Source organism: Caulobacter sp. 05L422 (assembly GCF_056397765.1).
This window is the reverse complement of sequence record NZ_JBFTOB010000004.1, coordinates 109,447-162,213: the sequence shown is the minus strand read 5'-3', so window position 1 is coordinate 162,213 and position 52,767 is coordinate 109,447. Positions and strand designations below refer to the sequence as shown.

57 protein-coding genes and 1 tRNA gene (2 of these 58 cut by a window edge) are annotated in these 52,767 nt (G+C 68.8%); 37 read left to right on the top strand and 21 right to left on the bottom strand.

The features are described from left to right. The 3 genes from AC1DMQ_RS06155 to AC1DMQ_RS06145 all read left to right on the top strand — a co-directional run. On the top strand, positions 1-107 hold the end of the coding sequence (locus AC1DMQ_RS06155) for a porin family protein (protein WP_477032665.1). 613 nt of this gene lie to the left of the window's left edge; the window shows 107 of its 720 coding nt (coding positions 614-720); its start codon lies beyond the left edge, outside the window; it ends in the stop codon at positions 105-107. An 80-nt stretch (positions 108-187) separates the two neighbouring features. Next, complete coding sequence (locus AC1DMQ_RS06150; protein WP_477032664.1) at positions 188-955, top strand: SDR family oxidoreductase; 768 nt, start codon at positions 188-190, stop codon at positions 953-955. A gap of 152 nt (positions 956-1,107) precedes the next feature. Then, the gene (locus AC1DMQ_RS06145) at positions 1,108-3,684 is read left to right on the top strand and encodes an ATP-binding protein (protein ID WP_477032663.1); all 2,577 of its coding nucleotides are present in this window, start codon (positions 1,108-1,110) and stop codon (positions 3,682-3,684) included. On the opposite strand, the gene AC1DMQ_RS06140 is transcribed toward AC1DMQ_RS06145, so the two are convergent. Continuing rightward, complete coding sequence (locus AC1DMQ_RS06140) at positions 3,681-4,130, bottom strand: Rrf2 family transcriptional regulator (RefSeq protein WP_477032662.1); 450 nt, start codon at positions 4,128-4,130, stop codon at positions 3,681-3,683. The genes AC1DMQ_RS06145 and AC1DMQ_RS06140 overlap by 4 nt on opposite strands. Before the next feature lie 123 nt (positions 4,131-4,253). On the opposite strand from AC1DMQ_RS06140, the gene AC1DMQ_RS06135 reads away from it, so the two are divergent. Both AC1DMQ_RS06135 and hmpA read left to right on the top strand, forming a co-directional pair. Further along, positions 4,254-4,661, top strand: coding sequence for a group III truncated hemoglobin (locus tag AC1DMQ_RS06135; RefSeq protein WP_477032661.1), 408 nt, complete (start codon positions 4,254-4,256; stop codon positions 4,659-4,661). Positions 4,662-4,700: 39 nt separating this feature from the next. Next, complete coding sequence (gene hmpA, locus AC1DMQ_RS06130; RefSeq protein ID WP_477032660.1) at positions 4,701-5,909, top strand: NO-inducible flavohemoprotein; 1,209 nt, start codon at positions 4,701-4,703, stop codon at positions 5,907-5,909. A 140-nt stretch (positions 5,910-6,049) separates the two neighbouring features. On the opposite strand, the gene AC1DMQ_RS06125 is transcribed toward hmpA, so the two are convergent. Then, the gene (locus AC1DMQ_RS06125) at positions 6,050-7,210 is read right to left on the bottom strand and encodes an aminotransferase (RefSeq protein ID WP_477032659.1); all 1,161 of its coding nucleotides are present in this window, start codon (positions 7,208-7,210) and stop codon (positions 6,050-6,052) included. Between the two features lie 152 nt (positions 7,211-7,362). On the opposite strand from AC1DMQ_RS06125, the gene AC1DMQ_RS06120 reads away from it, so the two are divergent. From AC1DMQ_RS06120 to AC1DMQ_RS06110, 3 genes are all read left to right on the top strand, one after another. Continuing rightward, positions 7,363-8,940: an efflux MFS transporter permease gene (locus AC1DMQ_RS06120; protein ID WP_477032658.1), complete on the top strand. Its 1,578-nt coding sequence runs from the start codon at positions 7,363-7,365 to the stop codon at positions 8,938-8,940. After that, positions 8,940-10,019, top strand: a complete 1,080-nt coding sequence (locus AC1DMQ_RS06115) for an HlyD family secretion protein (RefSeq protein WP_477032657.1) — start codon at positions 8,940-8,942, stop codon at positions 10,017-10,019. The genes AC1DMQ_RS06120 and AC1DMQ_RS06115 overlap by 1 nt, the downstream gene beginning before the upstream one ends. 62 nt (positions 10,020-10,081) lie before the next feature. After that, entirely contained in the window at positions 10,082-10,339 is a 258-nt protein-coding gene (locus tag AC1DMQ_RS06110; RefSeq protein WP_477032656.1) for a GlsB/YeaQ/YmgE family stress response membrane protein, read from the top strand. 175 nt (positions 10,340-10,514) lie between these two features. Here AC1DMQ_RS06110 and AC1DMQ_RS06105 read toward each other — a convergent pair whose 3' ends face one another. The 3 genes from AC1DMQ_RS06105 to AC1DMQ_RS06095 all read right to left on the bottom strand — a co-directional run bounded on the left by AC1DMQ_RS06105 (position 10,515) and on the right by AC1DMQ_RS06095 (position 16,488). Next, positions 10,515-12,905, bottom strand: a complete 2,391-nt coding sequence (locus tag AC1DMQ_RS06105) for a putative bifunctional diguanylate cyclase/phosphodiesterase (protein WP_477032655.1) — start codon at positions 12,903-12,905, stop codon at positions 10,515-10,517. 180 nt (positions 12,906-13,085) lie between these two features. Continuing rightward, positions 13,086-14,921, bottom strand: coding sequence for a translational GTPase TypA (gene typA, locus AC1DMQ_RS06100; protein WP_477032654.1), 1,836 nt, complete (start codon positions 14,919-14,921; stop codon positions 13,086-13,088). Between the two features lie 634 nt (positions 14,922-15,555). Beyond that, the gene (locus tag AC1DMQ_RS06095) at positions 15,556-16,488 is read right to left on the bottom strand and encodes an N-formylglutamate amidohydrolase (RefSeq protein WP_477032653.1); all 933 of its coding nucleotides are present in this window, start codon (positions 16,486-16,488) and stop codon (positions 15,556-15,558) included. A 178-nt stretch (positions 16,489-16,666) separates the two neighbouring features. Between AC1DMQ_RS06095 and cpdR the strand changes: the two genes are divergently transcribed. From cpdR to AC1DMQ_RS06080, 3 genes are all read left to right on the top strand, one after another. Continuing rightward, the gene (gene cpdR, locus AC1DMQ_RS06090) at positions 16,667-17,023 is read left to right on the top strand and encodes a cell cycle two-component system response regulator CpdR (protein WP_012284930.1); all 357 of its coding nucleotides are present in this window, start codon (positions 16,667-16,669) and stop codon (positions 17,021-17,023) included. Positions 17,024-17,133: 110 nt separating this feature from the next. Then, positions 17,134-17,208, top strand: a tRNA-Val gene (locus AC1DMQ_RS06085). A gap of 295 nt (positions 17,209-17,503) precedes the next feature. Then, positions 17,504-18,706: an OmpA family protein gene (locus AC1DMQ_RS06080; protein WP_477032652.1), complete on the top strand. Its 1,203-nt coding sequence runs from the start codon at positions 17,504-17,506 to the stop codon at positions 18,704-18,706. Between the two features lie 259 nt (positions 18,707-18,965). Here the strand turns inward: AC1DMQ_RS06080 and AC1DMQ_RS06075 are convergent, their stop codons facing one another. From AC1DMQ_RS06075 to motA, 4 genes are all read right to left on the bottom strand, one after another. Then, positions 18,966-19,361, bottom strand: a complete 396-nt coding sequence (locus AC1DMQ_RS06075) for a DUF6491 family protein (RefSeq protein WP_477032651.1) — start codon at positions 19,359-19,361, stop codon at positions 18,966-18,968. A 30-nt stretch (positions 19,362-19,391) separates the two neighbouring features. Then, on the bottom strand, positions 19,392-21,212 hold the full coding sequence (gene mnmC / locus AC1DMQ_RS06070) for a bifunctional tRNA (5-methylaminomethyl-2-thiouridine)(34)-methyltransferase MnmC2/FAD-dependent 5-carboxymethylaminomethyl-2-thiouridine(34) oxidoreductase MnmC1 (RefSeq protein ID WP_477032650.1): 1,821 nt from the start codon (positions 21,210-21,212) through the stop codon (positions 19,392-19,394). A 104-nt stretch (positions 21,213-21,316) separates the two neighbouring features. Continuing rightward, positions 21,317-21,634 (bottom strand): hypothetical protein, encoded by a 318-nt coding sequence (locus AC1DMQ_RS06065; RefSeq protein ID WP_477032649.1) that lies wholly within the window; start codon positions 21,632-21,634, stop codon positions 21,317-21,319. A 135-nt stretch (positions 21,635-21,769) separates the two neighbouring features. After that, positions 21,770-22,639, bottom strand: coding sequence for a flagellar motor stator protein MotA (gene motA / locus AC1DMQ_RS06060; RefSeq protein WP_477032648.1), 870 nt, complete (start codon positions 22,637-22,639; stop codon positions 21,770-21,772). A gap of 163 nt (positions 22,640-22,802) precedes the next feature. On the opposite strand from motA, the gene AC1DMQ_RS06055 reads away from it, so the two are divergent. Further along, complete coding sequence (locus AC1DMQ_RS06055) at positions 22,803-24,131, top strand: MFS transporter (protein WP_477032647.1); 1,329 nt, start codon at positions 22,803-22,805, stop codon at positions 24,129-24,131. Between the two features lie 64 nt (positions 24,132-24,195). Here the strand turns inward: AC1DMQ_RS06055 and AC1DMQ_RS06050 are convergent, their stop codons facing one another. From AC1DMQ_RS06050 to AC1DMQ_RS06040, 3 genes are all read right to left on the bottom strand, one after another. Then, complete coding sequence (locus AC1DMQ_RS06050) at positions 24,196-25,227, bottom strand: SphA family protein (RefSeq protein WP_477032646.1); 1,032 nt, start codon at positions 25,225-25,227, stop codon at positions 24,196-24,198. 135 nt (positions 25,228-25,362) lie between these two features. Next, positions 25,363-26,649 carry a lytic murein transglycosylase gene (locus AC1DMQ_RS06045; RefSeq protein ID WP_477032645.1) on the bottom strand — a complete coding sequence of 429 codons (1,287 nt, stop codon included), beginning with the start codon at positions 26,647-26,649 and terminating at the stop codon, positions 25,363-25,365. 78 nt (positions 26,650-26,727) lie between these two features. Further along, a complete protein-coding gene (locus AC1DMQ_RS06040) occupies positions 26,728-27,360 on the bottom strand; it encodes a class I SAM-dependent methyltransferase (RefSeq protein WP_477032644.1) in 633 nt (210 codons plus the stop codon). A gap of 177 nt (positions 27,361-27,537) precedes the next feature. On the opposite strand from AC1DMQ_RS06040, the gene ykgO reads away from it, so the two are divergent. The 6 genes from ykgO to AC1DMQ_RS06010 all read left to right on the top strand — a co-directional run bounded on the left by ykgO (position 27,538) and on the right by AC1DMQ_RS06010 (position 30,946). Further along, the gene (ykgO, locus tag AC1DMQ_RS06035; protein ID WP_018061125.1) at positions 27,538-27,663 is read left to right on the top strand and encodes a type B 50S ribosomal protein L36; all 126 of its coding nucleotides are present in this window, start codon (positions 27,538-27,540) and stop codon (positions 27,661-27,663) included. Next, positions 27,663-28,280, top strand: coding sequence for an HAD family hydrolase (locus AC1DMQ_RS06030; protein WP_477032643.1), 618 nt, complete (start codon positions 27,663-27,665; stop codon positions 28,278-28,280). Before ykgO ends, AC1DMQ_RS06030 begins: the two co-directional genes overlap by 1 nt. A 177-nt stretch (positions 28,281-28,457) precedes the next feature. After that, complete coding sequence (locus AC1DMQ_RS06025; RefSeq protein ID WP_477032642.1) at positions 28,458-29,327, top strand: NAD(P)-dependent oxidoreductase; 870 nt, start codon at positions 28,458-28,460, stop codon at positions 29,325-29,327. A gap of 72 nt (positions 29,328-29,399) precedes the next feature. Then, complete coding sequence (gene gapR / locus AC1DMQ_RS06020; protein ID WP_018112952.1) at positions 29,400-29,669, top strand: nucleoid-associated protein GapR; 270 nt, start codon at positions 29,400-29,402, stop codon at positions 29,667-29,669. A gap of 153 nt (positions 29,670-29,822) precedes the next feature. Then, positions 29,823-30,182 carry a hypothetical protein gene (locus AC1DMQ_RS06015; protein ID WP_477032641.1) on the top strand — a complete coding sequence of 120 codons (360 nt, stop codon included), beginning with the start codon at positions 29,823-29,825 and terminating at the stop codon, positions 30,180-30,182. 275 nt (positions 30,183-30,457) lie between these two features. After that, a complete protein-coding gene (locus AC1DMQ_RS06010) occupies positions 30,458-30,946 on the top strand; it encodes a hypothetical protein (RefSeq protein ID WP_477032640.1) in 489 nt (162 codons plus the stop codon). 13 nt (positions 30,947-30,959) lie between these two features. On the opposite strand, the gene AC1DMQ_RS06005 is transcribed toward AC1DMQ_RS06010, so the two are convergent. Continuing rightward, positions 30,960-32,435 (bottom strand): sigma-54-dependent transcriptional regulator, encoded by a 1,476-nt coding sequence (locus tag AC1DMQ_RS06005; RefSeq protein ID WP_477032639.1) that lies wholly within the window; start codon positions 32,433-32,435, stop codon positions 30,960-30,962. Positions 32,436-32,613: 178 nt separating this feature from the next. Between AC1DMQ_RS06005 and AC1DMQ_RS06000 the strand changes: the two genes are divergently transcribed. Next, complete coding sequence (locus tag AC1DMQ_RS06000) at positions 32,614-32,835, top strand: hypothetical protein (protein ID WP_477032638.1); 222 nt, start codon at positions 32,614-32,616, stop codon at positions 32,833-32,835. Here the strand turns inward: AC1DMQ_RS06000 and AC1DMQ_RS05995 are convergent. Further along, complete coding sequence (locus AC1DMQ_RS05995) at positions 32,832-33,269, bottom strand: hypothetical protein (RefSeq protein ID WP_477032637.1); 438 nt, start codon at positions 33,267-33,269, stop codon at positions 32,832-32,834. The genes AC1DMQ_RS06000 and AC1DMQ_RS05995 overlap by 4 nt on opposite strands. A gap of 148 nt (positions 33,270-33,417) precedes the next feature. On the opposite strand from AC1DMQ_RS05995, the gene AC1DMQ_RS05990 reads away from it, so the two are divergent. From AC1DMQ_RS05990 to AC1DMQ_RS05970, 5 genes are read left to right on the top strand one after another with little or no spacing between them, the layout of a single operon-like run. After that, a complete protein-coding gene (locus tag AC1DMQ_RS05990) occupies positions 33,418-34,068 on the top strand; it encodes a hypothetical protein (RefSeq protein ID WP_477032636.1) in 651 nt (216 codons plus the stop codon). A gap of 58 nt (positions 34,069-34,126) precedes the next feature. Further along, a complete protein-coding gene (locus AC1DMQ_RS05985) occupies positions 34,127-35,917 on the top strand; it encodes a M3 family oligoendopeptidase (protein ID WP_477032635.1) in 1,791 nt (596 codons plus the stop codon). 15 nt (positions 35,918-35,932) lie between these two features. Then, positions 35,933-36,295 carry a nuclear transport factor 2 family protein gene (locus AC1DMQ_RS05980; RefSeq protein ID WP_477032634.1) on the top strand — a complete coding sequence of 121 codons (363 nt, stop codon included), beginning with the start codon at positions 35,933-35,935 and terminating at the stop codon, positions 36,293-36,295. Positions 36,296-36,298: 3 nt separating this feature from the next. Beyond that, the gene (locus tag AC1DMQ_RS05975; protein WP_477032633.1) at positions 36,299-37,681 is read left to right on the top strand and encodes an ABC1 kinase family protein; all 1,383 of its coding nucleotides are present in this window, start codon (positions 36,299-36,301) and stop codon (positions 37,679-37,681) included. Continuing rightward, positions 37,681-38,535, top strand: coding sequence for a pirin family protein (locus AC1DMQ_RS05970; RefSeq protein WP_477032632.1), 855 nt, complete (start codon positions 37,681-37,683; stop codon positions 38,533-38,535). Before AC1DMQ_RS05975 ends, AC1DMQ_RS05970 begins: the two co-directional genes overlap by 1 nt. 44 nt (positions 38,536-38,579) lie before the next feature. On the opposite strand, the gene AC1DMQ_RS05965 is transcribed toward AC1DMQ_RS05970, so the two are convergent. Then, positions 38,580-39,176 (bottom strand): hypothetical protein, encoded by a 597-nt coding sequence (locus AC1DMQ_RS05965; protein WP_477032631.1) that lies wholly within the window; start codon positions 39,174-39,176, stop codon positions 38,580-38,582. Continuing rightward, positions 39,166-39,681 (bottom strand): RNA polymerase sigma factor, encoded by a 516-nt coding sequence (locus AC1DMQ_RS05960; protein WP_477032630.1) that lies wholly within the window; start codon positions 39,679-39,681, stop codon positions 39,166-39,168. The genes AC1DMQ_RS05965 and AC1DMQ_RS05960 overlap by 11 nt, the downstream gene beginning before the upstream one ends. 128 nt (positions 39,682-39,809) lie before the next feature. Here AC1DMQ_RS05960 and AC1DMQ_RS05955 point away from each other — a divergent pair, with 128 nt between their 5' ends. Together AC1DMQ_RS05955 and AC1DMQ_RS05950 are read left to right on the top strand one after the other, a co-directional pair. Next, positions 39,810-40,283, top strand: coding sequence for a PaaI family thioesterase (locus tag AC1DMQ_RS05955; RefSeq protein WP_477032629.1), 474 nt, complete (start codon positions 39,810-39,812; stop codon positions 40,281-40,283). 3 nt (positions 40,284-40,286) lie between these two features. Further along, entirely contained in the window at positions 40,287-41,210 is a 924-nt protein-coding gene (locus tag AC1DMQ_RS05950; protein WP_477032628.1) for an alpha/beta fold hydrolase, read from the top strand. On the opposite strand, the gene AC1DMQ_RS05945 is transcribed toward AC1DMQ_RS05950, so the two are convergent. Further along, on the bottom strand, positions 41,207-41,644 hold the full coding sequence (locus AC1DMQ_RS05945; protein WP_477032627.1) for a hypothetical protein: 438 nt from the start codon (positions 41,642-41,644) through the stop codon (positions 41,207-41,209). The genes AC1DMQ_RS05950 and AC1DMQ_RS05945 overlap by 4 nt on opposite strands. A gap of 301 nt (positions 41,645-41,945) precedes the next feature. On the opposite strand from AC1DMQ_RS05945, the gene AC1DMQ_RS05940 reads away from it, so the two are divergent. The 7 genes from AC1DMQ_RS05940 (at position 41,946) to AC1DMQ_RS05910 (ending at position 47,513) form a co-directional block, all read left to right on the top strand. Beyond that, entirely contained in the window at positions 41,946-42,965 is a 1,020-nt protein-coding gene (locus tag AC1DMQ_RS05940) for a glycosyltransferase family 9 protein (RefSeq protein WP_477032626.1), read from the top strand. 60 nt (positions 42,966-43,025) lie between these two features. Further along, complete coding sequence (locus AC1DMQ_RS05935; protein WP_477032625.1) at positions 43,026-43,256, top strand: aa3-type cytochrome c oxidase subunit IV; 231 nt, start codon at positions 43,026-43,028, stop codon at positions 43,254-43,256. A 120-nt stretch (positions 43,257-43,376) separates the two neighbouring features. After that, positions 43,377-44,519 carry a Re/Si-specific NAD(P)(+) transhydrogenase subunit alpha gene (locus AC1DMQ_RS05930; RefSeq protein ID WP_477032624.1) on the top strand — a complete coding sequence of 381 codons (1,143 nt, stop codon included), beginning with the start codon at positions 43,377-43,379 and terminating at the stop codon, positions 44,517-44,519. A 23-nt stretch (positions 44,520-44,542) separates the two neighbouring features. Next, positions 44,543-44,878 carry an NAD(P) transhydrogenase subunit alpha part 2 gene (locus tag AC1DMQ_RS05925; RefSeq protein ID WP_477032623.1) on the top strand — a complete coding sequence of 112 codons (336 nt, stop codon included), beginning with the start codon at positions 44,543-44,545 and terminating at the stop codon, positions 44,876-44,878. Positions 44,879-44,905: 27 nt separating this feature from the next. Continuing rightward, positions 44,906-45,781 (top strand): hypothetical protein, encoded by an 876-nt coding sequence (locus AC1DMQ_RS05920; RefSeq protein ID WP_477032622.1) that lies wholly within the window; start codon positions 44,906-44,908, stop codon positions 45,779-45,781. Further along, the gene (locus tag AC1DMQ_RS05915; protein ID WP_477032621.1) at positions 45,778-46,095 is read left to right on the top strand and encodes a hypothetical protein; all 318 of its coding nucleotides are present in this window, start codon (positions 45,778-45,780) and stop codon (positions 46,093-46,095) included. The genes AC1DMQ_RS05920 and AC1DMQ_RS05915 overlap by 4 nt, the downstream gene beginning before the upstream one ends. Then, complete coding sequence (locus tag AC1DMQ_RS05910; protein ID WP_477032620.1) at positions 46,092-47,513, top strand: NAD(P)(+) transhydrogenase (Re/Si-specific) subunit beta; 1,422 nt, start codon at positions 46,092-46,094, stop codon at positions 47,511-47,513. Before AC1DMQ_RS05915 ends, AC1DMQ_RS05910 begins: the two co-directional genes overlap by 4 nt. A 93-nt stretch (positions 47,514-47,606) precedes the next feature. Here the strand turns inward: AC1DMQ_RS05910 and AC1DMQ_RS05905 are convergent, their stop codons facing one another. After that, positions 47,607-47,957: a UrcA family protein gene (locus tag AC1DMQ_RS05905; RefSeq protein WP_477032619.1), complete on the bottom strand. Its 351-nt coding sequence runs from the start codon at positions 47,955-47,957 to the stop codon at positions 47,607-47,609. 333 nt (positions 47,958-48,290) lie between these two features. Between AC1DMQ_RS05905 and AC1DMQ_RS05900 the strand changes: the two genes are divergently transcribed. Then, complete coding sequence (locus tag AC1DMQ_RS05900; RefSeq protein ID WP_477032618.1) at positions 48,291-49,073, top strand: M23 family metallopeptidase; 783 nt, start codon at positions 48,291-48,293, stop codon at positions 49,071-49,073. A gap of 81 nt (positions 49,074-49,154) precedes the next feature. Continuing rightward, positions 49,155-50,108: an alpha/beta fold hydrolase gene (locus tag AC1DMQ_RS05895; protein WP_477032617.1), complete on the top strand. Its 954-nt coding sequence runs from the start codon at positions 49,155-49,157 to the stop codon at positions 50,106-50,108. 210 nt (positions 50,109-50,318) lie between these two features. Here the strand turns inward: AC1DMQ_RS05895 and rpsU are convergent, their stop codons facing one another. After that, a complete protein-coding gene (rpsU, locus tag AC1DMQ_RS05890) occupies positions 50,319-50,558 on the bottom strand; it encodes a 30S ribosomal protein S21 (protein WP_085953736.1) in 240 nt (79 codons plus the stop codon). A gap of 180 nt (positions 50,559-50,738) precedes the next feature. On the opposite strand from rpsU, the gene AC1DMQ_RS05885 reads away from it, so the two are divergent. Further along, complete coding sequence (locus tag AC1DMQ_RS05885; protein ID WP_477032616.1) at positions 50,739-51,407, top strand: COQ9 family protein; 669 nt, start codon at positions 50,739-50,741, stop codon at positions 51,405-51,407. Positions 51,408-51,544: 137 nt separating this feature from the next. On the opposite strand, the gene AC1DMQ_RS05880 is transcribed toward AC1DMQ_RS05885, so the two are convergent. Further along, the gene (locus AC1DMQ_RS05880) at positions 51,545-52,249 is read right to left on the bottom strand and encodes an aspartate/glutamate racemase family protein (RefSeq protein ID WP_477032615.1); all 705 of its coding nucleotides are present in this window, start codon (positions 52,247-52,249) and stop codon (positions 51,545-51,547) included. Positions 52,250-52,342: 93 nt separating this feature from the next. On the opposite strand from AC1DMQ_RS05880, the gene AC1DMQ_RS05875 reads away from it, so the two are divergent. Further along, positions 52,343-52,729: a RidA family protein gene (locus AC1DMQ_RS05875; protein ID WP_477032614.1), complete on the top strand. Its 387-nt coding sequence runs from the start codon at positions 52,343-52,345 to the stop codon at positions 52,727-52,729. A 1-nt stretch (position 52,730) separates the two neighbouring features. Here AC1DMQ_RS05875 and AC1DMQ_RS05870 read toward each other — a convergent pair whose 3' ends face one another. Then, on the bottom strand, positions 52,731-52,767 hold the 3' portion of the coding sequence (locus AC1DMQ_RS05870; protein WP_477032613.1) for a DMT family transporter. Its footprint extends 284 nt past the window's final position; only the last 37 of its 321 coding nucleotides appear in the window; its start codon lies beyond the right edge, outside the window; the stop codon is at positions 52,731-52,733.

Below are 52,767 nucleotides of genomic sequence, written 5' to 3'. Positions count from 1 at the left end.
GGCTGATGGGCGGCTATCGCTACCTGCATTTCGAGAACAGCAAGAGCCGGGCCGATGTCGAGCTCGACCTCAAGGGGCCGCTGTTCGGCTTCACCTATCGTTTCTGAGGCGGCTTGACCTGGGCGGGCCTTGGTTCCAAGTTGCCGGCAATTCAAACGATCGTTTTGAAAGTTGCCGGGAGCGCGCCATGACCACCCTCTTCGACCTCAGCGGCAAGGTGGCGATCATCACCGGCAGTTCGCGCGGCATCGGCAAGGCCATCGCCCAGCGCATGGCCGAACACGGGGCCAAGGTGGTGATCTCCTCGCGCAAGGCCGGGCCCTGCGACGAGGTGGCCGCCGAGATCAACGCCAGGCACGGGGAGGGGACGGCGATCGCGGTCCCGGCCAACATCGCCTCCAAGGAGGACCTGCAGCGCCTGGTCGACGAGACCAGGGCGGCGTTCGGCAAGGTCGACATCTGCGTCTGCAACGCCGCGTCCAACCCCTACTACGGCCCGCTGGCCGGCATCGCCGACGACCAGTTCCGCAAGATCCTGGACAACAACATCATCAGCAATCACTGGCTGATCGGCATGGTCGCCCCGGAGATGCGCGAGCGGAAGGACGGCGCGATCATCATCGTCAGCTCGATCGGCGGCCTGCGCGGCAACGCGATCATCGGCGCCTACAACATCTCCAAGGCCGCCGACTTCCAGCTGGCCCGCAACCTGGCCCATGAGTTCGGCCCCGACAACGTGCGGGTCAACTGCATCGCGCCGGGCCTGATCAAGACCGACTTCGCCAAGGCGCTGTGGGACGATCCCGCGACCCTGGAACGCTCGACCAAGGGCGTGCCGCTGCGCCGGATCGGCGAGCCGGACGAACTGGCCGGGGCGGCCGTCTACCTGGCGTCCAAGGCGGGCAGCTTCATGACCGGACAAGCTCTGGTGGTGGACGGCGGGGCGACCATCTAGGCGGCGCTATGAACTTGAGCTTAGAGGGCCGGGGCGAGGATATTTTGCCCCGCATGTCCCTAATCCGCGATGGAATGTCGCGTTCCGCCGTTCTTTAACTTTGGATACAGGTCGTTTTTGTAGGTTGCCGCGGTTCACCAGGAAACCACGGCTTGCGGCGCTACGTCCTGTTCCTCGCGGCGATCGCGACCCTGTTGGCCGGAACCGGCGGCGCGGCCCTTGCCCGCTCGCCGCAGTCGGCCAAGCTGGACGCCGTCTATCGCGAAGTCAGCCGCGACGAGATCGAGCCGCCGTCGCGCGAGAACGACGACATCGAGCGTATCGGGCGCTGGGCGATGAAGCAGGACGGCGACAAGCGCCTGTATGGCCTGTGGTCGGTGCTCTACGCCTACAAGAGCAACCAGGTTCAACCGCAGTTCGACGACTGGACCCGCCGCGTCCGCCGCCTGGCCGTGGCCGAGGGCGACGCCGAACTGCTGAGCCTGGTCGACCTGCTGACCACGGCCTACCGCCACGAGTCGGGCGGCTTTCGCACCTTCAACGAGGCCGACTGGGTCCGCTATCTGGAACGCTCGGGTCCGAACATCCGGATGATGGCGGCGCTGGAGCGCATCCGCACCCTGGGCCGCTCGGGCCAGTGGGCCGACGCCTCGCGCCTGGCCGCCGACGTGATGGGCCAGATGGAGCGCAAGGGCCCCATCGCCCGGTCGATGCTGGCCGAGGCCCATCAGGTGCATTCCTACACCCTGTCCTACATCGGCGATAAGGAAGGCGCGCTGGACCACATGAGCCAGGCCGCCCGCCTTGACGAGGGCAACGCCTTCTACATGCGCAAGGTCGAGCGGATCTACGACATCGCCTACACCGCCGCCGAGGTGGGCGAACTGGACGCCGCCGAGCACTTCGCCAGCGTGCACCACCACATGACCCAGGCGGCCGGCGATCCGGACCTGAAGACCTGGGACCGCTATCTGTGCGCCCGCATCGCCAATGCGCGGCACGCCCCGCGCCGGGTGCTGCAGTGCCTGGCCGACGGCGCGTTCGAGATCGCCCGGCCGACCAACCGCCTGACCGGCCTCAGCTTGCGCCTGCGCGCCCAGGCCCGGGCCGAGCTGGGCGAAGCGGCCGCCGCCAAGGCCGATCTCGACGTGATCCGCGCCATCCCGATCGAGACCCTGGAGCGCGATCCCCAGGCCGAGCTGCTGCTCAGCGCCTATATCGCCCTGGCCGAGCATCGCGGCGAGGACGCCTTCCGCCAGCTGGATCAATGGCGCCGCCAGGACCACGAGAAGACCCAGGCCGCCCTGTCGCGCAACGGCGCCCAGATGGCCTCGGCCCTGGAGACCGAGCTGAAGTCCAAGCGCGACGAGAGCCGTCGCCTGACCGCCGAGGTCGAGCTGAACCGCCGCCTGGCCCACGCCTCGATCGTCATCGCCATGCTGCTGGGCGTGCTGGTGCTGGGCGGGGTGGGCTGGGGCCTCTACCTGCGCCGGGCCTCGCAGCGGCTGAAGGAGGCGCGCGGCCGCGCCGAGTCGGCCAACGAGGCCAAGTCCGCCTTCCTGGCCGTGATGAGCCACGAGCTGCGCACGCCGCTGAACGGCATGCTGGGCATGGCCCAGGCCCTGCGCGGCGAGGCCCTGAACGCCCGCCAGCGCGAGCAGGTCGAGCTGATGATCGACAGCGGCGACACCCTGCTGGTGCTGCTCAACGACATCCTGGACCTGTCGAAGATCGAGGCCGGCAAGCTGGAGATCTCCCCGACCGCCGGCGACCTCGTCGGGATCTGCGCCCGCCTGATCGGCGGCTACCAGCCGACCGCGCGCGAGAAGGGCGTCGAGCTGACCTTCACCGTCGTCGGCGAGCCGCCGCCGATGCTGCTGTTCGACGCCGTGCGGGTGCGCCAGTGCCTGGCCAACCTGCTGTCCAACGCCCTGAAGTTCACGGTGGTCGGCCAGGTCGACGTAACCCTGGCCTGGGCGGCCGATCCGCGGACCGGCCGGACCGACGTGCGCCTGACCGTCACCGACACCGGCATCGGCATGAGCCCGGCCACCCTGTCCAAGTTGTTCGGCGCCTTCACCCAGGCCGACGCCTCGACCACCCGCACCTTCGGCGGCACGGGCCTGGGCCTGAACATCACCCGCCGACTGGCCGAGCTGATGGACGGCGATATTCTGGTCGACAGCCGCGAGGGCCGAGGCTCGACCTTCACGCTCGGCTTCCAGGTCGACGTTTCCAGCGCCGGGGCGACGGAGACGAGCGTCGCGGCGTTCGGCGCCCCCGGCGAGGACGAGACGCTCTCGCCCCTGCACGGCCGCCGGGTGCTGGTGGTCGACGACCATCCGGTCAACCGCCGGGTCATCAAGCTGTTCCTGGCCCCGTTCGACTGCGACCTGGTCGAGGTCGAGAACGGCCGCGAGGCCCTTGACGCGCTGGAGGCCGAGGCGTTCGACATCGTGCTGATGGACGTCAACATGCCGGTGATGGACGGGCTGGAGGCCACGCGCATCCTGCGCCGCGATCCGCGCTGGACCGCCCTGCCGGTCATCGCCCTGACCGCCGACGTCATGCGCACCCAGATCGACACCTGCCTCGAAGCCGGCATGGACGCCCACATCGCCAAGCCCATCGACCTGCGCGACATGCTGTCGGTGCTGGTCCAGGTGCTGGCCAGACGCGGCGTGGCGGCGCCCGTCGAACAGGCCGAGCCGGTCGCTACGCCGGCCTAGGTCGCGGCGGTCAGCGCCGCCGGTTCGGTGATCCCGAACAGCGCCCGCATCTGGTGGCGCTGATCCAGCAGGTCTTCCAGGCTGTACTTGTCGAGCACCGCGATGAACGCCGCCGTCGCCTCGTTGAGGACGCGGGGCAGGGTGCAGGCCGGGGCGATCATGCAATTGGTGCAGTCGACCAGTTGGAAGCCTTCCTCGGTCTGGCGCACCACCTGGCCGATGACGATCTGGTCGGCGGGACGGGCCAGGGCGATGCCGCCGCCCCGGCCGCGCACGGTGCGCACGAAGCCGGCCTTGCCCAGGTCCTGCACCACCTTCATCAGGTGGTTCTGCGAGATGTCGTAGAGCTTGGCGATCTCGCCGATCGAGGACAGGTCCCCGTCGTCGCGCGCCGCAAGGTGCAGCAGAACCCGCATCGCATAGTCGGTGTAGCGCGTCAGGCGCATCGGCACTCCAGGCGGACGCCCCAAGCCGGCGCCTAAGGACGAATACGTAGAACAGGCATTTTCTTTGCATGTTTCGCTGCGGGCTTATAGATGCATTTTTGACGCATCAATTAGGCCATCACCATGGACCCGAGCCAAGCCGCCGAGATCGAAGCCGCCCTGCCGGCACTGCTGGATCGTTTCTACGCCCGTGTCCGCGCCGACGCCGAGCTCGGCCCGGTGTTCAACGACGCGGTCGGGGACTGGGACCATCACCTGGCGACCCTGGCCGACTTCTGGTCGTCGGTGATGCTGACCAGCGGCCGCTACAAGGGCAATCCGGTGGCGGTCCATCTCAGGCACGCCGCCCGCATCCCGTCGGAGATGTTCGGCCGCTGGCTGGCGATCTGGACCGAGACGACCGCCGAGATGGTGTCGCCGCCGGTCGCCGCGGTCATGCAGGCCAAGGCCGCGCGGATCGCCCAGAGCCTGGACCTCGCCATCAATTTCCGCCTGCCCAAGGCGGATTCTGACCAACCCGCGGTCGCCTGACCGCGAACCCAACCCAGAAACCAGACACGGAGAGAGACAATGGCGGCTGCGCTCAGCGCGGACACGATCGCGCGCGTCAAGGCCACGGTTCCGGCCCTGGCCGAACATGGCGAGAAGATCACCCTGGCGATGTACGCCCGGCTGTTCCAGGACGACCACATCAGGGCCCTGTTCAACCACGCCAACCAGGGGACCGGCGCCCAGCCCAAGGCCCTGGCCGGGGCGATCCTGGCCTACGCCCAGAACATCGACAACCTGGGCGTCGTGCTGCCGGTGGTCGAACGCATCGCCCACAAGCATGTCGGCTATCACATCCTGGCCGAGCACTATCCGTTCGTGGCCAAGGCCCTGCTGGGCGCGATCCAGGACGTGCTGGGCGAGGCGGCCACCGACGAAATCCTGGCCGCCTGGGGCGAGGCCTACTGGTTCCTGGCCGACATCCTGATCGGTCGCGAGGCGAACATCCGGGCCGAGATCGAGGCCTTCGAGGGCGGCTGGACCGGCTGGCGCGACTTCGTGGTCGCCGAGAAGATCCGCGAGAGCGCGGTGATCACCTCGTTCGTGCTGCGGCCGGCGGACGGCGGGCGGGTGATCCCGCACAAGCCCGGCCAGTACCTGACCTTCCGCTTCGACCTGCCCGATGCGCCGGGCGAGAAGCGCAACTACTCGATCTCGGCGGGCCCGAACGGCGAGAGCTACCGCATCTCGGTCAAGCGCGAGGACCTGGGCGCGGTCTCGCGGTTCCTGCACGACCAGACCCGGATCGGCGACATCCTGCAGGCCACCCCGCCGTCGGGCGACTTCTTCCTGGCCGACGAGCCGACCCGTCCGGTAGTGCTGCTCAGCGGCGGCGTCGGCCTGACGCCGATGGTCAGCATGGTCGAGCACATCGCCAAGGCCCATCCGGCGCTGGAAGCCCACTTCGTGCACGGCGCGCTCAACAGCGGCGTCCACGCCCTGGACGGCCATGTCCGCACCCTGGCCAAGGACCACGGCGGCGTCTCGGTGACCACGTTCTACAGCGATCCGCTGGCGGGCGACCGTGTCGGGGAGAGCCACGACGTCGACGGCTTCGTCACCATCGACTGGCTGGCGGCCAACACGCCGTTCGCGGACGCCGACTTCTACCTGTGCGGCCCCACGCCGTTCCTGAAGGTGTTCGTGAACGGACTGGCGGGCGCCGGCGTGCCGGCCGACCGCATCCATTACGAGGTGTTCGGCCCGACGGCCGAGGCGATCGCGGCCTAAAGCTCCTCCCCCTGTGGGGGAGGTGTCGCCCGAAGGGCGACGGAGGGGGAGTGATAGGGTCTCGACCACAGCCCGGATCGACCGTCCTAGAACTCCCCCCACCGATCGCTTTGCGATCGCCTCCCCCACAGGGGGAGGGCCTATCGGAGCGCGGCGCGCGCCTTCGCCAGCCGCTTCACCGCCTCGTCCAGCGTGTCGTCCGCCTTGGCGAAGCACAGGCGCAGGATGTGGCGCACCGGGTCTTCAGCGTAGAAGGCCGAAACCGGGATGCTGGCCACGCCGTGGTCGCGCACGGCGCGCAGGGCGAAGGTGCGGTCGTCCTCGTCGATCCCCGAGGCCTTCAGGTCGACATTGAGGAAATAGGTCCCGCCGCTGTCGAGCACCACGAAGCCCGCGTCGCGCAGACCCGCCGCCAGCCGGTCGCGCGAGCGCTGCAGGCCCGCGGGCATGGTCTCGAACCAATCGCCGGGCTCGTGCAGACCGAACGCCACCGCCTCCTGCAGGTTGGGCGGGGTGGTGAAGGTCAGGAACTGGTGGGCGCCGGCCAGGGCCTTGGTCAGGGCGGGGGCGGCGCACAGGAAGCCGACCTTCCACCCCGTCATGCCGAACATCTTTCCCGCCGAGCCGATCTTCACGGTGCGCTCGCGCATGCCGGGATAGCCGATCAGCGGCCGGTGCTCGCGACCGTCGAACACCACGGCCTCCCAGACCTCGTCGCAGACGGCGATGGCGTCGTGCTTCACGCAGAACTCGGCCAGCAGGGCCAGGTCCTCGTCGGGCGTGACGACGCCGGCCGGATTGAGCGGGGTGTTCAGCACCACCATCCGCGTCCTGTCGCTGAAGGCGGCCTCCAGCATCGCCCGGTCGAACCGCCAGTGCGGCGGCGTCAGGCGGACGAGTTTCGGCACGCCGCCCGCCCGCTTCACCATCGGCAGGTAGGCGTCGTACAGCGGCTGGAACAGCACCACCTCGTCGCCCGGCGAGATCAGGCTGAGGAACGCCGCCGCCAGGGCCTCGGTCGCGCCGGAGGTGACGACGATCTCGCTCTCCCAGTCCAGGCCCAGCCCCTGGGTCCGGCCGTAGTGCGCGGCCGCGGCCTGGCGCAGGGCGGGAAGGCCGCGCATCGGCGGATACTGGTTCGTGCCGTTGATCAGCGCCTCGCCGGCCTTTTGGCGCAGCGCGATCGGCCCGGCGTCGTCGGGAAAGCCCTGGCCCAGATTGATCGCCCCGGTCTGGCGCGCCAGGCCGCTCATCTCCTCGAAGATCGTGGTGGGCAGATCGGCATAGACCGGGTGAACCATGGCGGGCGTCTCCTCGAGAGCTTGCCTAGCATAGGTCGCGGGGTGATAGGCTCGCCTCATGCGATCGTCCACGCGGAACGATTTTCCAAGGCGGAGCTTCACCTGAAGTGACCGACAGCGCCGTCCCCGCACCGCCCCCTTCGCCGCCCCCAATGGCGCCATGGACCTGGGCGCACGGGCTGGCCTACGGCGCGGTGTCGATGCTGCTGGGCCTGACCCAGGGGCTGGGCGCCAATCTGATCAACAACAACCTGCCCTGGATCCAGGGCTCGCTGGGCGCCTACACCAACGAGTCGGCCTGGCTGTCGATCGCCTACACCGCCGCCAACGCCACGATCGGCCTGTTGGCGGTGAAGTTCCGCTTCCAGTACGGGCTGCGATTGTTCGCCGACATCGGGCTGGGCCTGTTCATCGTTGTCGGCCTGGCCCACCTGCTGAGCAACGACCTGCGCTCGGCCATCGCCGTGCGGGCGGCGGCGGGCATGGCGGCTTCGGCCCTGTCGACCCTGACCCTGCTCTACATGGTCGAGGCCGCGCCGCCCGAGCGGCGGATCGTCGGCCTGGCCCTGGGAATCGGCTGGGCCCAGCTGGCCGTGCCGCTGTCGCGGCTGGTGTCGTCCGACCTGCTGGACACCGGCGAGTGGCACGGCCTTTACCTCGCCGAGATCGGGCTGAGCGTCGTCTGCCTGTCGGCGGTCAATCTGCTGCGCCTGCCGCCCATACCGCGCGTGGAGATGTTCGAGTGGCGCGACTTCCTGACCTTCGCCCTGTTCGCGCCGGGGATCGCCCTGCTGTGCGTGGTGCTGGGGCAGGGGCGTTATGTCTGGTGGTTCGACAGTCCGTGGCTGGGCTGGTGCCTGGCGGCCGCCATCGTGCTGCTGGTCGCCTCGGCCCTGGTCGAGCTGCATCGCCGAAAGCCGCTGATCCACCTGCGCTGGCTGTCCAGCGCCGACCTGCTGCGCCTGCTGGTAATCATCCTGCTGTTCCGGATCGTGCTGTCCGAACAGGGCGTCGGGGCGTTCGGCCTGCTGCAGACCCTGGGCATGAACAACGACCAGATGGCGGGCCTGTCGTGGGTGATGTTCTTCGCCACCCTGGCCGGCATGCTGATCGTCGCCTTCACGATCAATCCCGAGCACGTCAGCACCCCGGCCCTGATCGCCCTGCTGATCGTCGCCGTCGCGGCCTGGATGGACAGCCTGTCGACCAGCCTGACCCGGCCCGAGCAGATGTATCTGAGCCAGGGGATGATGGCCTTCGCCGGGGCGCTGTTCCTGCCCGCCGCCCTGCTGGCCGGCTTCCCGCGCGCCATCAGGATGGGCCAGGAATACATCGTCAGCTTCATCGTGCTGTTCTCGACCGGCCAGGTGGTCGGGGCGTTGGGCGGCTCGGCCTTCCTGGGCACGCTGATGACCATCCGCGAGCGGGTTCATTCCGACGCCATCGTCAACCGCCTGACCCTTGCCGATCCGCAGGTCGCGCTGCGGGTGAAGCAACTGTCGGGCTCCTATGCCGGGGTGCTGACCGATCCGGCCCTGCGGAGCGGCGAGGGCGCGGCCCTGCTGGCCCAGCAGGCGACCCGCGAGGCCACGGTCCTGGCCTATGACGACGTGTTCGCCACCGTGGCCGTCATGGCCCTGATGGTCTTCGCCTATCTGTTGTTCCTGCGCGTCAGGACCGAGCTGCGCCAGCGTCGCGCGGCCCGGCTGACGCCCGTGGAGGCCGCCTGATGTCCGATCCGCAAGTCCCGCCGCCCGCGCCGCCGCCTCCGCCCCCCAAGCGCATGTGGTCGCGCGCGGCCATTCCCGTGATCATCGCCGGGATCGGCGGCGTGCTGCTGGTGCTCTATGCCTGGAAGCTGCCGCCGTTCACCGGCACGATGCAGAGCACCGAGAACGCCTATGTCCGCGGCTACGTCACCCTGCTGGCGCCGAAGGTCGACGGCTATGTGACGGCGGTGGCGGTCAAGGACTTCCAGCCCGTGAAGGCGGGCCAGGTGCTGGTCCAGATCGACGACCGCATCTATCGCCAGAAGCTGGCCCAGGCCGAGGCGTCCGTTCAGGCGGCCCAGGCGGCGCTGGACGCCAACCTCCAGGCCCAGACCTCCAACGCCGCCCAGATCCGTCTGGCCGAGGCCCAGGCCAGCAGCAGCCAGGCCGCCCTGGCCAAGACCCAGGTCGACATCAAGCGGGCCGAGCCCTTGCTGGCCCAAGGCTGGCTGGCCCCCAGCCAGCGCGACGTGCTGCAGGTTGCCCAGCGCCAGGCCGCCGCCGGCGTCGCCCAGACCAAGGCCAATATCGACATCGCCCACCAGGCCCTGGCCACCACCAAGGTCAACCGCGAGGGGCTGGAGGCGACCCTGGCCAATGCCCGGGCGGCGGTCGAGCTGGCCCGCATCGACCTGGCCAACACCACCATCCGCGCGCCCGAGGACGGAGCGGTGGGCGAGGTGGGCGTGAAGCTCGGCCAATATGTCGCCATCGGCACCCAGTTGATGGGCGTCGTGCCGCGCCAGACCTGGGTGACGGCCAACTTCAAGGAGACCCAGACGGCGCGCATCAAGGTGGGCCAGCCGGCGGTGGTCCAGGTCGACGCCCTGGGCGGCCTGAAGCTGCGCGGCCATGTCGAGCGGATGGGGCCGGCCACGGGCTCGGAGTTCGCGGTGATCAAGCCCGACAACGCCACGGGCAACTTCACCAAGGTGGTCCAGCGCCTGCCCACCCGCATCGTGCTCGATCCGAACCAGGACGACGTCGCCCGCCTGAGGCCGGGCATGAGCGTGGTGGCCCGGGTCGACACCTCGCGCTAAGGGGCAACCAACCGCGCGCTCGGGCATTCCCCCAGCAACCTTGGCTGCGGGAATCAAAAGACATGAACGGTGTGGGCTTCATCGGCGCGATCATCATCGGCATCTTCGCCGGCTGGATCGCCGAGCAGATCATGGGCCGCAATCACGGCCTGATCACCAATCTGATCGTCGGCCTGGTCGGCGCGCTGATCGGCGCGTTCCTGGCCAGCATGTTCAACATTCACTTCATGGGCTGGGTCGGCAGCCTGATCATCTCGACGATCGGGGCGATCGTGCTGCTGTTCATCCTGGGCCTGTTCAGCGGCCGAAACCGGGCCTGAGCCCTGATCCTTCTCCCCTTGGGGGAGAAGGTCTCGGCGCAGCCGACGGATGAGGGGTCTCTCAGATATTGAAGCCGCGACAAGCCGAAAGGCCGGTCGCGGCTTTTGCCGTCTTCAACCCCTCACGTGACCTCGCTCCGCGAGGCCACCCTCTCCCGCAAGGGGAGAAGGGAGACTACCCCGCCGCCGCTTGAGCGGCGTCGTCCCCCGCCGGACTGCGCCTCAGGCGCTGGGCGGTGTTCTCCAGCAGGAAGCCGGGGATGTCGGCGATCGGCATGGGCCGGCCGAACAGATAGCCCTGGAAGTGGTCGCAGCGCATGTCCTCGAGGATCCGCGCCTGGTCGGCGGTCTCGACGCCCTCGGCGGTGACCTCCAGGTTCAGCGTACGGCCCAGCAGGGTGATGGTGCGCAGGATGTCGGCGATGGCCGGATTGCCCGCCATCTCGGCGATGAAGGTGCGGTCGATCTTGATCTTGTCGAACGGGAACCGCCACAGATAGGCTAGGCTGGAATAGCCGGTGCCGAAGTCGTCCATGGCGATGCGCACGCCCAGGTCCTTCAGGGCCTGCAGCTGCTCCAGCGTGCCGGCGGTGTCGCGCAGCAGCAGGCCCTCGGTGATCTCCAGCTCCAGCCGCGACGGCGCCAGGCCCGACTCGTCCAGGGCCCGGCGCACCTGCTCGACCAGGTCGCCGGTGGCGAACTGGTTGGGCGACAGGTTGACCGCCACCTTCAGCGCGGTCGGCCACGAAGCGGCCTGGCGGCAGGCCTCGTTCAGCACCCACTCGCCGATCTTGCAGATCAGGCCCCACTGCTCGGCGCATTCGATGAAGTCGTCGGGCCCGACCAGGCCGCGTCGCGGGTGCTCCCAGCGCAGCAGGGCCTCGAAGCCGGTGATCTCGTGCGCCTTGGCGCCGATCAGCGGCTGGAAGAACAGCTTCAGCTCGTCGTTCTTCAGGGCCGAGCGCAGGTCGATCTCCAGGGCCCGGCGCTCCTGGGCCCAGACATCCATGGTCGCCTCGAAGAACCGGTAGGCCCCGCGCCCGTCGCCCTTGGCGCGGTAGAGGGCCAGGTCGGCGTTCTTCAGCAGGGTGTCGGCGTCGTCGGCGTCGGTCGGGGCGACGGCGACGCCGACGCTGGCGCCGATCGATATGTGGTGGTCGTCCAGCTCGTAGGGCTGGGACAGGGTGTCGACGATGGCCTGGGCCAGGACCCCGAGTTCGGCCGGCGCCAGGTGGTCGCGGACCACCACGGCGAACTCGTCGCCGCCCAGGCGGGTGACGATCCCGGTCTCGCCGACGCAGGCGCGCAGCCGGCGGGCCGCCTCGACCAGCAGGGCGTCGCCGATCGGATGGCCCAGGCTGTCGTTGACGCCCTTGAAGTGGTCCAGGTCCAGGCACAGCACCGCGCAGCCGGCGGTCCGACCCTTGGCGTCCCAGGCGCCGCTCAGGGCCTGCAGGAACGACAGGCGGTTGGGCAGGCCGGTCAGCACGTCGTAGTGGGCCAGGCGGGTGATGCGCTCCTGGTCCTTGCGGGCCTGGGTGACGTCGGCGCCGACGCCGCGGAAGCCCGCGAAGGCGCCGTGCGGGTCGTGGATCGGCTTGCCGGTCAGCGCCCACCAGTGGAGCTCGTCGCCGACCAGGACCGACACGATCACATCGCGGAACGCCTTCTGCTCGACCAGCAGACCCACCAGGTTCGAAAGGCCCTCGGGGGCCTCGGCCAGTTCGGCGCCCAGCTCGCCGACCCGCCGGCCCAGCAGGTCCTCGCGCGGCTGGCCCGCCGCCTCGGCCATGCGTTCGGAGACATAGGTCAGGGCGCCGGTGGCGTCGACTTCCCAGAGCCAGTCGCTGGAGCCTTCCTCGAAGTCGCTGAGCAGCAGGCTGACCACCTGCTTCTGGCGCTCCAGCTCGTCGCCGGCCACCAGGCGGTCGACGAAGACCTTGGCGTGCGACAGGCACGACAGGCCCACGACCAGGTAGCAGAAGATCAGAAGCCCGGCCAAGGCCAGCAGGACGGGCTCGTGGCTGGTCAGCAGGACCCAGAGCGAGCCGATGACCAGCGGTGTCGTATAGGCCAGGGCGGCCATGGGCAGGGTCAGCAGGGCGAAGCTGCCGACGCCGATCATCCCGGCCATCAGGGCCACGATCAGCATGCTCATGTGGACGCCGGCGTCCTTGAGGGCCAGGGCCGGCAGCAGGCCCCAGATGAGGCCCAGCAGGCCGGCCTGCTGGGCCACGCGGCGCGCGCCCCGGGCCGAGACGGTGTTCTTGCCGCTCTTGCGGCGTCGGGCGGCCATCCAGCCGCGCAGGCCCAGCAGCGCATAGCAGGTGACGACGCCGGCCCAGGCCACCAGGGTGAGGCGATCCGCGCCGCCGATGCCGGCCAGGCAGACCAGCTGGGCGTTGATGATGTTGGCGGCCATCATCACCGGCGTCAGGCGCTGGATGCTGACCAGTTGTTCGAAACGGACGCGGCCGGCCATGGCCTCGGGCACGACGGGCAGGTGGCGCGACAGCAGCGCCGCGACTCGCGATGTAGGTCCCGAAAAGACGGAAGTCTGGCGCACGTCGCGATCCTGCAATCCCAGGATACCCCCGCATCCCGCGCGTGCACCGTATCGGTGGTTTCTGAAGCGGTAGTTAATTGTAAACGCGACGAAAAGCCCAAGAAAAAGCCCGCCGTCCCCCAATACGTCTCAGGGGGAGGCGGGCTCTTGATCGTCTGTCCCGGATGCTCCAGGAGCCGACTATTCTTCCTTGACGCGACGCTTGCGGAACGACGGGTTCAGGATCTGCTTGCGCAGGCGGATGCTCTTCGGGGTCACCTCGACCAGCTCGTCTTCCTCGATATAGGCGATGGCCTGTTCGAGGGTCATGCGGCGCGGCGGGGTCAGGCGGATCGACTCGTCCTTGCCCGAGGCGCGGACGTTGGTCAGCTGCTTGGCCTTCATCGGGTTGACGTCGAGGTCGTCCTGACGGGCGTTCTCGCCGATGATCATGCCCAGATAGCACTTCTCGTTGGCGCCCACGAACATGGTGCCGCGCTCTTCCAGGTTCCACAGCGCGTAGGCCGCGGTTTCACCGTCCGAGTTGCTGATCAGCACGCCCTTGCGCTGTTGGTCGAAGGCGCCCTTGTAGGGCTCGTAGTGGCTGAACACGCGGTTCAGCACGCCCGAACCGCGGGTGTCGGTCAGGAATTCGCCCTGATAGCCGATCAGCGAGCGCGAGGGGGCGGTCAGCTGGAGGCGGGTCTTGCCCGCGCCCGACGGACCCATGTCCTTCAGTTCGGCCTTACGAAGCGACAGCTTCTCGATGACGATGCCCGAGAACTCGTCGTCGACGTCGATCATGACGTCTTCCATCGGCTCCAGGCGCTTGCCGGTTTCCGGATCGGTCTGGAACACCACGCGCGGACGGCTGATCGACACTTCGAAGCCTTCGCGACGCATGTTCTCGATCAGGACGCCCAGCTGCAGTTCGCCGCGGCCCGACACTTCATAGGCGTCGCCCTCGCTGGTCTCGCTGACCTTGATGGCCACGTTCGATTCGGCTTCCTTCAGCAGGCGGTCGCGGATCACGCGGCTCTGGACCTTGTCGCCTTCCTTGCCGGCCAGCGGGCTGTCGTTGACCGAGACGGTCATCGAGATGGTCGGCGGATCGATCGGCTGGGCGGGCAGGGCGTCGGTGACTTCCATGGCGCACAGGGTGTCGGCCACGGTGGCCTTGGACATGCCGGCGATGGCGACGATGTCGCCCGCTTCCGCGCCCTCGTCGACCGGCGAACGCTTCAGGCCGCGGAAGGCCAGAACCTTGGTGATGCGGCCGCGCTCGATTTCCTTGCCGTTACGGTCCAGGGCGTGGATGGCCATGCCGGGAACGGCCTTGCCGCTCTCGATGCGGCCGGTCAGCAGGCGGCCCAGGAACGGATCGGATTCGATCAGCACGTTCAGGATCTGGAAGGGCTCGTTGACCTTCGTGATCTGCTTGGGTTCCGGCACGTGGCGGACGATCAGGTCGAACAGCGGGGCCAGGTTGTCGTTGGGCACGTTCATGTCGAGCGTGGCCCAGCCGGCGCGGCCCGAGGCGTAGATGTGCGGGAAGTCCAGCTGCTCGTCCGTGGCGCCGATGGCGGCGAACAGATCGAACGCGGCGTTGTGGACCTTGTCCGGATCGGCGTGGGCGCGGTCGACCTTGTTGATGCAGAGGATCGGCTTGAGGCCCATCTTCAGCGCCTTGGTCAGCACGAACTTGGTCTGCGGCATAACGCCTTCCTCGGCGTCGACCAGCAGGACGCAGCCGTCCACCATGCCCAGGATGCGTTCGACTTCGCCGCCGAAGTCGGCGTGGCCGGGGGTGTCGATGATGTTGATGCGGGTTTCGCCCGCTTCACCGTTCCACAGGACGCTGGTGCACTTGGCCAGAATCGTAATGCCGCGCTCGCGCTCCTGGTCGTTGGAGTCCATGGCGCGCTCGGTCGTCGCCTCGTTGGCGCGGAACACGCCCGACTGGGCCAGCAGCTGATCGACGAGGGTGGTCTTGCCATGATCGACGTGCGCGATGATGGCGATGTTTCGCATGGACATGGAGAAGGCGAACTTTCGGGAGGAACAATGGGGTTTGACGCTGCGCGCGTCAGGCGCGCGGCTTTTACGCGACTGCGCGACGTTTATCCACCCCACCCCTGCGCAAGAGATGGCTAGGAAACCGGTGTCAGTCCCAAACCCCTTAAATTCATGGGGTTTGCGGAAGTTGCGGACGGATGTCGTTTCTTCGGCAACTAATTGTGCAGTGCAGCATTGCACTCAAAACCGGCCAAGCTTGGAGAGCGGCGTTCTTCGGCCCTTGTGTTACAAAGGGTTTCAGTTGGTGAGGGCGAAAAAAAACGACAACGTTGTCGAAGATTTTGCTTGATGCATTTCGCACCGCACCCTATAAGCAACCTGTGAGGCGGCGCTGCCGCCTCTGCCCTTCCTGGGCGTTTCCTCCCTAATGAACTGCCCGGCTTTCGAGCCGGGCTTTTTTTTGGCCTGGGCTCGGGGCGCGGCTTTCGGCCACCCTTCTAACGTCCGTCGTCCCCGGACTTGTTCCGAGGACCCCTGTTTCAGGGGCGAAGAAGGCTGATCCGTGGCGCGGTGATATCCCAGCCCATCCCTATCGACAGCTCGACGGCGCAAGGGGGCCCCGGAACAAGTCCGAGGATGACTGCGTAGGTGAGGACTAGAGGAGTTCGGCCCAGTCCGCCTGGACCAGGTGGGCCGTCACCGACTCGATGTCCGCCTTCAGACGCGCCAGGCCTTCGGTCGGCTCGCGGGTCGTCTCGTTCATATAGAGCGCGCGGTTGATCTCGACCTGGATGGCGTGGGTGCGCCGGTTCGGGCGGCCGTAGTGCTCGGTGGTGTAGCCGCCGGCGTAGGGCGTGTTGCGGGCGACTCGGTAGCCCAGCCCCTCCAGGGTCTTTTCCATCAGCGCGGTCAGCTTGGGCCCGCAGGCCGCGCCGAAGCGGTCGCCCAGCACGATGTCGCACGGACCGCCGCCGCGCGCCCGGTGGCCGCGCGCCGCCGCCGCCGGCATCGAATGCCAGTCGACCAGGATCGCCAGGCCATGGGCGTTGCGCGCCTGGGCCAGCAGGCGGTCCAGCGTGTCGTGATAGGGGCGGTGGGCGGTCTCGATGCGGCCCTTGGCCTCGGCGAAGGTCAGCTTGCGGGCGTAGATCGGGCGGCCCTCTCCGGCCACCCGGGCGATCGCGCCCAGTCCCGCCGCCACCCGCGCCGTGCGCGTCTGGACGAAGTCGGGCAGGGCGTCCTCGAACATCGTGGGATCCAGCTCCCAGGCGTCGCGATTGAGGTCGATATAGGCGCGGGCCAGCCGGGCGCGGATCACGCAGACCCCCAGGGCGGGCGCGCTGGCGATCAGGTTATCGACGAAGGCATCCTCCGAACCGCGCAGGTCCTGGGCGGTCAGCCGGGCGGCGGCCATCATGTCGGGCGGGTACAGCCGTCCGGAATGGGGCGAGGCGAACACCAGCGGGGTAGGGGGCGGATCGCCCCCCTCGGGATCGACGCCCTGGGGCCGCGCGACCTCGAAGGCCGGCGAGAAGCCATGCTCCGCCGTCGCCGGCGTTTCCGAAGCGATCGGCTCCCATGCGGTCATGGACTTATTGTCGCGGTCCGGCGGTTCCGGGTCAAACGCCAACGCCCCGCGATATAAGAGACATAAGCGGGCGCCCGAGCGTTAGCTGTGGACAGTGCGCGCCGGGTTCATCCGAGATTTACCGTCCTTCTCTAGATTCCCGCTTTCCAATTCCGCCTATCGCCTGGAAACTGACCGCATGGCCCGCATCCTCCTCGCCGAAGACGATGACTCCCTCCGCGGGTTCCTGGCCCGGGCGCTTGAGCGCGCCGGCTTCGAGGTCACGGCCTGCGCCGACGGCGAGGAAGCGGTCCAGCACCTGGACACCCCCTGGGACCTGCTGCTGACCGACATCGTCATGCCCGGCATGGACGGCATCGAGGTCGCCCGCCAGGCCGCCGCCCGCGATCCCTCCCTGCGCATCATGTTCATCACCGGCTTCGCCGCCGTGGCCCTGTCGGCCCAGGACCGCGCCCCGGCCGGCGCCAAGGTGCTGTCCAAGCCCGTGCACCTGCGCGACCTCGTCTCCGAAGTCGAAAAGATGATGGCCGCCTAATTTTTTGGGGACCCGCCGAAAGGCGGGTTGCGCGACGGCCAAGCCGCCGCTATACCCCCACACCTTCCCGCCCGGGACGCTTTTCACAAGCGCTTCCAGGCCGCTTTGGCGGACGCGTAGCTCAGCGGGAGAGCACTACGTTGACATCGTAGGGGTCACAGGTTCAATCCCTGTCGCGTCCACCATTCCCTTCTCTCTTTCAGCCCGACCGGAAGCCTCTTCAGGCTGAGCGATCCGACGCTTTCTCGGATGGGACCAAGCGCGCGATCTCGCCCTGGTCGGCGCAACCACAGCGGTTCCTGCTCGAACGTCGTTATTCCTGAATGAGGCAAGGCCCGGTTCCCGGGGTGTTGCGTCGACCTTTCGACGAAATGGCGGGAATGTGGCGCCTTGGCCACACCTGATTTCAATCCTGGCGCGTTGTCGTCGTGAGGTTGCTCTCTGAGCCGACTTCAAGACATTCACGTAGAGGGTTACATCATGAAAATCGGGTTGCTGGCTGGTGTTGCGACGCTTGCGCTCTGCGCCGCGTCGGGCGCCTCCGCCCAAATGACGTTGAGCGGTTGGTACGTCGCCGGCGACGTCGGGTACCATTGGCCCGACGGCGTCAAGGGCACCTCGTCCACGACGGGCTCGGAGTGGAGCTTCTCCCCCGACGACGATTGGGCGGGTTTCGGTCGTATCGGCTACAAGCTGACCCCGAACTGGCGCGTCGAAGGTGAGTACGGCTATCGTCCGGGCGACATCGGCGGTGTTCACGGTACGGGCACGCCGTCGGGTCTCTGCACTCCCGGCATCGCACGCACCCCCGCCGCGCCGACCTGCGGCGGCGTGGACGGCGAGCTGAAGACCACCACCCTGATGGCCAACGTCATCTATGACTTCATGCCCGAATCCACCTGGCGTCCGTTCATCGGCGCCGGTCTGGGTACGGCCTGGGTCCACAACAAGGTCTACGGCCAGCTGTCCAACGTTCCGGCCGGCGCCGCCCAGTTCCAGAACACCAGCATCGACGACGTCGACCAGGCCCTGGCCTGGCAAGGCATCCTGGGCATCGCCTGGGACTTCGCGCCGAACTGGTCGCTGGACCTGACCGGCCGTTATCTGCAGACGGACGACCTGCAATGGGGTTCGGTGACCACCAACGTCGGCGGTCCCGGCCGCTTCGGCGCGGTGACCGACGTCGGCACCTTCGAAGGTAAGTACAAGGACACCTCGCTGACGCTGGGCATCCGCTACACCTTCGGTTCGCCGCCGCCGCCGCCTCCTCCGCCCCCGCCGCCGCCTCCGCCCCCGCCGCCTCCGCCCCCGGAAGCTCCGCCTCCGCCCCCGCCGCCTCCGGCGTACGAAGCGCGTGAGTTCGTGGTCTACTTCCCGTTCGATCAGTACGTGCTGACGCCGGAAGCCCAGGCCGTGGTCGCGCAAGCGGCTGACTACGCCAAGGGCGGCAATGCTACGAAGATCACCGTGGTCGGCCACACCGACACCTCGGGTTCTCCGAAGTACAACGCCAAGCTCTCCGAGCGCCGCGCCAAGGCCGTCGCTGACGGTCTGGTCGGAGCCGGCGTCCCGGCCACCACCCTGGCCGTGGATTGGAAGGGCGAAAGCGAACCGGCCGTCGCCACTGGCGATGGTGTGAAGGAACCGCTGAACCGCCGTTCCACGATCTCGATCAACTTCTAAAGATCGCGATCAAGACTTGAGAGAAGGGCCCGGCGGCGACGCCGGGCCCTTTTTTCATTCCTGCCTCGCAAAGCGGAGGAGGTGTGGCGCGCCGCGAATACGCGGCGTGACGGAGGGGCCAGCGCAGACCTGTTCCTCATCCAAAAAGAAAGACGCCCCCGAGGGGATCGGGAGCGTCATCGTCCGGTTTCCCGAGAGGGCGTCGGGCGCCGGTCAGGCCGACATTCTGTGGGCGTCGGCTCTTGTGGCGTTCACGGCGTCAGGGGCGCTGGGAGTCCGGGAGGGCCTTGGCCTCTTCCTTCGTCAGCGCGCGAACGGACGCCACGGCGCAGTGCAGGGGACCGGCCCCGCTGCGGCTGATGATGCTGGCGGGTCGGCCGTTGCACATCTGGTCGTTGAAGCTGGTGTCGAAGGCCAGCACCCGATAGGTCGTCAGCCCGGGGCACTTCCCGACCAGGGACACCTGGAACACCGCGCCGGTTTCCAGCTTCACATAGATGACCTGATCGTCGTCGGACGCCCAGTTGGCCATCCGCTCGGTGCGGAAGCACTGGGCCGGGTCGATCTTGGTCTTGGGCGAGGCGGCCTGGACGGATGCGGTCAAGCCGGTCAGGGCGACGGCCGAAGCAGCCAGGACGAGGAACATGCGCTGCATGACGATCTCCAGTTTCCCCGTTCGGGCCGATTATACCGCTCTAGGTTCAGTGCGCGACGAAAATCGCGCCGGCTCGACCAGCGCCGAAAGGCTGCGGGGCAGGGGGGACGGGAGGGCGAGAATCCGCGCCGTCAGGTGCTCGGCCAGCAGCGGCGCTAGGCAGAATCCGCGCCCGCCCAGGCCGCCCAAGACGAACAGGCCCCCAATGGCGCCGCCGGGAGCGTCGGGAATCGCGCCGGCCAGGGGCAGGTGGTCGGCGGTCGTCGCGCGCACGGCGGCGCGACCCTGGAGCGGCGCATCGGTCAGCCTGGCCGCCAGGTCCGGCAAACCCTTGGCCAGGGCCTGCAGATTGCGGCGGTCGTCGGCTTCCCGGGCGTCGGTTTCGGCGACGTCGCGGTCGTGGGTGGCGCCGAACAGCACGCCGTCGCGGGTGGGGATCGCATAGCCGCCGAAGGCCGCGGGGGCGGGCGCCGGGCGGTCGGTCCAGGTCGCCTGGCCGCGCACGGGACGGATCGGGGCGGAGGGCCACAGCCGGGCTTGGCCGGCGCCGCCGGCCAGCACCACGGCGTCGGCCTCGGCCAGCAGGCGATCCTCGGGATCGAACAGGCGCCAGACACCGTCTTCATGCGCCAGCCGAGCCACGCGGGCCGGGGTCGCCGGTCCCCGCCAGGCTTTCAGCACCCTGGCCGGCTCCACGACCAGGGCTTGCGCCATCTCAAGGGCCGCCTCGACCGGCTCGCCCAGTCGCGCGGCGGCGACGTCGGCGTCGAGCAGGGTCATGGCGTCCGGCTCGAACAGGTCCTGGGCGGCGACGGCGGCGTGGCGTTCGCCGTCGCGCGGCGCGACCGCCAGTTTCAGGACGCCGCGGGCGATGATCGCTTCAGGCAGTTCGGCATAGAGGGCGACGGCGCGGGCGAAGGCCTGGGCCGGCAGGGCGGCGCGCGGGCCGCCGCCGGCGTCCAGGGCGGGGGTGACCAGGGCGGCGGGATTGCCCGAAGCCGGCGCCTCGCCGTCGTCGAAGACCGTGACCTCGAGGCCCTCGGCCCGGGCGGCGCGGGCCATGGCGGCGCCGGCGATCCCGCCGCCGATCACCGCCAGGCGGCGCGGCCAAGAGAGCTCTTGCGGCTGGCCGGGCATCACGGCCTCCAGCCGCTCCTTCTTGCGGCCGAAGCCCGGACGCTTGTCGACCTGGAAGCCGGCGGCGGCCAGGCCGCGCCGCACCGCGCCGGCGACGGTGAAGGTGGCGGCCCGCGCGCCGGGCGCGCTGCGGGCGGCCACGGCGGCCAGGATCTCCTCGCGCCACATGGCCGGGTTCAGCGCCGGGGAGAAGCCGTCCAGGAACCAGGCGTCGGCCGCGCCGTTCCAGGCGGCCAGGGCCTCCTCGACATCCATCACCGCCAGGTCGAAGGTCGCGTCGAAGCCGGGCAGGTCGATGCGATGAAAGCCGCGCGCCTGGCCCGGCCAGTGGTCCAGCAGCACCTGGGCCGCCTCGCCCAGCTCGGGCCAGACCGACAGGGCCCGGGCCGCCTCGTCGCGGGTGATCGGGTGGGCCTCGATCGAGAAGACGTGCAGGCGCTGGTCGGGGGCCTTTTCCTTGCGCCACAGGTCCAGCAGGGCGGCGATGTTCAGGCCGGTGCCGAAGCCCAGTTCGCCGACGGTGAAATGGTCGCGGCCTCGCCAGGCGGCGGGTAGGCCGCAGCCGGTCAGGAACACCGTGCGGGTCTCGGCCAGGCCGTCGGCGCTGGAGAAGTAGACGTCGCCGTACAGCGCCGACTGGGGCATGCCGTCGTCGCGCCAGATCAGCGGCGAGGCCGGCGGGGAGTCGGGAGAAGGCGCGGCGGGATCGCTCATGCGCCGCTTATAGGACCGCCGCCCCCTCTAGAAGAAGGGCGCCGATAGAAGAAGGGCCGCCCTCGCGGACGGCCCTTCCGATGGTCTCGAGGACGATGGGCGCCTTAGTGGGCGGGCGCCGGCTCGACCTTCTTTTCGGTGGTGGTCGTGGTGGTGGTCGTGCCGGGCGCTTCGGCGGCGGTCGTGGCGTCGGCGGCGGCCGGAGCGGCGGCGGCGTCAGCGGCGGCCTTGTTGGCGTCGGCGGCGGCGGTCGCGGCGTTGGCGGACGCGTCCTGAGCCGTGCTGGCCGAAGCGGCGGCGTCCTGGGCGGCCTTCGAGGAGGCGTCGGCCGCGGTTTCCGACTTCTGGCCGCAGGCGGCGAGCGACAGGGCCGAGACGGCCACGCCGGCGATCAGGATCGAGCGGAGAATCTTGGTGGTCATAGGGGCTTCCCTTGCGACTGCTTGTCTGGCGACTGCGGCTCGTTTGAGCCGCGTCACAAGGTCACAGAACATCAGTTCGATGGCAGGGGCAAGACAAATGTTCACGGATCCGTGATCGGTCCGTGATCGCCCGGATCAGGCCTCGTTCGGGATCGCCTGCAGGGCTTCCTCCAGCTCCAGGAAGCTGGGCTGGGCCTCGCTCGGGACGCTGCCGCGGCCGATCTCGACGCTGATCTGGGCGGCGTTGCCGTGCAGGTGGGCGACCAGGACCGACTGGATGATCTTGTAGAACGAGCCCTCTTCGTCGACCACGGCGGTCAGGCGCGTGGCGAACGGTCCGACCAGGCCATAGGCCAGGAACACGCCGAGGAAGGTGCCGACCAGGGCGCCGCCGATCATCGCGCCCAGCACGGCCGGCGGCTCGGTGATCGAGCCCATGGTCTTGATGACGCCCAGCACGGCGGCGACGATGCCCAGGGCGGGCAGGGCGTCGGCCAGGCTCTGCAGGGCGTGGGCCGGGGCCAGGCCTTCGTGATGGTGCTTTTCGAGCTGCTTCTCCATCGCGTCCTCGACCTGGTGGGGATCCTCCAGGTTCATGGTCATCATCCGCAGGGTGTCGCAGATGAAGTCGACGGCGAAGTGGTCCTTCATGATCTTGGGATAGCGCAGGAAGATCCCGCTCTCGTGCGGACGTTCGATGTGGCTTTCCAGGGCGATGACGCCCTTGGACTTCATCGTCTTGGTCAGCAGGAACAGCAGGCCCAGCAGGTCGCGATAGTCCGCGGTCTTCCATTTGGGGCCCGCGAAGATCTTGCCGAAGCCGCCGCCGGTGGCCTTGATCACGGTCATCGAGTTCGAGACCAGGAACGAGGCGATGCCCGCGCCGAGGATGCACATCAGTTCGTGCGGGGCGGCTTCGATGATCACGTCCATCTTGCCGCCGGACATGATGAAGCTGCCGAACACGAGCACGAACAGCAGGATGATGCCGACGATCTGGAACATGACGAAGAGAGCCCCGGGTAACTTCAGCCGGGATCATGGCCGTTAATGCTTAATCCAAGGTGAGCGGGGTTTTTCGGGCCTGTTGCGCCTTTCGCCGCACCCGCCTAACAGATGTTTGACGTCATAGGCCGGGGCAACCGGCGGCGCGTCTCGGAGGGGAAGCATGAGCGCAGCCAGCCCGGATGTCCGCCTGGACGACAAGGCCAAGGGCCGCGCCTTCGCCATCCTGTTCGCCGTCCTGCTGTCCAGCGCCGCCGGCAACACCGCCCTGCAGACCGTGCTTCCCGCCATCGGGCGTCAGGTCGGCATTCCCGACGTCCTGATCAGCTCGATCTTCTCGCTGTCGGCCCTGCTGTGGGGCGTGATGTCGCCGGTCTGGGCGCGGATGTCCGACAAGCGCGGCCGCAAGCCGATGGTGATCCTGGGCATGGCCGGCTTCGCGGTGTCGATGCTGGGCTTCGGCTTCTTCATCCTGATGGGGCTGAAGGGCCTGATGGTCCCGCTGGCGGTGTTCGCCGGGGCGGCCCTGTCGCGGGCGATCTTCGGCCTGGTCGGCAGCGCCTCGAACCCGGCGGCCCAGGCCTATGTCGCCGACCGCACCGCGCCCGCCGACCGCACCAACGCCCTGGCCACCATGGCCTCGGCCAGCGGCCTGGGCACGATCCTGGGTCCGGCCGTCGCGCCGTTCCTGGTGTTCCCGCTGCTGACCCTGTCGGGGCCGATGTTCGCGTTCGCGGTCATCGCCGGCGTGGTTCTGATCCTGGTGCTGCGCGGCCTGCCCGAAACCCCGGACGAGATCCCCGATCGGGCGGACGACACGGCCATGAAGACCCGGGCCCGCGTGCGCTGGAACGACCGGCGGATCATGCCCTTCATCGTCTACGGCTTCCTGCTGGCCAGCGCCCAGACGGTGAACCAGCAGACCCTGGGCTTCATGGTCATCGACAAGCTGCACATCTCGCCGGCCAAGGCGGCGGCCTTCGCGGGCGTGGCGATGATGGCCGGCGCGGTGGCCAGCCTGCTGGCCCAGTGGGGCCTGATCCGCATGCTGCGCCTGACCCCGCGCCAGCTGCTGTGGCTGGGCGCGGGCTGCGCGGGCGTCGGCAACCTGATCGTCGCCTTCTCGCCGGACTATCACACCCTGGTCGTCGGCTTCGCCCTGTGCAGCCTGGGCTACGGTTTCGCCCGGCCCGGCTTCACGGCCGGCGCCTCGCTGTCGGTGGGCCACGAGGAGCAGGGGGCGGTGGCCGGCGCGATCAGCGCCATCAACGGCGCCTCGGTGATCATCGCCCCGGTGCTGGGCGTGGCGCTCTACAAGTGGGCCCACCCCTCGCCCTACCTGATGAACGTCGTGGTGCTGGCGGGCTTGGTCGCCTACGCCCTGATCGATCCGGTCATGCGCCGGGTCGGCGACGCGCAGGCCCCGCGCGAGGCCCGCGACGAGACCCAGGTGGTGGACGCCAGCTCGATCGACGCCACCGGACCGCATTGAGACCTCAAGAGCGTGACAGCCGAAAGTGGACGCCGGTTTCGGCGCCCGTCACGCGCCAAGTGTCCTAAGTCGGTGGCGCGGCCGGCATCTTCAGGCTCAACGGCACGGTCAGGCCCAGCCAGAACGAGTCGCCCTCCATCCGGTTGGTGGCGTTGAACTCGGTGAAGGCGCGGGCCCGCAGGGTGGCGGGCATGTGGCCGATCTTGAAGTTGTAGGCTGCCGTGGCGCCCACGCCCGTGACCTCGCCCTGGAACGGACCCAGCTTGGCGCCCGGGCCGCTGTCGGCGCTGACCTGCTTGAAGTAGTAGCCCTGCAGACCGGCCGACCACTTGGGGGAGAAGGTCTTCTCGACCGCCGCCTCCAGGTGCATCTCGGTTCCGGTCTTGTAGTCGGTGTAGGGGTTCTCGCCGTTCAGGGTCAGGCCGGCCTTGCCGCTGACGTCCCAGCCGCTCTTGGGATCGTGCCAGCTGACCGCGAACGAGGAGTCCATCGCCCAGCGGTGGAAGGCCAGGTTGGCCAGCTCGTCCTTGCGATAGTCGCCGATCGGGATGTTGAGCATGCTCGAGAGCTGGAAGTGCACGTCGCCCTTCTTCCAGCCCAGCATGGCGGTGGCGATCGGGTCGCCGACCACGAAGGCCGAGTCGCTGGCCGACACCCCGACCTGGTTGCCGCGCGGACCGGTGATCACGACGTCGACGCCGACATCGGGCTCGCCGAACGGCAGGGCGGCGCCCAGCGCCACCGTCACGCCGCCCAGATCGGTGGTCGGCACCCACAGCACGGTGGCGAAGTCGGCCAGGATCTTGGCGTCCAGGCCCGCCACGACATTGCCGCCGATGGGAAACGGCTTCCCGCCGCTGGAGCTGCCCTTGTAGTAATAGACCTCGTTGTCGAAGAAGACGCCCTTCAACGGCGGCATGATCGCGTTGCCGGGGCCGCCGGTGCCGAGCAGGTAGAGGCTGGCCCCGCCCTCGGACGCCTGGGCCTGGTGGGCTCCGGCGGCCAGGGCGATGACGAGGCCGGCGCCCAGCGCCTGGCCAAGGCGTCTCGAGGCTGCGCGGTGCGCGGCGGATCGGATGTTCGGCTCAAGGCCCATGACCCAGGTCTCCGTGGCGTAGGCCTCGAAGAGTGGTCGGGCGTGATCCCAGCGGCCATAGGGCGGATTGCTGAGTCGTCCTTGCGGCGCGACGGTAATCCGAACCGGGGAATGTCCCAGGAAGGCGCGTGGCCGCTAGCTGATGCCGGCCTGGGCCTTCAAGCGGGCCACCATGTCGGACGACAGGTAGCCGTCGGCGGGCAGCTTGCGGTCGGCCTGCCAGGCGCGCAGGGCCTTGCGGGTGCCGGCCCCGATCACGCCGTCGGCCGGGCCGGGGTCGAAGCCCAGGCGGCCGAGCGCGATCTGGGCGGCCATGCGGTCGGCCAGGCCCAGCGGCGTCTCGACCGGCCAGGCCGTGACCAGCGGTCCGCCGCCGGCGAACCGGTCGGCCAGCATGCCGATGCCCAGGGCGTAGGACGTCGAGTTGTTGTAGGTGCGGATCGCGTAGTGGTTGGGCAGGGCCAGGAAGGCCGGGCCGGACCAGCCGGCGGGCAGGATCAGGCCGGCCGGCGAGGCGGCGTCGGCGGGCGTCCAGGGCAGGCCGTCGGCGCGGCGAACGCCCTTGGCTTCCCACCACGACGGGATCTCGCGCGGACCCTCGGCCAGGCCGTAGTCGAAGCCGGCCGGCAGGATCACTTCCTTGGCCCATCCGACGCCGGGCTTCCAATTGCCCTTCTTCAGCAGGTTGGCGGCCGAGGCCAGGCTGTCGCTGTCGCTGCCCCAGATGTCGCGGCGGCCGTCGCCGTCGAAATCCACGGCGGTCGACAGGTAGTTCGAAGGCAGGAACTGAGTCTGGCCCATGGCCCCGGCCCACGAGCCCTTCAGCTGCTCGCGGGTGTCCTCGCCCGAGGCGATGATCTTCAGCGCGGCGATCAGTTCGCCCTCGGCCCAGTTGCGGCGGCGGCCGTCGAACGCCAGGCTGGCCATCGAGCGCACCACGTCGAAGTCGCCCTGGATCTTGCCGAACGCCGATTCCATGGCCCAGACGGCCAGAAGGATGTCGCGCGGCACGCCGTAGCGGGACTCGATGGCCGGCAGGAAGGTCAAGCTGTCGCGCTTGGCGCGGCCCACGGCCACGCGGTCTTCGCTGATCACGCCCCTGATGTAGTCGCCGACCGGCTTGGAGAACTCGGGCTGACGGCCGTCCAGCGAGATGACCTTGGGATTGGGCGTCACGCCGTCCAGTTCGCGGTCCAGCAGTTGCTGGGTCAGGCCGGCGGCCAGGGCCTTCTGCTTGAAGGCGGCCAGCCAGGTGTCGAAGCCCACGACCTGGCCGGGGGCCGGCGGAGCGGCGACCGACGGCGTGGAGCCGGGCGGCGGCGCGGGCGGAGCGGTTGGCGCGACCGACGGCGCCAGGGGCGCGTTGGTCGAGGTGTCGGCGCAACCGGCCAGCAGCAGAACGAGGAAAACGCGTCTATCCATGGTGGCAGGCTACCGGCGTTTGGTTGAAGGCTTCAATCACAAGGGCGACAGAGCGGTGAAGTTCCCGCCAAGACACGTCTAAACTGTGGAGCTTTTGATCTTCTCGAAGGCCAGAAGCGTCCAGGTCACACCGGCCAGGCGGTTGGCGGCCTGGATCGAGCCTCGCTCCTCCTGCAGCCGCGGGCTCAAACCTTCCGCCCGCGCCAGGCCGATGGTCTCGTCCGCCGAGACCTCGAACATCCGCCGGCCGGGCGGGACGGGGCCGTGGCGCAGGGACAGAATCAGCACCCCGCCGTCCGCCAGCAGGGCCGCGACGTTCGGCATGGCGCGCTCGCGCTGGGCCGCGTCCAGGTGCATCCAGACCGCCGACATCACGATCAGGTCGAAGGTCTCGCCGCGCGCCCGCACCGCGGCCAGGTCGGGCAGGCCGTCGCCCAGCCAGGCGATGGCGGGATGGGCGTGGCGGGCGATCGCGCCGGCCAGCAGGACCGGCGTCGGCTCGACGGCCAGCACGGTGTGCCCCATGGCGGCGAAATCGGCCGCGTCCTTGCCCGATCCGGTCCCGATATCGAGGATTCTGGACGGGGCGGCGGGCATCAGATGCAGGACGACGGCGTACTTGTCGGCGAAGGCGACGCCGTCGGCGCGTTCGAAAAACGCCTCGACGTCCTGGTCGTAGCCCTGGGTTCCGTCGATGGTGGCGGTGGTCATGATGAGGCTCCCAGGCGACAAGGCGGGCGCGAACCCCCGTTGGCGCGCGCTTTCCGGCCAAGGCGCGCATTGACTCCCGCGCCTGTCCTGCTTATACGCACGCCCTCCGAAACATCCCGGATGTTCCTTTCGCCCTCATGGCGGCCGCGAACCTCTCCGCTGAGTATAGAGACGGTCATGAAGGTTCGTAGCTCGCTGAAGTCGCTGAAGTCGCGTCACCGCGACTGCAAGATGGTTCGCCGCAAGGGCGTCATCTACATCATCAACAAGACCGACCCGCGCTTCAAAGCCAAGCAAGGCTAATGACGCCTGCGCGGCCTCCCAGGGCGCTGCTCTGGGACGTCGGCAACGTCATCGTGCGCTGGAATCCGCGCACGCTCTACGCGAAGATCTTCAAGGAACCGGCCGATCTCGACCGGTTCCTTTCGCATGTCGGGACCCTGGATTGGCACGCGGCGACCGATCGCGGCGTGACCTTCGCCGACAACATCGCCGCACTGAGCGCCGAGCACCCCCACCACGCCGAGCAGATCGCCGCCTGGTGGGACCGCTGGGACGAGATGTTCTCCGGGACGATCCCCGAGACCGAATCTGTCATCGAGGACCTGGCCGCGCGCGGCGTGCCGCAGTTCGGCCTGACCAACATGTCCCACGAGACCTGGGACGACGTGCGGGCCATGAGCCCGGCCTTCCGCCATTTCCGCGACACCGTGGTCTCGGGCCGCGAACGGGTGATCAAGCCCGAGCACCGCATTTACGAGATCGCGCTGGAGCGCACGGGGCTGGAGCCGGCCGACCTGCTGTTCGTCGACGACAGCCGCGCCAATGTCGAGGCCGCGGCCGCCCTGGGCTTCCACGTCCACCACTTCGTCGATCCGGCGACGCTGCGGCCGGTCGTGGAAAAGCACGGCCTTCTCTGACCCTTCTCCCTTGCGGGGGAAGGTGGCCTGCGAAGCAGGTGGGATGAGGGGTTGAAGAACAGGGCCGCCGCGACCAGTTGAACCGTCACGCCAGCGTCTGACGTTCGTGCGACCCCTCATCCGGCGCTGCGCGCCGCCTTTTCCCGCAAGGGGAGAAGGATCAGTCGGAGCCTGCTCATGCACATCGGTTTCATCGGTCTGGGGGCCATGGGCGCGGCGATGGCCGCCAACCTGCTGGACAAGGGCCACGCCGTGACGGTGTGGAACCGTTCGCCCGGTCCGGTCGCCGAGCTGGTCGCCCAGGGCGCCAGGGCGGCCGAGACGATCGAGGACGCGCTGCAAGGCGATGTCGTCCTGTCGATCCTGGCGCATGACAAGGCGATCCGCGACGTCTTGCTGGACGCCTTGCCGCGCGCCCGTTCCGGCCTGGTCCACGTCAACCTCGCCACCATCTCCACCGCCTTCGCGCGCGAGCTTGCCGAGACGCATGCCGTGCTGGGCCTGGGCTATGTGGCCGCGCCGGTGTTCGGCCGCCCGCCCGTCGCCCGGGCCGGGGGGCTGAACGTGCTGGCGGCGGGCGCGCCCGACGCGGTGGCCAAGGCCATGCCGGTGCTAGAGGCCCTGGCGACCAAGGTGTGGCCGATGGGCGAGGACCCGGTCCGCGCCAACGCGGTCAAGATCGCCGGCAACCTGATGATCGTCTCGGCCGTCGAGGCCATGGGCGAGGCCGCGGCCCTGGGCGCGGCCCACGGCGTGCCGGCCGCCGACCTGCTGGACATGCTGACCAGCACGATCTTCGCCGCCCCGATCTACAAGATCTACGGCGCAATGATCGCCGAGGGCCGCTACCACCCGCCGGGCTTCGCCGCCGACCTGGCGCTCAAGGACGTCCGCCTGGCCCAGGCCGCCGGCGACGAGAAGGGTCTGGCCCTGCCGCTGGCCGATCTGGTCGAGAACGGCCTGGAGGCCCTACTGGCCGGCGAGGGCGAAACCCCCGACCTGGCCGCTCTGGCGGAAGTCTCGCGCGGACGTGTGGAGGGGCGCTGAATCGGCCTTCCACTCGGAGCCCGTTGCCACTAGGTTCCGCGCCTCTCATTTCCCGCCTTCGCGAGACATCTCATGGCCGACGACGCCGCCCCGCACGCCGACGTGCTCAACTCCACCGCTCAAGGCCAGCTCAAGAGCATCATCGACCGGGTCGAGCGCCTCGAGGTCGAAAAGACCGAGATCGCCGAGCAGATCAAGGAAGTCTACGCCGAGGCCAAGGGCAACGGCTTCGACGTCAAGATCCTGCGCAAGGTGGTCCGCCTGCGTAAGACCGACCGCGCCAAGCGCCAGGAAGAGGACGCGATCCTGGACCTGTACCTGTCGGCCATCGGCGAGATCTAGGGTTTAGGACGAAGATGGGGACACACACTCGCCCCGCGGCCTGGGTCATCCTGCCGTGACCTTGCCGCGAGTGTGTGTCCCCTCCTGCGCCCACGATTGAAGCAGACGTTTTTCCGCGTGCGTCCCGCCCTCGACGCCCGCTAGTCTGCCCGCATGCGCGCCAAGAAGCCGCCCGATCCCCGTGCCCAAGCGCGCAAGGCCGCCCTGAACGCTCTCAAGCGCGCCAAGCGCACGGCCGATCTCGCCGGCATCGAGTTGTCGGAGTGGGAGGGCGAGTTCCTGGGTTCGGTCGCCCAACGCATCGAGACCTACGGCCGGGCGTTCGGCGATCCCGAAAAGGGCGGCGCCGGCCAGGCCATGTCGGTCAACCAGACCATCAAGCTCAAGGAAATCGCCGCCAAGGCGAAGGGTGAACGCAAGCCGATGTCTCGCGGAAAGGGATTCGGCCGTCGCGATTCTCTGCGTTCAGGGCGGACGGCCAAGGTTCCGAGCGAAGACCCCGAGAATGAATAATCAACCTATAGTAAATCTTGACTTGGGGTAAAACCCGGAGCAGTTACGCTGAAATACCCGAGGTTTGCGAAAATGGTCCCCGTTTCTCACCAAACAATGGTGTTCATAGAACGCTGTTAGGTTTTCGGTAACGAAACGGGCGGACATTTGAAGCTCGCGTAAGGTATTGCTTTTAATCGATTTTGTCGTCCGTCTGCGCCGTAGAAAATGGCTGCGACTGACGCCGCGACAGCGTGACCGCGGTGGGGAGTCTCACGCCTTTTGGACAGCCAAAGATGGCGACCACGATTTACGACTATCTGTTGAGACGGAAGGCTGATCTCGAAGCGCGAATGCTGGAAGCCCAGCGCCGCGCCCAGGCTCCTTTCGAGGATGAACTGCGGGCGCTCAGCCTGGCGCTGGGCGCGATCGAGCGCGGCGGCCTGGCCGCTGCCGCCCAAGGAGGGGTGGACGCCGAGCCCGCCAGCTTCACGCAGGGCGCGACGTCCAAGCGCGGCCGCAAGCCGCGCTCGGCCCGCGAGATGATCCTGATGGTGCTGGGCAGCGGCGACGCGGCGGTCGCGGCGTCCGAGATCTCGCGCAAGCTGACGCGGCGCTGGGGTCGCGCCATCCCGCTGGCGGCGGTGATGCTGGAGCTGCAGGGCCTGGAACAGGAAGGTCAGGTCCGCCGGTCCGACTCCGGATGGGTCCGGGCCGACGAGCCGGCCGATGCCGAAGCCGAAGCTGAGGCCGAGACCCCGCCGCCGATGGCGATCAGCGCCTGATCAAGACAGCCCCTTACGAGGCTTCCTTGAAGTCGACCTCGATGCCTTGCTCGCGGACCTTGCGATAGAGGGTCGAGCGGCCGATGCCCAGGCGGCGGGCCACCTCCGACATGTGACCGGCATAGACCTCGATGGCGTGCTGGATCAGGTCGCGCTCGATCTCTTCCAGCGTCCGCAGGTGACCGCGGTCGTCGAGGATGCGCACGGGCGCTTCCTGGGCCGGGGCGCGGGCCATGGCGGCGTGGGCGGCCTGCAGCACGGACGGCAGGTCCGGCTTGGCGCCGCCCGAGGCGACGGGCTCGGGAAGGGGCGCCACGATCCCCGAGATGGCCGGGAAGTCGTAGGGCTGCAGATAGGGGGCGTCGGCCAGGATGATGGCGCGATAGACCGCGTTCTCCAACTGGCGCACGTTGCCGGGCCAGTCGAAGCCGGTGAGAACCTGCAGGGTCTCCGGCGCGGCGCCGACCACCCGCTTGCCTTCTTCGACGTTGAAGCGGCGGATGAAGGCCTCGACCAGGGCCGGGATGTCGTCGCGGCGCTCGCGCAGGGACGGGGCCTCGATCGGGAAGACGTTCAGGCGGTAGTACAGATCCTCGCGGAACCGGCCCTGCTCGACGGCGTGGGCCACGTCGCGGTTGGTGGCCGAGACGATGCGCACGTCCACCTTCTGCGAGCGCTTGGAGCCGATCGGGTCGATCTCGCCTTCCTGCAGCGCGCGCAGCAGCTTGACCTGCATGTCCAGCGGCAGTTCGCCGACCTCGTCCAGGAACAGGGTGCCGCCGTCGGCCTCCTTGAACTTGCCGAGGTGCTTGTCGGTGGCGCCGGTGAAGCTGCCCTTCTCGTGGCCGAACAGGATCGACTCGACCAGGTTCTCCGGGATGGCGCCGCAGTTGACGGCCACGAACGGCTTGCCGGCGCGGTCGGACCCGCCGTGCACGGCGCGGGCGATCAGCTCCTTGCCGACCCCGCTCTCGCCGGTGATCAGGATGGGGATCGACGACTTGGCCGCGCGCTCGCCCATGCGCTTGACCAGGGTCATGGCGGGCGAGGTTCCGATCAGGTCGGCGAAGGTGGTGCGGTTGCCGGCGCGCTTGGTCAGGCGCTCGACCTCGCCCTTCAGGTCGCCCATCGACAGGGCGTTGCGGATCGACACGGTGATCCGCTCGGGGGAAGCCGGCTTGATGAAGAAGTCGGTGGCGCCGGCCTGCATGGCCTTGACCACGGTGTCGACGCCGCCCGAGGCGGTCAGGACGATCACGGGCTGCACGAAGCCGCGCGCACGCATTTCCTTCAGGGTGTCCTGGCCCGACAGGCCCGGCATCACCAGGTCCAGCAGCACGACGTCGACCGGCGCGCCGCTGGCCAGATGGGCCATGGCCGCGTCGCCGTTCTCGGCGTGCGAGACCGAGAAGCTTTCGCGCTCGAGGACGGCCTGGATCAGCCGCCGTTGAGTCGGATCGTCGTCGACGACGAGAACCGTCTTGGTCATTTGCAGACACCCGTTGAACCGGCCGCGTCCGACATGGGACAGGGCTCTTGTTGGTTCAGAGTGATACAGGCACGGGGTAAAGACCGGGTTTCGGAGACGTGAGTCAGGCGTTAACGGTCGCCCTTAACGAGGTGTGACGATCCGGCGCGGCAAGACTGGAAACGGAGGAGGACGGCGCATGAGTTCGCAAGCACGGGACCTGGCCGAGTGGTGCCGGAATCAACGGACCGAGGCCCTTCGCCAGATGGAGATGTTCGACGCGGGCGGCGTGAAGGCCGTCCTGCAGATGCCGGACGGCTCCACGATGGACATCACCTCGGGCGTGCTGACCCATCAGGCGGAAAACGTGGCGATGTTCGAGCGGATCGTCGCGGCGCTGGAAGCGAGCGAGAATCCCTAGCCCGCGATCTTGCCCGCCGGAACGCGGCGGACCACGCCGCCGCCGGCCTGGCTGACCAGGCGCGCCTCGATGCGGGTCTCGCCCTCGCGGCCGATGTGGCAGACGCCGACGAAGCGGCTCTTGCGCTGGGTCTTCTTCTCGGTGGTGACGGCCTCGAACTGGACGTCCATCGCCCCCGACAGGTCGCCGCCGTTGGCGTCCATGTGGGTGACCTCGATGCCGTTCAGCGGCCCGATCCTGAACTTCTCCTTCAGGCGCTCGGTGCAGCCGTGGAACACCACCACGGTGCGGACGGTCTGGGCCAGCCAGCCCATCTGGCGGGCGGGTTGCGGCTGAGCGGCCTGAGGCTGGGCGGATTGGGCCTTGTCCGCGGCCATCGCCGGCGCGGCGGCGAGGCTCACGGCCAGAGCGACGGAAACGGCCGGCTTGATCATTCGATTGCCCTCGTCGCCAGCCCCTTTGGCGACCGGCGATATCCTAAGGCGCGACTCGCCCGCGCGCCCTTTAATTCGCGGTAATGCGGCGACTGTTCAGGCGCGGCGATCCGACCTAGCCTCCACCCAAGCGTGCGTGGAGGGGATGATGTTCGTTGGCCATTACGCGGCCGCCCTGGCGGCCAAGGCCGTCCAGCCCAAGGCGCCGTTCTGGACCTATGTGCTGGGCGCCCAGCTGGTGGACGTGGCCTGGGGCGGGCTGGTCCTGGCCGGCGTCGAGAAGATGAGCCTGGACCCGCAACTGCCCGGCAATCCGCTGGTGCTGTCGCACATGCCCTACACCCACAGCCTGCCGGCCGCCGTGGCCTGGTCGCTGGCGGCTGGCCTGGCGGCGTTCTTCCTGCTGAAGCTGCCGCGCGCCGCCGCGATCGCCGTGGGGCTGGTGGTGGCCTCGCACTGGGGGCTGGATTTCCTGGTCCATCGGCCCGACCTGCCGCTGGGGTTCGGCGGTCCCAAGGTGGGGCTGGGCTGGTGGAACCATCCCGCGCCCGAACAGGCGCTGGAGATCGGGCTGCTGGCGATCGCCGCGGCGGCCTGGGGCTGGCGGCGCGGCCTGCAGGGCCACAGCGGCTGGAGCGCCCCGCTGTTCGTCGTCTTCCTGATCGGCCTGCAGCTGATCAGCATCCTGCTCCCCCCGGCCGGCGGTCCGCCGCAGATGGTGATCGCCTCGCTGTCGGCCTACGGGCTGGCGACGCTGTTCGCCTGGCTGATGGACCAGACGGAACGGCGCGGTCGCTGAAGCGGAAACCCCAAGGCCACGATTGCGCGCGTCTTTCGACAGGGCCATATCCGAGGCCATGAACGCGCCCTTCAAGACCGACGCCCTGCCCGAGTGGAATCTCGCCGACCTCTATGCCGGTCGCGACGACCCGAAGATCGAGATCGACCTGGCCGCCGCCAAGGCCGCCAACGACGAACTGGCCTCTCTGGAAGGCCTGTTCCTCCAGGCGCGGGGCGAGCCCCAGCGCCTGGGCGTGCTGCTGGATCGCGGGATCAGGCTCTACGAGCAGGCCACCAACGGCCTGTGGGGCGTGGGCGCCTATGCGGGCCTGGCCGCCTCGACCGCCCGCGACGACCCGGCCTGGGCCAAGTTCGAGGCCGACCTGCGGGCCCGTTCCTCGTCGATCGCCGCCGAGAGCCTGTTCTTCTCGCTGGAGCTGAACCAGTTGGAGGACACGGAGCTGGACGCGGCCTTGAAGGCCCATCCGCCCGCCGTCCGCTGGACGCCGTGGCTGCGCCGCCTGCGCCTGTCGCGTCCGCACGAGCTGACGCCGGACCTGGAGCGCTACATCGTCGATCGCGGCCCGGCCGTGAGCAACTGGGTGCGGCTCTATGACGAGACCCTGGCCAAGCTGACCGCCCAGGTCGGCAAGGAAAGCCTGACCCTGCCTGAGGCCCTGAACCGCCTGTCCGATCCGGACGGCAAGCGCCGCAAGGCCGCCGCCGACGGCCTGGCCAAGGCGCTGGAGGAACGCGCCTCCACCCAGGGCCTGGTGATGAACACCCTGGCCTTCGAAAAGCAGGTCGAGGACCGCTGGCGGCGGTTCGACAGCCCCGCCCAGTCGCGCCACCTGGCCAACGAGGTCGACGCCGACGCGGTGGACGCCCTGGAGCAGGCGGTGGTCGAGGCCTATCCGCGCCTGTCGCACCGCTACTACGCCCTGAAGGCCAAGGTCATGGGCCGCAAGGCCCTGGACTACTGGGACCGCAACGCCCCCCTGACCGCGGCCGCGCCGAAGAGCTACGACTGGACCGAGGCGCAAGGGATCGTGCTGGAAAGCTTCCAGGCCCTGGCCCCGAAGTTCGCCGACACCGCCCAGACCTTCTTCGACAAGCCGTGGATCGACGCCCGGCCGCGCGCGGGCAAGCAGTCGGGCGCCTATTCGCACCCGGTGACCGCCGAGCGGCACCCCTACGTGTTCATGAACTACATGGGCGAGCGGCGCGACGTGCTGACCCTGGCCCACGAACTGGGCCACGCCGTGCACCAGACCCTGTGCGCGCCGCTGGGCACCCTGCTGGCCGACACGCCGCTGACCCTGGCCGAGACCGCCTCGATCTTCGGCGAGGGCCTGGTGTTCGACCGCCTGCTGGCCGAGGCCACGCCCAAGGACCGCATGGGGCTTCTCGCGGGCAAGATCGAGGACGGACTCAACACCGTCGTGCGCCAGATCGCCTTCCACCGCTTCGAGCGCCGCTTCCACGAGGCGCGCAAGGACGGCGAGCTGTCGCCCGACCAGATCGGCGCCCTGTGGCTGGAGGTGATGGCCGAGAGCCTGGGCCCGGCCGTGACCCTGAACGAGGGCTACGAGCACTACTGGGCCTATGTCAGCCACTTCGTGCACGCGCCGTTCTACGTCTACGCCTATGCGTTCGGCGACCTGCTGGTGCGCGGCCTGATGGAGAAGCGCCGCGAGGATCCCGAGACCTTCGCGCCGCTGTACGAGGACCTGCTGGCGGCGGGCGGCACGCGGACCTATGTCGAGGCCCTGAAGCCCTTCGGCCTCAACCCGCGTGAGAAGGCCTTCTGGGCCGCGGGCTGCGCCCAGCTGGAACGGCTGGTCGACGAGTTCGAAGCCCTGGTCTGAGAAAGAGCGCGCGCAATGCCCACCAAGGAACGCTTGGCCGACTTCATCGCCACGGTGGAGCGCAACGAGCACGTCGAGGCGATCGAGCGCTTCTACGCGCCGCACGCCTCGATGCAGGAGAACAACACCCCGCCGCGCGTCGGCCGCGACGGGCTGGTCGCGCACGAGGCGGCCGCCCTGGCGCGGCTGTCGAAGATGGACACCCAGCCGGCGGTCATGGTGCTGCACGACGGCGACAACGTCGTCATCCAGTGGATCTTCCTGATGACCAACAAGGCCGGTGAGACCCTGCGGTTCGAGGAGCTGACCCATCAGGTGTGGGACGGCGACATGATCGTCCGCGAGCGGTTCTTCTACGACTCCCGGCAGTTCGGCTAGGCGATGGCCGACGATCCCCGTGACCCCTCGAAAGACCCCGAACGCAACCGCCTGGCCGGCCGCATGTCGCGCTTCGCCAAGGTCGGCGCCGGCCTCTCCGGCGCGGCGGTCAGCTACGGCGCCAACAGCCTGTTCGGCGGCGACGGGGCGGACGCCCGCAACGCCAAGGCGCTGAGGGCCGCGCTCGGCGGGTTGAAGGGCCCGCTGATGAAGGCGGCCCAGATGTTCGCCACGGTGCCCGACCTGCTGCCGCCCGAGTTCGCCGCGGAGCTGGCCGAGCTGCAGACCAACGCCCCGGCCATGGGCTGGCCGTTCGTCCGCCGACGGATGGCCGCCGAGCTGGGGCCGGACTGGGCGTCCAGGTTCCAGAGCTTCGAGCACGAGGCCGCCGCCGCCGCGTCCCTGGGCCAGGTGCACCGCGCCGTCGCTCCCGACGGCCGCGCCCTGGCCGTGAAGCTGCAATATCCGGACATGCAGAGCGCGGTCGAAAGCGATCTCGGCCAACTGCGCGCCCTGATCGGCCTGTTCAAGCGCATGGACGGCTCGATCGACCCCAGCGAGGCCATCGTCGAGATCGGCGACCGGCTGCGCGAGGAGCTGGACTACGAGCGCGAGGCCAAGCTGATGGCCGTCTATGGCGGCTTCTTCACCGGCCGCGACGACATCCAGGTGCCCCAGCCCGTGGCCGCCCTGTCGACCAAGCGCCTGCTGAGCATGACCTGGCTGGAGGGCCGTGGCCTGCTGGCCTTCAAGGACGCCCCGCAGGAAACCCGCGACCGCATCGCCGCCCTTCTGTTCGAGGCCTGGTGGAGCCCGATGACCAAGCTGGGGATCATCCATGGCGACCCGCACCTGGGCAACTACACCTTCGGCGGGCCCGAGGGCGGACAGGAGGCGGCGCACCTGAACCTGCTGGACTTCGGCTGCATCCGCATCTTCCCGCCGCGTTTCGTGGCCGGGGTGGTGCGGCTGTATCGCGCCCTGTCGAACGACGACCGCGCCGAGCAGACCGAGGCCTATCGCAGCTGGGGCTTCGCCAATCTCAACGACGAGCTGGTCGACGTGCTGAACGTCTGGGCCCGCTTCATCTACGGCCCGCTGCTGGACGACCGGGTGCGCAGCGTCGCCGACGACGTGCCGCCCGGCGAGTACGGCCGCCGCGAGGCCTTCAAGGTGCGCCAGGCGCTGAAGGAGAAGGGGCCGATCACCATCCCCCGCGAGTTCGTGTTCATGGACCGCGCCGCCATCGGCCTGGGCGCGGCGTTCCTGCACCTGGGCGCGCGGCATAACTGGAAGGCGCTGTTCGACAAGTCGCTGGAGGGCTTCTCGGAGGAGGGTCTGGCCAAGCGGCAGGCGGCGGTGCTGGCGGCGGCCGGAGTATCCTGATGACCCCTCGCACCCTCAAGCGCCTGCACCCCGCCCAGCGCGACGACATTGGCGACCTGGTCACCCGGCGGCCGCTGCCCGGACCGGCGATCCCGCAGCTGGATCCGTTCCTGTTCCTCAACCACCACGGCCCGCAGGTCTATCCGCCCCGCAACAACGGCCTGCCGTTCGGGCCGCATCCGCATCGCGGCTTCGAGACCGTGACCTTCATCCTGGACGGCGAGCTTTCGCACCTCGACAGCGGCGGCCACGAGAGCGTCATCGGCCCGGGCGGGGTGCAGTGGATGACCGCCGGCAGCGGCCTGGTCCACGCCGAGCTGTCGCCGGCCAGTTTCAAGCAGGCGGGCGGGCCGATGGAGATCCTGCAGCTGTGGGTCAACCTGCCCAGCCGGCTGAAGATGACCGCGCCGAACTATCTGGGCCTGCAGGGCGCCGAGATCCCCAAGGTCGAGACCGGCGGCGCGACCCTCGAGGTGGTCTCCGGCGAGGTCGATGGCATGACCGGTCCGTTCCCGTCGCTGATCGGCATCGAGATGAGCGTCGCGCGGCTGGCGCCCGGCGGGGCGGTGAACGTGCCGGTGGCGCGGGGCAGGGCGGTGTTCCTGTACGTGGTGTCGGGCGAGATCGTGGTCGGCGGGCAGGCCGCGCCGAAGTGGAACCTAGTCGAGCTGAACGACGACGGCGACGCGGTGGCCTTCGACAGCCCGTCCGGCGCGGTGGTCCTGCTGGGCCATGCCGAGCCGATCGGCGAACCGGTCTTCGCCCACGGGCCGTTCGTGATGAACACCCGCGAGGAGATCATCCAGGCGATCGACGACTACAACGCCGGCAAGTTCGGGAACGTGCCGGGGTAGATAGCGGACGGGGACAGGCGCATGCGCCTGTCCCCAATCCAGACCTACTCCCGATACTCCGCCAGCAATCCCTCCAGCCGCTTCTGCTCCGGCTTCAGCACCTTGAAGAACCGCAGCGCGTTCCAGCCGAGGCTAGCGCCGAGGGCGACGCCGAACACCAGCAGCATCTGCCAGAGGTTCCGGTCGGTGGCCTTGCCGACCTCGCCCAGCTGGAACACGCCGATCAACGTCGGCAGGATGAACACCGGCAAGCTCATCCAGAAGATCCTGTAGTTGATACGCGCCCGGCGGTTGGCGGCCAGCATGGCCTCCAGGGTCTGGCGCATCGGCGAGCCGTCGCCGCGCGGCCGCCTGGCCAGGACGGCGGCGACGAACACCGCCGCCAGCATGAACCAGCAGACTCCCAGCATGGCTAGTGAGCCCCATTCCCGATCGATGTCGACCTTGCCGGCCAGGATCGACCGGATCGCGACGCCGGTGAAGAAGGTCATGGCCGCGACGGGGATCGCGAACAGCAGGATCTCGCCGCGACGGCGGGCTTTCAGCGCGTGCATCAGTTGCTCCATCAGATAGGCCTGGGCCTGTTGGTTTGGGGTGTTGGCCTCCGAGCGCCAAGCCTGTTCGAGACGGTCAAAGTCCATCTTCGCGCTCCTCCACGAGGTCCGAGAGACGGCGGCGGACGCGGCTGAGCCGGGCGCCGACATTGGTTTCGCTGAGACCGTGCAGACGGGCGATCTCGGCATAGGGCTGGCCATCCAGCGACAGCAGGATCAGTGAGCGGTCCAGCGGCGGCAGTGTGCGGATGGCGTCGTACAGCCGGTCCAGCAGGCTGACCGCCTCGGGCTCGTCGCCGGCTGTCAGGCGCAGGGCCATCTCGGCCTCGATCGCCTCGCGCCGCCGCCGCCGACGGTTCTCGCCGCGCTTCCAGGTCAGGGCGGTGTTGTGGGCGACGCGATAGACGAAGGTCGTGTCGGCGCTCTCGCCCCGAAAGCGCGGCCGGCCCCGCCAGACCGCCAGCATCAGCTCCTGCATCAGGTCGTGCTGGTCGGCGGGTTCGGCGAAGGCGCGGCTGACCCGGCGCAGGGCGCCCAGGTGCGGCGCCAGCCATGCCGCGAAAGCCTCGTCCTCCTGTCGCCTGCCGCCCATGGTCCACCCCGTTTTCAGAAGGTTAGACGCCGGTGGCGGTCCCGTCCTTACAAGGACGCCCGCGGAGCGCATTGAAACTTCGCGCGCGTAATGCTTGCCACGCTTCAAACGCTTGTTAGACTTCCCCCATGTCCGACGATCTCACAGACGCCCAGGCCGCCGCCATTCCCGAGGGCTACAGCCAGTTGAACTGGTCGCGCGGCTTCGGCCGACAGATCGGCCCGCTGTACGAACAGCGCGCGGGGCCGGGCGAGGCGACCCTGGGCTTCCGCGTCGAGGAGCACCACACCAACGGCCTGGGCAATTGCCACGGCGGCATGCTGATGAGCTTCGCCGACATGGCCTGGGGGCGGATCATCTCGCTGCAGAAGTCGTACTCGTGGGTCACGGTGCGGCTGAACTGCGACTTCCTGTCGGGCGCCCAGCTGGGCGACTTCGTGGAGGGCCGGGGCGAGCTGATCTCCGAGCAGGACCTGGTGTTCACCGTGCGCGGCCGCATCTGGGCCGGCGAACGGACGCTGATGACCGGCACCGGCGTGTTCAAGGCCCTGTCGCCCCGCGCGCCGCGCCCGGGCGAGATCGCCTTCAAGGCCGAGGCTTAGCCGATGGCCGACGACCGTCCCGCGCCCACCTCGCTGCTCGGCCCGTTCCAGGGCGAGAAGCCGCCGGCCCCCGCCTGGTTCGAGGCCGCCGTGGCCGTCGAACCCGAACGCTCGCGCATCCCGGTCGAGGGCGCGCAGATCGAGCTGCTGACCTGGGGCGAGGTCGGCAAGCCGGGCCTGCTGTTCCTGCATGGCAACGGCGCCCATGCCGACTGGTGGAGCTTCATCGCCCCGTTCTTCGCGGCTGACTGGCGGTGCGCGGCGATCTCGTGGTCGGGCATGGGCGGCTCGGACTGGCGGCCGGCCTATTCGGCGCAATCGTTCGCGGCCGAGATCTTCGCCGCCGTCGAGGCGGGCGGGCTGGAGGCCGGCGGCGTGAAGCCGATCCTGGTCGGCCACTCGTTCGGCGGCTTCCCCACCCTCTATTGCGGCGTCGAGCACGCCGACCGCCTGCGCGGGATCGTCATGGTCGACAGCAGCATCCAGCCGCCGGAGAAGCGCTGGAAGGGTCCGCCCTCGCGCCCGGACGCCGCCAATCGGGTGTACGCTTCGCTTGAAGACGCGCTGGCTCGCTTCCGGCTCGCCCCGCCCCAGGGCTGCGAGAACCTCTACATCGCCGACCACATCGCCCGGGGCTCGCTCAAGCAGGTCGACGGCGGCTGGACCTGGAAGTTCGACCCGGCCATCTGGCAGCGCTTCTCGATGCCGGACCTGGGCCTGCTGCTGCCGCGCATCGCCTGTCCGGCGGCGGTGATGTGGGGCGAACGCTCGGCCCTGATGCGCGAGGACACCCTGGACTACATGTTCGGCGAGATGCCCGACACCGTCCTGCGCGTCGCCATCCCCGACGCCGACCACCACGTGATGGTGGATCAGCCTCTGGCCTTCGTGGCCGGACTGCGCGGGCTGCTGGCGGGTTGGCGCTAGGTCGGCTGGGGGCAGAGGAAGCTGGCGGTGACGTCGCTGAGCGGTCCGGGCCACTCACCGAACATGATGGCGCCGCTGTAGAAATAGAGCGGCGAGGCCGGAAAGCAGAGGTTCATGTTGAACTTCAAGCCCTCACCGGTGCTCTGCGCGATGATCGTCAGCGGAAAGCCGATGAGCGGGGCGTTGTCGTAGATGAACATCAGCCCGGTATAGGGCGAGATGATGGGCAGGGCCGGGTTGGGAAACTCCAGCGTGCCGGTGACCGGGACCACGTCGCAACGGGCCGATGAGGCCTGCGAAGGGTCGCCGTTCACCGCCGTCTTCAGCTCCGGGACGACGATGGTCAGGATATAGTCGAAGCCGACCTGCTCTTCGGGGCCGGCCATGACGACGGGTCTGTAGACCTTGAGGTTCAGGGTGGTGGCTTCCGGCATCGACGCCTCCTCGGTTCATGTCTGGGTGTGGGACGCACGCTGTCGCCGCGCGCTCCATGGTCGAGTGATGCAGCAATGCACGTTTTCGGTGAATGTAATTTGTCGCTCGCCCGGGAGCGGGCGACGAACGGCGCGTTTGCTGAAAGACAGGGCGGCCCGCCGGCGCCATGGGCGCGCTTTCCGGCATGAGCCGGCCAATCGGGATTGCCGGCGGGTGGGCCGGGTCCCCTTCTCCCCTTTGCGGGAGAGGGGAGGGCAGGGGCCGGATGACAACCTCTCGACCGCCCGCTAAGTCCGTTTCATGAGCACCGCCCAGAAGTCCGGCCCCGTCCTCGTCTACGCGCCCGATCGCGGGATCGGCGACCTGATGTGGCATCTGCCGACCTTCCGGGCCATCGCCGCCAAGACGCCCGAGGGGCAAGTGATGCTCGCCGCGCGGCCATCGAGCCGGGCCGCCGAGGTGCTGGCCGTCGAGCCGTCGATCAGCGGCGTGGTCTATGCCCGCCACTTCACCGGATCGCTGAAGGGCGTGAAGGAGGTCCTCGACTTCTGGCGGATCTGCCGCGAGGTGAAGCCCCGCGCGGTGTGGATCCTGGAGAAGATCGGCCGCCCCGCCCAGGCCGCCTGGCTGGCCGGGGTGCCCGAACGGCGCGGGTTCGGCCTGGGCCACAAGAGCCAGGAGCAGTGGCTGCAGGGGCCGTTCCTGCCCAAGGCCATGCGGCCCGACCATCGGCTGGACAAGCTGGCGGCGTTCGAGGCCCTGCACGGCCTGCAGGTCGACAGCCGCGAGCCCGGCCTGCTGCTGGACCCCAAGGCGGTCGCGGCGATCAAAGCGCGGTTCGATGGCCGGCCGGGCCCCTGGCTGGTGCTGGGCGTCGGGGCCAGCGAGCCGGCCCGCACCTGGCCCGCCGAGCGCTTCGCCGCCGTATCACAAGCCGTGGCCGACCTGTTCCCGACCGTGTTCTGGCTGGGCGGCCTCAGCGACGCCGCGCGCATCAAGCCGACGATCGACGTCCAGCCCGTGGCCGGTCGCGACGTCCTGGCCTGCGACCTGCCGCTGGACCAGGCCGCCGCCCTGATCGCCCTGTCGGCCGGGTTCCTGGGCAACGACTCGGGCCCGCTGAACGTCGCCGCCTCGGTCGGGCGTCCGGCGATCGGCCTGATGGGCACCAGCCCCGTGCCGGCCTATTCGCGCTGGCTCTCCCGCCTCGACGGCGGGGAAGGGCGGATCGCCGATATTTCGGTCGATCAGGCCGTTTTGGCTGTTCGAACGCGGTTCACCGACGAGGCCTGGGCCAACCGCGACATCCCGGCGTCTTGAGCCGGCGCGCCGCACGTTGTAAGCGGCGGGGCGTTTTTTAATTCCACCTAGGAAACTGACATGGCCGGCGACTATCACCGCGGTGAAATGGACATCCACGAACAGTCCGCGACCTTCGAAGCCTTTGGCAAGATGACCAAGTGGGGCTCGCTGGCCATTGCCGTCCTCCTGCTGACCATCACCCTGTGGTTCTGCACCACCGCCGGCTTCATCGGCGGCGTGATTCCCGGAATCGTGCTGGCCGTGCTGGGCGTGGTGTTCCTGCGCGAAAAGCCCGCCTCCGCCCACTGACACCGGTAGACATCGGCATTTTTTTGCTGCTGACGCGAGCGTAAGGCTCGACATCGGGCAAGAACATCCCCTAGAGAGACGCGCAAGCTTGTCTAAGCAATCAGCGCTCTTGGGAGGGGTATGCCGATGGCCGTTATCGCCGTCACGAAAGAGACCCGCGGTGGGGAAACCCGGGTCGCGGCCACGCCCGAGACCGTCAAGAAGCTGGCTGCCGCCGGCTTCTCGGTCGTCGTGCAGGCCGGGGCGGGGATCGCGGCCTCGTATCCGGACGCCGACTACGAGGCGGCCGGGGCCAAGCTGGCCAAGACGGCGAAGGACGCCCTGAAGGACGCCGACGTCCTGTTCAAGGTGCGCGCGCCCGAAGCCGCCGAGATCGCCGCCCTGAAGAAGGGCGCGATCGTCGCGGCCGCGCTCAATCCGCACCAGGACAAGGACACGCTGAACGCCCTGGCCAAGGCCGGCGCCAGCGCCCTGGCCATGGAATTCATCCCGCGCATCACCCGGGCCCAGGTGATGGACATGCTGTCCTCGCAGGCCAACCTCGCCGGCTATCGCGCCGTGATCGAGGCGGCCGAGGCCTACGGCAAGGCCCTGCCGATGATGATGACCGCCGCCGGCACGATCGCCGCGGCCAAGGTCTTCATCATGGGCGTGGGCGTGGCCGGCCTGCAGGCCATCGCCACCGCCCGCCGCCTGGGCGCGGTGGTCACCGCCACCGACGTGCGTCCGGCCACCAAGGAGCAGGTCGAGTCGCTGGGCGCCAAGTTCCTGGCCGTCGAGGACGAAGAGTTCAAGAACGCGCAGACCGCCGGCGGCTACGCCAAGGAAATGTCGAAGGAATACCAGGCCAAGCAGGCCGAGCTGGTCTCCTCGCACATCGCCAAGCAGGACATCGTCATCACCACGGCCCTGATCCCCGGCCGCCCGGCGCCCAAGCTGGTCTCGGCCGAACAGGTCGCCTCGATGAAGCCGGGTTCGGTGATCGTCGACCTGGCTATCGAGGCCGGCGGCAACGTCGTCGGCGCCAAGCTGGGCGAGACGGCGGTCACCGCCAACGGCGTCAAGATCCTGGGCATTCCCAACCTGCCCGGCCGCATCGCCACCGACGCCAGCGCGCTCTACGCCCGCAACCTGTTCGCCCTGTCGAGCCTGTTCCTGAACAAGGAAGGCGCCTTCGCCCCCGACTTCGAGGACGAGATCCTCAAGGCGGCCCTGGTCACCCAGGGCGGCGAAATCGTCCATCCGTCTCTGAAGACCGCCTAACCACCACGACAAGGGAGGCTCCCATGGAAGCCGTCGACCCCACCGTTTTCCGCCTGGCGATCTTCGTGCTCGCCATCTTCGTCGGCTATTACGTCGTCTGGAGCGTGACGCCCGCCCTGCACACCCCGCTGATGGCCGTGACCAACGCCATCTCGTCGGTGATCATCGTCGGCGCCCTGCTGGCCGCCGCCGCGCACGGCGCCAACGCCGACCTGGACGGCGGCACGGTGGCCGCCTCGACCTGGATCTCCAAGGGGGCCGGCGCGATCGCCGCCGCCTTCGCCGCGGTCAACATCTTCGGCGGCTTCCTGGTCACCAACCGGATGCTGGCCATGTACAAGAAGAAAGAGAAGAAATAGGCGCGAAGGCAGCGGGAGCCTTCGGGCATGTTCAGCGCCATCAAGCGCATGGCCAATCGGACCGACGGCCTCCGGCGCATCGCGCTCGAGCGCTGGTGGGACGAGCTGCGCGCTTCGCCCCGGGCCCAGGAGCCCGGGCGGCTGATCGCCCATGGCCGCAAGACCTACAGCCAGAACGACGAGGACGGCGTCGTCCTGGAGATCTTCAACCGCATCGGCGAGGGCGACCGGCGCTTCATCGAGTTCGGCGTCCAGGCCGGGGTGGAGTGCAACACCGCCCTGCTGCTGATGGCCGGCTGGAGCGGCCTGTGGCTGGACGGCTCGGACAAGTATGTCGAGGCCGCCAAGGGTCACCAGGCCGTGGCCGTGGGCCAGGGCCGGCTGACCGTCCAGAAGGCCTTCGTCACGTCCGAGAACATCGACGGCCTGCTGGGCTCCTGGGCCGGCGGGACCGCCGCCAAGCCCGCGTCTGTCGACCTGCTGTCGATCGACATCGACGGCAACGACTACTGGATCTGGGAGGCGATCACCGCCGTGCGCCCGCGCGTGGTGATCATCGAATACAACGCCGCCTACCCGCCGCCCGTCGCCTTCGTCGCGCAGTACAAGGCCGACCGGGTCTGGGATGGCGGCAATTATCACAGCGCCAGCCTGACCAGCCTGGAAGCCCTGGGCCGCGCCAAGGGCTACGCCCTGGTCGGCTGCAATCTCTCCGGCGCCAACGCCTTCTTCGTGCGCGAGGACGAACTGACCGGATCCGACGGCCAGCCCCGCTTCGCCGCGCCCTACACGGCGGCCAACCACTACGAGCCGCCCCGATACGACCTCTCCGGCCTGCCTTCGGGCCATCCACCCCGGTTCGGCGTCAACGCCGCGCCTGGGTTGTCCGGAGGGGCGCGATGAGCAGCCTCTCTGTCGACACCCGCCTGATGGCCTTGCTGCCGCTTCTGCTCGCCGGCCTGCTCGTCGGAACGGCGCTGATCGGCTCTTTGCTTCCGCCCATGGCCAAGGGGTGGATCGTCCGGTGGCTGTTCGTGCCGCTGAACTTCTGCCTGTCGGCCGGAATGCTGGCTCATCTACTGTTCGCGCGTGACGCGGAGCGGACCTTCTTCAACTTCCTGATCGCTAGCGGCGGTATGGCGCTGTCGATCTGGCTCTTCCTGCGTGGCCGCAAGGCCAACTCCAAGCTTCTCCCGGAAATGGGGACTTCCGAATGAACGCCAATCTCGCCGCCATCCTCTACATCGTCTCGGGGGTGCTCTTCATCCTGGCGCTGCGCGGGCTGTCCAGCCCGGTGACCAGCCAGTCGGGCAACCGCAACGGGATGATCGGCATGGCCATCGCCGTGCTGACCACCCTGGCCACGCTCTGGAAACAGGGCGCGCTGGATCCCGTGACCATCGGACTGATCCTGGGCGGGATCGCGGTCGGCGGCACGGTGGGGGCGGTGATCGCCCGCAAGGTGGCCATGACCTCGATGCCGCAGCTGGTGGCGGCGTTCCACAGCCTGGTCGGCATGGCGGCCTGTCTGGTGGCCGTGGCGGCGATCTACACCCCGGCGGCTTACGGCATCGTCGGTCCCGACGGCCATGTGCACCTCAACAGCCTGATCGAGCTGTCGCTGGGCCTGGCGATCGGCGCGATCACCTTCACCGGTTCGGTCATCGCCTTCGCCAAGCTGAACGGCAACATGGGCGGCGCGCCGATCCTGCTGCCGGCCCGCCACCTGCTGAACATCGTCATCGCCCTGGCCATCGTCGCCATGGTCGTGGTGCTGGTGATCTCGGGCGGTTCGGCGATCTGGGCGTTCTGGGCGATCTTCGCGCTGAGCCTGCTGATCGGCGTCACCCTGATCATCCCGATCGGCGGCGCCGACATGCCGGTCGTCGTGTCGATGCTGAACAGCTATTCGGGCTGGGCCGCGGCGGCCCTGGGCTTCACCCTGGAAAACACCACCCTGATCATCACCGGCGCCCTGGTCGGTTCGTCGGGCGCGATCCTGTCCTACATCATGTGCAAGGGCATGAACCGCAGCTTCATCTCGGTGATCCTGGGCGGCTTCGGCGCCGACGCCGCGGCGGCCGCCGGTCCCGGCGGCAAGGTCGAGACGCGCCCCGTCAAGCAGGGCTCGGCCGACGACGCGGCCTTCATCATGAAGAACGCCAGCAAGGTGATCATCGTCCCCGGCTACGGCATGGCCGTCTCCCAGGCCCAGCACATCCTGCGCGAGATGTGCGACAAGCTGAAGGAAGAGGGCGTCGAGGTGAAGTACGCCATCCACCCCGTCGCCGGCCGCATGCCCGGCCACATGAACGTGCTGCTGGCCGAGGCCAACGTGCCCTATGACGAGGTGTTCGAGCTGGAGGACATCAACAGCGAGTTCTCGACCGCCGACGTGGCCTTCGTGATCGGCGCCAACGACGTCACCAACCCGGCCGCCAAGACCGACCCGACCAGCGCCATCTACGGCATGCCGATCCTGGACGTCGAAAAGGCCCGCACCGTGCTGTTCATCAAGCGCGGCATGAGCAGCGGCTATGCCGGCGTCGAGAACGAGCTGTTCTTCCGCGACAACACCATGATGCTGTTCGGCGACGCCAAGAAGATGGTCGAGGGGATCGTGAAGGGGCTCTAGGGCTTCGATCCACCGTCCAAAAGAAGGAGGCCCCGGACGTTCCCGTCCGGGGCCTTTTGCTTGTCTGGATCATGCGTGTGCTCGGTAGGCGGCTCAGCGGGCGGCGATGGCCAGCGGGGTCGAGCGGGCGGCCATGCGCAGGCCCTGGCGTTGCGACTTGGACAGTTGCTGGGCGACCTGTTCGCGGACGCCGACCTTGCAGCCGGCCATGGTGAAGTCGGCGCCCGGATTGGTGCGGGCCTTGGCGCTGCAGACTTGTTCGCCGGCGGCGTCGACGCGGGCGGCGAATTCGGCGGCGTGGGCGGGGTTGGAGAGGTTCATGCCGACCAGCGAGATCGTGACGCTCGGTTCGGCGGCGTGGGCGTTCTGCAGCAGGCCCAGGGCGGGCACGGCGGCCAGGGTCAGAGTGGCCACGGCGGTGAGGCTGGTCATGAACTTGCGCATCGGATTGTCCCTTCGGTTTATGTCGGTGGCGCGTCCCTGCGCCGATGTCCAAAGGTATACTCACGACTTCTGTCGAATACTCGTTACGTCTCATTCATGACGTGTAATTAAAGAAGTGTACTCAAAGTAATGTTCTAAAATTCCTGTAATGTGAGATCGGATCATCTGTCGGCTGATCATGGTCATGCTTGATCAATGGTTAAGCTGCGCCGCCTTTTCGCCTCATGGGCGCGGCATATGGCGCACCTTCATCATCCCGAAAGGTCACCCGTGGGATGGGAGCGCGCTTCGACGCGGTCTCTTGGAGTGACCGACCGTCTGTGAGGATCACTCTTGGCGTCACGAGTCCTGGCCGCAACGTCGTCTCCCTATTCGCTCGTCGCGTTCGCCGCGCTGGGCGGAGCGATCGTGGTCTGGGGCATGATCAACGCCGTCACCGCCGTGGGCGCGATGAACGCCGGCGTGGAGCAGTCCGCGCCGGCCCCGGTGATCGCGCCCGTCGCGGCGCCCGAGCCGCCGGCCCCGCCGCCGCCCGCCTTCGTGTTCGACGCCCCGCTGCCGGGCCATGTGGTCAACTCCCCGTTCGGCCTGCGCCAGATGCCTTGGGAAGAGAACGGCCGCCTGCACGAGGGCGTCGACATCGCCGCCCCGGCCGGCGCGCCCGTCCACGTGGCCACCGACGGCGTGATCATGCGCAGCGGCGTCAGCGGCACCTACGGCCGGTTCGTCGAGGTGGGCCACAAGGACGGCTTCCGCACCCTCTACGCCCACCTGGGCCGCGACGCGGGCCTCAAGCGCGGCGCCTATGTCCGGCGCGGCGACACCGTGGCCTATGTCGGCAGCAGCGGCCGCTCGACCGGCTCGCACCTGCATTTCGAACTGCGCAACAAGGCCGGCAAGCCGCTGAACCCGGCGCTGTTCATGGGCAAGACCTTCGCCGAGAAGAGCGACCTGCCGCTGAAGGCCGCCGCCAAGGTCGGCCGCAAGGTGCGCCTGGCCCAGGTCTCCAGGTGGCCTGACGGCGTGAAAGCCAAGATGGCCGCGAACGGCGAAGGCGTGGTCACCCGCGCCAAGGGCGGCCGCGTCCGCGTGCGGATCAACGTCGTCGACGGCTAAGGTTTCGCCAGGCCAGGCGCTGCACCGGATTTAGACGCGGCCGTCACTCGACGGCCATGCTTGCTCGGCTAGAGTGGCCGGATGCTCAGACACGTCGGACGCGCCCTTGCCGGATTCGCTCTTCTCCTTCTCTCGTTCGTCGCCGTGGGCGGCTTGATGTCGGCGGCCGGTCACCCCGTGCCGCGGGGTCGGATGGTGGACATCGGCGAGGGCCGGCAACTGCGGATGGTCTGCGAAGGACCGTCCAATGACCGTCCGCTGGTCTGGCTGGAGGCGGGGGCCTTCGGCTTCGCCGCCGACTGGGGCGCCACTCAGCAGGCCCTGAGCGCCGCCGGCTGGCGGTCGTGCGCCTACGACCGGGCCGGCATGGGCTTCTCGCCGCCGGGACCCACGCCGCGCGACGGCCTGGCCATCGTCACCGATTTCGAAAAGCTGGTCGCCGCCTCGGGCGAGACCGGGCCGTTCATCCTGGTGGGCCACTCGATGGCCGGCCTGCGCCTGCGCGAATATGCCGGGCGCAATCCGGACAAGGTCGCGGGCCTGGTGCTGGTCGACGCCGCCACGGCCGACGCCTCGGAGACCGAGGCGTTCAAGCCGTTCATCCAGGCCTTCGCGACGGCCTCGCGCTGGGCGGCGCGCGGCGCGTCGCTCGGGCTCTACAAGCCGCTGGTCTACACCAGCCTGGGCGACAAGATCGGCCTGCCGCCGGCCGCCAAGGCCGAGAAGCGCTGGGCCTTCGCCAACGGCCCCCACAACCGCACCGCCGCCGCCGAGGTGGCCCAGTGGTCCCAGTCGGCCGCCCAGGCGGTCGCCGTGCCGGCCTACGACCCGAACTGGCCGGTGGCCGTGGTCACGGCGGGGCCGGTCAAGGGGCGCGAGAAGCGCAAGGCCATGCAGGCCGCGCCGGCCGAGCGGTCCAAGCACGGCTATGTGGATCACGTCGAGGCGGCGAGCCACACGCGGCTGCTGGGCGAGACGTTCGCCGGGCATATCGTCAAGGCGGTGGCGTTCGTCGGCGGGCGCTCAGGCGGCTAGCACTTGCCCCCTACGGGCCTTCGGCCGTCTTCCCCCAAAGGGGGAAGAGGAGCTGTGCGGCGGTGCGCGTCCTCCGCCCCCTATGGGGGCGGACAGGCGGCGAAGCCGCCAGGTGGGGGCAAGTCGGTGAGCCACTCACCCGAACAAAACAAAACCCGCCCGGATCGCTCCGGGCGGGTTTGGTGTTTCCAGAAACCTGGAAAGCGCTGCTTAACGCGCGCCGACCGGCTTCTTCGGCATCGGGATCAGGCCTTCGCGCTGGGCGCGCTTGCGCGCCAGCTTGCGGGCGCGACGAACAGCTTCGGCCTTTTGACGGGCGCGCTTTTCCGACGGCTTCTCATAGTGCACGTGCCGCTTCATTTCGCGGAACGAGCCTTCGCGTTGCATCTTCTTCTTCAGGGCCTTGAGGGCCTGATCGACGTTGTTGTCGCGGACGAAAATCTGGACCAGGGGTCTCTCTCCATTCGACGGCCCGACCATCTTCCCGAGTCCCTCTCAGGGGCCGGGCGGGCGAACAAAACCTGATAAGCCCGGAAAGGGATCTCCCGGGCGACGAGGGGCGGCTGATAGCAGAGGCGGGGGCCTCTGTCCATGGCGACGCGGCCTAAACTCCCGTGTAGACTCGGATTCATGAGCGACAAAACCGCCGACGCTTCCCAAGACCCTGGCGATTGGGCCGACATGACCGAGCAACGGGTGCTGGACGAGGCCTTGCGCCTGGCCCCGCGCCTGGGGTGGAACCCGGGGATGGCCCGCGCCGCCGCCGTGGCCGCCGGCCTCAACGCCGGCGAGGCGAAACTCCTTTTGCCGCAAGGGCCCAAGGACCTGGCCGCCCTGCTGTCGCGCCGCCACGACAAGGCCGCCCTGGCCGCGTTGGGCGCCCTGAGCCCGCCGCCGACCAAGATCCGCGACAAGATCCGGGCCGGCGTCGTAGCCCGCCTGGACGCCGCCCAGCGCGACGCCGACCCCTTACGCAAACTGTCGGCCTTCCTGGCCTTCCCGACCAACATCCCGCTGGCCCTGACCCTGCTGTGGGAAAGCGCCGACCTCCTGTGGCGCTGGGCCGGCGACACGGCCACCGACGAGAATCACTACTCCAAGCGGGCGATCCTGTCGGGCATCCTGGTCTCGACCCTGGGGGTCGACATGGCGTCCGGCCGCGAGTCGGCGCTCAAGCACCTGGACAGCCGCATCGACAACGTCATGGCCTTCGAGAAGTGGAAGGCCGGGATCAAGCCGATGAACCTGGCGGCGGAGGTGGCGGCGGCGCTGGCGCGGATGCGGTACGGCGCGCGATAGGCCTGAACCTTTTTAGGACCTCCCCCTGTGGGGGAGGCGGCCCGAATGGGCCGGAGGGGGAAGTGATCCCACCTCACAATATCCCCCACCGATCGCTTCGCGATCGCCTCCCCCACAGGGGGAGGGCCTATCGAAGCTTACCTTCCCAACGCCCTCTCCACCGCCGCCATCGCGTGCAGCGTCGTCGTGTCGAAGATCGGCACGGGACTATCCGCCTCGCCGATCAGCAGCATGATCTCGGTGCAGCCCAGGATGATGCCCTGCGCCCCGCGCTCGACCAGCCGCCGGATCACGGCGCGGTAGACCTCGCGCGAGGCGTCCAGCACCTGGCCGGTCACCAGCTCGCGATAGATGATGCCGTGCACCGCCGCCCGGTCGTCGGCGTCGGGGATCAGCACCTCCAGGCCGAACTTGTCCTCCAGCCGGCCGCGATAGAAGTCCTGCTCCATGGTGAAGGCCGTGCCCAGCAGGCCCACCTTGGTCAGGCCGGCCGCCTGGATCGCCGCCGCAGTCGGGTCGGCGATGTGGAGCAGCGGGATCTTCACCGCCGCGTCGATGGCCCAGGCGCAGCGGTGCATGGTGTTGGTGCACAGCACCAGGAAGTCGGCGCCGCCCTTCTGCAGGGCCTTGGACGCGACGACCAGTTCCCCGGCCAAGGCGTCCCAGTCGCCGGCGTGCTGCAGGGCCTCGATCTTGGCGAAGTCGAACGACCACATCAGGGTGCGGGCCGAGGCCACGCCGCCCACCCGGTCGCGGACCCCTTCGTTGATCAGCCGATAATACTGGGCCGAGCTCTCCCAGCTCATGCCGCCGATCAGGCCGATCATCGCTTGCTCGGCCATATGTCGCTCCAGGAAGGGTCGTCACGCCGGCGGCGCGCCTTTCCGCTAAGCTAGGAACCAAGTCGCGAAAACGAAAGCCCGGGAGGCCCCGCCATGGACACCGTGATCCACAATCCCACCGACGGGATCTACGCCGCCACCGACGACTACGTGCATGCCATCGAAGTGCGCAATCCGGCCCGGATGCTGTTCGTGGCCGGGACCATGGGGCTGGATGCGAACGGCGTGGCGGGGACCAGCCTGGAGCACCAGCTGGAGCTGGTCTGGTCGAACCTGCGGACCATCTTGGCCAGCGCCGGCATGACCACCGACAACATCGTGCGCCTGACCAGCTACCTGCGCGATCCGGCCTATGTGGAGGCCAACGGCGCGGCGCGGGTGAAGGCCCTGGGCGAGCGGCGGATCCCGACCACGGCGATCATCGTCCAGACCCTGGCCGACGACTGGCTGATCGAGCTGGAGATCATCGCCGCGGCGTGACTCAGCCGGCGGGGACCAGCTTGAGGCCGATGACGCCC

What these genes read in the sequence shown, in the direction of transcription:
- AC1DMQ_RS05980 (WP_477032634.1), top strand. Translation starts at nt 35,933, where the DNA reads ATGCCCACCAAGGAACGCTTGGCCGACTTCATCGCCACGGTGGAGCGC.
- hmpA (WP_477032660.1), top strand. Translation starts at nt 4,701, where the DNA reads ATGGCGGCTGCGCTCAGCGCGGACACGATCGCGCGCGTCAAGGCCACG.
- AC1DMQ_RS05965 (WP_477032631.1), bottom strand. Translation starts at nt 39,176, where the DNA reads ATGGACTTTGACCGTCTCGAACAGGCTTGGCGCTCGGAGGCCAACACC.
- AC1DMQ_RS06080 (WP_477032652.1), top strand. Translation starts at nt 17,504, where the DNA reads ATGAAAATCGGGTTGCTGGCTGGTGTTGCGACGCTTGCGCTCTGCGCC.
- AC1DMQ_RS06150 (WP_477032664.1), top strand. Translation starts at nt 188, where the DNA reads ATGACCACCCTCTTCGACCTCAGCGGCAAGGTGGCGATCATCACCGGC.
- AC1DMQ_RS05880 (WP_477032615.1), bottom strand. Translation starts at nt 52,249, where the DNA reads ATGGCCGAGCAAGCGATGATCGGCCTGATCGGCGGCATGAGCTGGGAG.
- AC1DMQ_RS06030 (WP_477032643.1), top strand. Translation starts at nt 27,663, where the DNA reads ATGACGCCTGCGCGGCCTCCCAGGGCGCTGCTCTGGGACGTCGGCAAC.
- AC1DMQ_RS06065 (WP_477032649.1), bottom strand. Translation starts at nt 21,634, where the DNA reads ATGACCACCAAGATTCTCCGCTCGATCCTGATCGCCGGCGTGGCCGTC.
- AC1DMQ_RS05875 (WP_477032614.1), top strand. Translation starts at nt 52,343, where the DNA reads ATGGACACCGTGATCCACAATCCCACCGACGGGATCTACGCCGCCACC.
- AC1DMQ_RS06075 (WP_477032651.1), bottom strand. Translation starts at nt 19,361, where the DNA reads ATGCAGCGCATGTTCCTCGTCCTGGCTGCTTCGGCCGTCGCCCTGACC.
- motA (WP_477032648.1), bottom strand. Translation starts at nt 22,639, where the DNA reads ATGTTCCAGATCGTCGGCATCATCCTGCTGTTCGTGCTCGTGTTCGGC.
- AC1DMQ_RS06025 (WP_477032642.1), top strand. Translation starts at nt 28,458, where the DNA reads ATGCACATCGGTTTCATCGGTCTGGGGGCCATGGGCGCGGCGATGGCC.
- AC1DMQ_RS05990 (WP_477032636.1), top strand. Translation starts at nt 33,418, where the DNA reads ATGTTCGTTGGCCATTACGCGGCCGCCCTGGCGGCCAAGGCCGTCCAG.
- AC1DMQ_RS05940 (WP_477032626.1), top strand. Translation starts at nt 41,946, where the DNA reads ATGAGCACCGCCCAGAAGTCCGGCCCCGTCCTCGTCTACGCGCCCGAT.
- AC1DMQ_RS06135 (WP_477032661.1), top strand. Translation starts at nt 4,254, where the DNA reads ATGGACCCGAGCCAAGCCGCCGAGATCGAAGCCGCCCTGCCGGCACTG.
- AC1DMQ_RS05925 (WP_477032623.1), top strand. Translation starts at nt 44,543, where the DNA reads ATGGAAGCCGTCGACCCCACCGTTTTCCGCCTGGCGATCTTCGTGCTC.
- typA (WP_477032654.1), bottom strand. Translation starts at nt 14,921, where the DNA reads ATGTCCATGCGAAACATCGCCATCATCGCGCACGTCGATCATGGCAAG.
- cpdR (WP_012284930.1), top strand. Translation starts at nt 16,667, where the DNA reads ATGGCCCGCATCCTCCTCGCCGAAGACGATGACTCCCTCCGCGGGTTC.
- AC1DMQ_RS06095 (WP_477032653.1), bottom strand. Translation starts at nt 16,488, where the DNA reads ATGACCGCATGGGAGCCGATCGCTTCGGAAACGCCGGCGACGGCGGAG.
- AC1DMQ_RS06055 (WP_477032647.1), top strand. Translation starts at nt 22,803, where the DNA reads ATGAGCGCAGCCAGCCCGGATGTCCGCCTGGACGACAAGGCCAAGGGC.
- AC1DMQ_RS05945 (WP_477032627.1), bottom strand. Translation starts at nt 41,644, where the DNA reads ATGCCGGAAGCCACCACCCTGAACCTCAAGGTCTACAGACCCGTCGTC.
- AC1DMQ_RS05950 (WP_477032628.1), top strand. Translation starts at nt 40,287, where the DNA reads ATGGCCGACGACCGTCCCGCGCCCACCTCGCTGCTCGGCCCGTTCCAG.
- AC1DMQ_RS05930 (WP_477032624.1), top strand. Translation starts at nt 43,377, where the DNA reads ATGCCGATGGCCGTTATCGCCGTCACGAAAGAGACCCGCGGTGGGGAA.
- AC1DMQ_RS05885 (WP_477032616.1), top strand. Translation starts at nt 50,739, where the DNA reads ATGAGCGACAAAACCGCCGACGCTTCCCAAGACCCTGGCGATTGGGCC.
- AC1DMQ_RS06010 (WP_477032640.1), top strand. Translation starts at nt 30,458, where the DNA reads ATGGCGACCACGATTTACGACTATCTGTTGAGACGGAAGGCTGATCTC.
- AC1DMQ_RS05995 (WP_477032637.1), bottom strand. Translation starts at nt 33,269, where the DNA reads ATGATCAAGCCGGCCGTTTCCGTCGCTCTGGCCGTGAGCCTCGCCGCC.
- AC1DMQ_RS06000 (WP_477032638.1), top strand. Translation starts at nt 32,614, where the DNA reads ATGAGTTCGCAAGCACGGGACCTGGCCGAGTGGTGCCGGAATCAACGG.
- AC1DMQ_RS05955 (WP_477032629.1), top strand. Translation starts at nt 39,810, where the DNA reads ATGTCCGACGATCTCACAGACGCCCAGGCCGCCGCCATTCCCGAGGGC.
- AC1DMQ_RS05960 (WP_477032630.1), bottom strand. Translation starts at nt 39,681, where the DNA reads ATGGGCGGCAGGCGACAGGAGGACGAGGCTTTCGCGGCATGGCTGGCG.
- mnmC (WP_477032650.1), bottom strand. Translation starts at nt 21,212, where the DNA reads ATGAGCGATCCCGCCGCGCCTTCTCCCGACTCCCCGCCGGCCTCGCCG.
- AC1DMQ_RS06125 (WP_477032659.1), bottom strand. Translation starts at nt 7,210, where the DNA reads ATGGTTCACCCGGTCTATGCCGATCTGCCCACCACGATCTTCGAGGAG.
- AC1DMQ_RS05985 (WP_477032635.1), top strand. Translation starts at nt 34,127, where the DNA reads ATGAACGCGCCCTTCAAGACCGACGCCCTGCCCGAGTGGAATCTCGCC.
- AC1DMQ_RS05910 (WP_477032620.1), top strand. Translation starts at nt 46,092, where the DNA reads ATGAACGCCAATCTCGCCGCCATCCTCTACATCGTCTCGGGGGTGCTC.
- ykgO (WP_018061125.1), top strand. Translation starts at nt 27,538, where the DNA reads ATGAAGGTTCGTAGCTCGCTGAAGTCGCTGAAGTCGCGTCACCGCGAC.
- AC1DMQ_RS05920 (WP_477032622.1), top strand. Translation starts at nt 44,906, where the DNA reads ATGTTCAGCGCCATCAAGCGCATGGCCAATCGGACCGACGGCCTCCGG.
- AC1DMQ_RS06015 (WP_477032641.1), top strand. Translation starts at nt 29,823, where the DNA reads ATGCGCGCCAAGAAGCCGCCCGATCCCCGTGCCCAAGCGCGCAAGGCC.
- AC1DMQ_RS05970 (WP_477032632.1), top strand. Translation starts at nt 37,681, where the DNA reads ATGACCCCTCGCACCCTCAAGCGCCTGCACCCCGCCCAGCGCGACGAC.
- AC1DMQ_RS05935 (WP_477032625.1), top strand. Translation starts at nt 43,026, where the DNA reads ATGGCCGGCGACTATCACCGCGGTGAAATGGACATCCACGAACAGTCC.
- AC1DMQ_RS06120 (WP_477032658.1), top strand. Translation starts at nt 7,363, where the DNA reads ATGGCGCCATGGACCTGGGCGCACGGGCTGGCCTACGGCGCGGTGTCG.
- AC1DMQ_RS05915 (WP_477032621.1), top strand. Translation starts at nt 45,778, where the DNA reads ATGAGCAGCCTCTCTGTCGACACCCGCCTGATGGCCTTGCTGCCGCTT.
- AC1DMQ_RS06140 (WP_477032662.1), bottom strand. Translation starts at nt 4,130, where the DNA reads ATGCGCCTGACGCGCTACACCGACTATGCGATGCGGGTTCTGCTGCAC.
- AC1DMQ_RS06050 (WP_477032646.1), bottom strand. Translation starts at nt 25,227, where the DNA reads ATGGGCCTTGAGCCGAACATCCGATCCGCCGCGCACCGCGCAGCCTCG.
- AC1DMQ_RS06005 (WP_477032639.1), bottom strand. Translation starts at nt 32,435, where the DNA reads ATGACCAAGACGGTTCTCGTCGTCGACGACGATCCGACTCAACGGCGG.
- AC1DMQ_RS05905 (WP_477032619.1), bottom strand. Translation starts at nt 47,957, where the DNA reads ATGCGCAAGTTCATGACCAGCCTCACCGCCGTGGCCACTCTGACCCTG.
- AC1DMQ_RS05975 (WP_477032633.1), top strand. Translation starts at nt 36,299, where the DNA reads ATGGCCGACGATCCCCGTGACCCCTCGAAAGACCCCGAACGCAACCGC.
- AC1DMQ_RS06115 (WP_477032657.1), top strand. Translation starts at nt 8,940, where the DNA reads ATGTCCGATCCGCAAGTCCCGCCGCCCGCGCCGCCGCCTCCGCCCCCC.
- AC1DMQ_RS06045 (WP_477032645.1), bottom strand. Translation starts at nt 26,649, where the DNA reads ATGGATAGACGCGTTTTCCTCGTTCTGCTGCTGGCCGGTTGCGCCGAC.
- AC1DMQ_RS06040 (WP_477032644.1), bottom strand. Translation starts at nt 27,360, where the DNA reads ATGACCACCGCCACCATCGACGGAACCCAGGGCTACGACCAGGACGTC.
- AC1DMQ_RS06110 (WP_477032656.1), top strand. Translation starts at nt 10,082, where the DNA reads ATGAACGGTGTGGGCTTCATCGGCGCGATCATCATCGGCATCTTCGCC.
- gapR (WP_018112952.1), top strand. Translation starts at nt 29,400, where the DNA reads ATGGCCGACGACGCCGCCCCGCACGCCGACGTGCTCAACTCCACCGCT.
- AC1DMQ_RS05895 (WP_477032617.1), top strand. Translation starts at nt 49,155, where the DNA reads ATGCTCAGACACGTCGGACGCGCCCTTGCCGGATTCGCTCTTCTCCTT.